Here is a 57671-nt window from a genome sequence, read left to right on the forward strand (position 1 = left end):
CCTGTAGAACTCATCACCCAGCTCAACACCTTAGCTGGCACCCATGGCATCGGTCGCCTCGACATGATCGAAAACCGCCTAGTAGGCATCAAATCCCGCGAGATTTACGAAACCCCGGCTTTACTAGTCCTGATCGCAGCTCATCGCGACCTAGAAAGCCTCACACTCAACGCCAATGTCACCCAGTACAAACGTGGCATTGAACAAACTTACAGCGAGCTAGTCTACAACGGTCTTTGGTTTAGTCCGCTCAAAGCAGCCCTAGATGCCTTTATCCAACAAACCCAAGCAAGAGTTGCAGGCACTATCCGCCTCAAACTCTTTAAAGGCAATGCCACCATCGTTGGCAGGACATCGCCCAACGCACTGTACACCGAAGAACTCGCCACCTATGGTGCAGACGATAAATTTGACCACAAAGCCGCCGAAGGGTTCATCTATGTCTGGGGTCTACCCACACGTATTTGGTCCGAGAAACTACGCTAATAGTGTGAGCATAATACTTTCAGAGTAGCCGCAACACACTTCTATATAATCAAACAACTTTGATAGGACGACTGATAGGACGTATCCCAACCCCATTCAGTCGTCCTTACTGATTTTGTAGAAGATAATGCCCCACAGACTAGCAACCAACAAAAGCATCACCCCACGTAACTCATCGCAGCAAAAAGCAGCAAGCATCCACCTTGCTTTACAGGCAAAGCATCCGTTGCAAAATTAAATACTTCTCGGCATGAATAAAAAAAAAGCTTAGAATTTCAATAGCCAGCATCTAAGAATTCAATCAACTTTTCTTTAAATAATGGGAATACTTTAAAACAAGGCTCCAATATAAAGCTAACTGAAATCGAATTATCAACTTTGAAGACCTCAATTTCCCTTGATACTTTAAAGTTATTTCACATCATTAGTTTTTCGATGTTTAGCAATTATCTCAATGACAATAAAATCCATAAACTGAGTTAATCTATTTGTATTTCTTCGACTTGAAATAAGTGGTGTGACCAATAATATTAGTAATTTAGAAAAAAGTAATGTCGAGTTAAAACAGCACTTGGGCCGCTGGCAGCGAGCAACCCAAGCACTGTTAGCCACGAAAGATCGCCTCAAGCGGTTATTAGCATCAAGTCCTGCCGTTATTTACAGTTGTCAGGCTGCAGGTAGCTACGGCATCATTTTCGTTAGTGAAAGTATCCGCCAGTTTGGCTATCAACCCCAAGACTTTTTAGAAAATTTTGATCTCTGGAAAGAGTGTATTCATCCCGACGATGTAGACTATGCCCTTTCCGAATCTTCAGATTTAATCCATCAAACACAGCAAATTTTTGAGTACCGCTTCCGCCATAAAGATGGAGATTTTCGTTGGATTCAAGATCAACGAAATCTAATTTTAGACGAAGCCGGTAATAGCATTGAAATCATTGGTTCTTGGCAAGACATTACGGAACATAAGTATATTGAGCAAGCGCTGTTTCAAGAAAAAGAACTCGCTCAAAATATTTTGCAATCCATCGGAGATGGAGTCATTACAACCGATGCCCAAGGTCAAATTCAATATATTAATGCCGCTGCTGAACAAATCACTGGATACACCTTAGAAGCAGCCATTGGTAAACCTCTATCATGGCTCATTAAAAGCCATGAAAAGAACCATAGTGGCAGTATCAACCATGCCCTGCAAACTGCCAAAAGTTTGAGCAAGGTGGTGAACATCACAGCGGACCAAGCATTTGTATTACAAGGTAGTCAGCCACGTACCATTGATGGCTCAGTAGCGCCCATCCGTAACCGCAAAGAAGGCGTCATTGGCACAGTGGTCGTTTTCCGAGATATCACTCAAAACCGAGTGCTTGCCCGGCAACTTTCCTGGCAAGCAAGCCATGATTTTTTAACTGGACTCTTAAATCGTCGAGATTTTGAGCAACAGCTTGCCCAAGCTATCGACAATACCCGCACTCACAACAAGAAACATAGCTTGTGCTATTTAGATCTTGATCAGTTTAAGGTCGTTAACGATACCTGTGGGCACGCGGCTGGAGACGAACTTCTCAGACAGCTAGCTAGATTGATGGGCAAACAGCTGCGCTCCAACGATGTACTTGCCCGCATTGGCGGCGATGAATTTGGCATTATTTTACAAAACTGCTCCTTGGACAATGCCGTAGGATTAACGGACAAGTTACTCCATGCACTTCAAGGGTTTCGCTTTGTTTGGCACGATAATACATTTTCCATTGGTGCTAGCGCCGGTCTAGTGGAAATTAATCAAGAATGCGGAGACATCAACTCCGTTTTAGGCGCCGCAGATGCAGCCTGTTTTGCCGCTAAAAACCAAGGTCGCAATCGCTTCCATGTATACCGATCAAATGATGAAGTATTGACAACACAGAGGGGTGAACGTCAATGGGTTGCTCGCATTTTAAAGGCCCTCGAAGAAGACCGGTTTTGCCTATACCAACAAGCTATTGTGCCAATCCACACCACTGAAGGTGGTGTCACGCACCACGAATTGTTGCTCCGCATGATCAGTGAAACAGGTGAAGTCATACCCCCCATGGCATTTGTTCCTGCGGCTGAGCGCTATGGCCTAATGCCCAAGCTCGACCGTTGGGTTATTAGTAGTTTCTTTAACCAGTATCAAATACGCCAGCAAGCAAATACAATGCAGGCTGAGCATGCCCAAGGACCAGACTACATGCCACTGTATTGCATTAATCTTTCAGGCATGAGCATCAATGATGACTACTTAGCAGCTTTTTTAAAGGAACAATTTACACTCCATGAAATATTGCCCCAGACGATTTGTTTTGAAATTACCGAAACAGCTGCGATTACCAACTTATCCCGTGCTGCTGATCTAATTCAAGAAATCAAAAATTTAGGCTGTGCCTTTGCCTTAGATGACTTTGGCAGCGGCATGAGTTCTCTGGCTTATCTCAAAACCCTACCAGTGGACTACGTTAAAATCGATGGCAATTTTATTCGCAACATTATCCAAGATCCAGTGGATAGCGTCATGGTTGAGTCCATTACTCGCATTGGTCATGAGCTCGGCATCCAAACGATTGCCGAATTCGTAGAAAATGAAGAAATTTTAGCAAAACTGCGCCTATTAGGTGTGGACTATGCCCAGGGTTACGGTATAGGTCATCCCGTACCATTCCGCCGTTCCCAGGGTGGCACACCCTATTCTTTGGGCTGATGGGAGGCAAAATACATGGCTGAAACAATTTTGGTAATCGAGGATGAGCGCCTTACCCGTAAAAACTTAATTAGTTTTTTAACCTCAGAAGGATTTGACACCTTAGAAGCGTCCAATGGACGCATTGGGATTGAACTGGCTCAAGCCCATCTACCGGACTTGATCATTTGCGATATTCTCATGCCAGAGTTGGATGGTTACGATGTTTTGATTACATTGCAACAGCAAATGGAAACGGCCACGATTCCATTTATTTTTCTGACTGTTTCTGCTACAGAAGACGGATTTCGCCAAGGATTAGCCCTGGGAGCTGACGATTATTTAAGCAAACCAGTGACCAGCGAGCAGCTACGAGCGGCCATCGCGGCCCAGTTGCAACAAACAAACTCTTCCCTTGGCAGTTTAACTGAGCCGTTTACCGAATCAGCAGAAAGTAACGCGATCCTTCAGAACTATGGTGATAGCGATACGGCTCTCCCAACTAAAACAATATCACCGCCCAAGCAGCCACTTACCCCGGTGATGTCGGTGAAAGCGACTCTTTTGGAAACACTGTGCCCAACCATTAAACAACGTTTAATGCATTTACGCCGAGATGTAGAAGAGGTTCAAGCATTGATGCCTGACAATCAATCTGCGCAAAGATTACGCGATGAGTTTGCGCAATTATTGTCCCTAATCAATGAAACATCGGTGATCCAAAAGGCTCTTACCCCAGACAACGCCACGGATTTACTGACAACGTTTACAAACATGGTCAAAGACGTGGAAAGGAGTCCGAGAAATGGATAGGTCACCGTTGAGCCGACCTGAGGTGTCTACGATAGTTACGTCTCTTTCCCTATCCCAGGTGGTCCATCGCCTGCAACAGGGCTCGGTCGTTATCCAGGCCCCCCAAGCCATCGCTCAACAGATTATGGCCTGGACCAATGGACAACCTGAGCTAACTCAGTGTTTGATAGATAAAGTACTCCGCAGATTAGAAGCTCCTTTTTCTGGCACTGCCCTAGAGCTAGTCAATCAGGAAGTTAAGGATTACTTTTCTCCAGACTTACTTGCAGTGGCCAACAGGGATGAGACGCCAACCATTTCTTTGCTAACTCGCCTGAAAGAAGTCTTGCTCCAAGATAAGCGGCAAGACTATCGGCGGCTCAAATATTATCAAGCCGTATTACTTAAGCCCCATAACATACCTCCAGGGTACCAAGTCGAAAATAATGCTTTGGTAGAAGGAGGATTGCTATCTAAGAATGCTCGTGGACAGACTAAAGTAGCAAATCCAATTTATCGGCGCGTTTTCAATGCGCCTTGGATTGAGCAACAATTGGACCGTCCCTTGATACAGAGCAAAGGAAATTGGTTGTTACTCACGTCCCTACTCTCTATTCTGGCATTTATAGTGTTACAGAGTATCTTCCGGTATATTCCTCTTTCAGCTAATCATCACTGCCATCAAGAGACTGACCTACGGGATGCTGTTCTCGCCAAACTTTCTCTGGAACCGATGCAAATGCAAACGTCCATCAATCAGCTCCTGACGCTACGGGCACAAAATCAACTGAGTGATCAGTGTCAAAGCGTATTGCATGATTTGCAATATAGCTATGGCATTTATGTATCGGCTGGCACCCATAATAATCCAATCGATGCCGCTCAGTATTTATGTCAAATTCCTGAATCTTATTATTTAAAAAGAAATTCCGTGCCGTGGTTTAGTCGATGGTCCAATATTTATAAGCGCATTGATTTTGCTGATTCACTGGCTAACTATGTTGAGCAAAATCCCTGTCCTGGCTATAGCTTTTTAAATCGAGTCAGTCCTTGATTCTATGGGCGTACATACCTCTTTTAAGGAGGGCATCTATTTTTATGCGATCGCAACCATCTGAAACTCAATCGATGCTGAGTTTTCGCTTAACCTCCCAGCTACAAGCCGTCATCTCAGTCAACGAATTAATCGGTCTCACAACAATTCAAACCAACTGCATTGCGCCTATTCCAGATACCCCCCCAGCGACCATGGGCATCTACAACTATCGTAGCCACCCCGTTTGGATTATTGACTTACCGTGCTTACTAGACCTAACCCCCCTCTACCTAGCCAATACCCGCCAAGTCTGTAGCATTATTTTTTTACGCGCCCAGCAGCAAACCATCGGATTTGCCGTCCACCAATTAGGGCAAATGGTCACATTCAAGGAGGGGCAACTCCAAAAGGACTACCAGAACCCAGGAGTCCAACGCTTAAATTGGTGCATCAATGGTATCTATACCGACAATAATGTCACCATGCTGTCCCTACAAAGCAGCAAAATGTTTGACCTCTTGAAAAACAACGAAATGACAGTATAGGCCATGAATTCTAACCACTACCCACAACCCAATAACGGCGGGGATCAAGCAGAGAAAGACTATTCGCCGCTCTCCACCAATGCAGCCGAAGCAAACATGGACGTAGCTGCCCCCCAAAAACAACTAGCAACTATCACCCAAGTTGGGGCCAAAAGCCCCGAAGCAACTGAACAGGAGCCAGTAACGCCCCAAAATATGCCCCCTCATCTTCAAAGAGGACCACGTTGGCAAGTCCTGTTGTTGACCATTTTATTCAGCTTACCCCTAGTGATTGGTATTGCGGCCCTGATGCTGTGGCTCAAGCAGCCTTTAGTGGGCGCTTTATTAGGAAGCATTGTCACAGCGCTTGTGGGTAGCTTAATTATTTCCCGACGTCGCTCCTCAACTGAGCTTTATCAGACATTAAAATATGACGAGATGGACCTATTGGAAGTGGACAATAATCGATTGTCTGCCCAATTAGCCGACATAACACAACAAAAAGACCAGATAGCTCAACAGTATCAGCTGTTAAGCATGCTAGCCTTTCGAGTCAGACAAATCCCGGAACAATCCGTCCTGTTTGAAACGCTTGTAAAAGGGCTGCGCGACTTATTAGATACCGATCGAGTCATTGTCTATCGCTTTAATCCCGACTGGTCTGGGACCATTATTGCTGAATCTGTGAATCCTCAGTACCCAGCGTCCCTGGATGAAACAATTGGAGATCCCTGCTTTCATCAACGTCACGCGGTTCAATATGCCAATGGTCGCACCAGAGCTATTGCCGACATTTACGAAGAACCAGGCTTAACCGATTGCCACATCCGCATGCTGGAACAATATCGGGTGCGGGCTAATCTCGTGGTGCCTATTCGCCAAAATGACGCCTTATATGGCCTACTAATTGCCCATCATTGTCGTGCCCCTAGATCCTGGGCAGACACTGAGCTAAACATGATGACTCAAATAGTGACCGAAGTTGAGTACCACATTGGCTTCCTCACTCAAACCCAGCAATATGCTCAACAAAACCGTCAGGCTCAATTGTTGAGCATGCTGGCCTTCAGAGTACGGCAAATACCTGAGCGCCATATTTTATTCGAAACCGCAGTCGAAGGGTTACGGGACTTGCTCGATACCGACCGAGTCGTCATTTATTGGTTTAACCCAGATTGGTCTGGAACCATCGTGGCAGAATCGGTGGATCCACGCTATCCAGCCTCCTTAGACGAAACTATTGGCGATCCCTGCTTTCACCAACGCCACGCAGCTCAATATAAAGATGGTCGCACGCGAGCCATTGCAGACATATACAAAGAACCAGGCTTAACCGATTGCCACATTCGGATGCTGGAACAATATCGAGTACGAGCCAATTTAGTCGTGCCCGTTCGTTGGAATGATCAACTCGTGGGATTAATGATTGCCCACCATTGCAGAGATGCTCGATATTGGTCAGAGGATGAACTGAGTCTCACCTCCCAAGTAGCAACAGAAATTGAGTATCAATTAGACTTCATCATCCAAAATCAACAGAAAACTGCTAGCGCAAGCCACGCATGGTTTCTAGGAGATATCGCCTTCCGAGCTCGACAAACAAATGACCTCGACGACCTCTTTAAGTCGACCGTCAAAGGGTTACGCCAGTTACTCTCGACAGATCGAGTCATGGTTTATAAATTCAACCCCGACTGGACTGGCACTATGGTGGCAGAATCCGTGGGCAGTGACTTTATGTCAGTCCTCAACGAAAAAATTGATGATCCCTGTTTTCGAGGGCGCTATGTCGATCTATATCGCAATGGCAGAGTGCGCGGCATCAACAATATTCGCAAAGAGCCAGGGCTGACAGAATGCCATGTGCGCCTACTGGAAAAATATGAGGTCAAAGCGAACTTAATTGCGCCATTGCGACTGAAGGATGAACTGTTTGGATTACTGATTGCCCATCAGTGCTCGGCACCGCGAACCTGGACATCAGAAGACCTGGATATTGTGGCACAAACGTCTACACAGCTAGGCTATGCCCTTGAACATCTCCATTCACTCAGAGACCTCGAAAGTTCGGTGGAACGCTCCCGCCTCTTTGGCGACATTGCCTTTAGAACCAGACAGTCTCTAGACGTGGATGCCGTCATGCGGATAGTCCTGGAAGGTGGCATTAAAATGCTACGCACCAACCGGTTGCTCATATACCGGTTTAATGATGACTGGAGTGGGACCATGACCCACGAAGCCGTTTCTTCAGAGCGCTGGCCGAGGGTCTTAAATACAAAAATCTTTGATCCATGCTTCAAAGGCCGGTATGTCGACCTGTATCGCAACGGTCGAGTACGGCCAATCAACGATATTTATCAGGAACCTGGCCTGTCCGATTGTCACATCCGCACACTAGAGCAGTATGACGTCAAAGCAAATCTCGTGGCACCTATTCGCATGCAGGGGGAACTGTATGGACTTTTAATTGCGCACCATTGTGACGGCGCCAGGGTCTGGACCCAAGCTGACATCGAGTTTCTATCAGAACTCGCGACACAAACTGAATATGCCTTGGGGCACTTAGATTTTATATCTGAGCTGGAAAATGCTCGCCACACAGCAGAACAGGTATCGTCACAGCAGCGTCACCAGCGTGAAACAATTCAGCATCAGCTCACAGACTTAAGACAGTCTTTGGAAGTTGCTTTCAAGGGCGATTTAAGGGCCCGCGCCATCGTTCCAGAAGGCGATATTGGCATTTTTGCCTCTTTCTTGAATGAGTCGATTGAACACTTACAACAGCTTGTTCAAGAAGTCCGACTGGCATCGGAAACCATGACCCAAACAGCGGATGGTAATCAAATTAATGTGGCAAAGCTTTCTAAAGCAACATTACGCCAATCGGACGAACTCGCCGAAGCGATGCAAACAGTAGAGGCGATTGCCAATGAGATTCAACAGGTCGATAGCAATGCCCAAAGTGCACAGTTAAAGGTGCAACAAGCGGATCAGGTCTTCCAAGCAGGCGATCAGGCCATGAATCGGGCGGTAGATTCAATTTCTTTACTACAGACTAAAGTAGAAGAAACGGCGCAACAGGTTAAGCGGCTAGGAGAAGCCTCACAAAATATTTCCCGCGTGGTCAATCTGATTCGAGATTTAGCAGGCCAAACTAATGTGCTGGCGCTCAATGCCTCAATTGAAGCGAATAGTTCTGGAGATCAGAGTCAAGGGTTTGGCATTGTGGCAGAAGAAGTGAGATCCCTGGCTGAACAATCCACCGTTGCCACTCGAGAGATTGAAACCTTGGTGGAGGAAATCCAAACGGAAACCAATCAGGTGGTGAGCACCATGGAATCCTGGAGTGAAGACGTGACTGAAAGCATGGGCCTTGTGGAAACATCGAGACAGCGATTGAATTCCATTTCTACCCTAGGTGGCGAAATCCGCATCCTAGTGGAAGCTATTGCCCAAGCAACCCTCGTACAAAATCAGGCGGCGACCTCGGTGTCCCACACTGTGCAAGATGTCAGACAGATCTCTCAAGAGAATTCCCACCTTGCTGTCAGCGTGGCAGACTCTTTCCAACAGCTACTCGATGTGGCTAATCGACTCCAGGCAAGGATTGACCAATTTAAGGTTCATTAACTGTTTTTTCACTGCCATATTTGTTGACCTATGGTGTCAGACTTTCGTCCTGAGGAGTCATATCAGTTCTTTTTGCAAGAAGTACCTGAGTTATTACAGGCACTAGAATCAGGGTTTCTTAACTTACACCAAAGTACTGAGATAGACCATATCTGGAATCTGATGTGCACCACCCACTCCATTAAGGGTGGTGCAGCTTGTGCCAGCATGGATGCAATCCAAGACTATGCGCACCATTTGGAAAGCTGCCTCAAGGTCTTAGCCGAGCAACCTCTACCGATCGCCCTCGCGACAGAAGAGCTATTGCTCCAAGCCCTAGATTATTTAAAGGCTGCGGTTGTAGAGGAAGTGAAGGGCGGCAGTAGCCACAGCGTTTTACTACAGGGGCAACCGGTCCTTGATGCCCTAAATCAACAGATTCCTACACCGGAAACAGATGATGCTCCAGAGATGGATGTAGTTCATGTTTTATTCAAGGAGGATGTCACTAAAGGCCTACAACGATTAAAACAACTGCTAACGGATCAGACCATACCCGCGCGTCTAGAAACCTTTAAAATTCAGGTGGAGATTCTTCAGGGCATTGGTGAGATTGCCAATTTGCCAGGGTTTATTGCGATCGCAACCACCACCCTAACCGCCCTCGAACAAGAACCCCAACAATTTGACACCATTGGTACAGTTGCGCTCAATGACTTCACCGCTGCCAAAAGCCTAGTAATAGAAGGAGACCGCAATGAGGGGGGCACCCCATCCCAGGCATTAGCATCCCTAGCCAACGTTGTGGCCCCTCCAGACACTGAACCAACACCCGAAAGTTTCGCCGCCGAAGAAACGCTAGAAACCCAGATCAGCAGTGAGGCACGCCTCCCATCACCACCCATCAGTCCCACAGGACCGATTTTATTATCATCACAAAATGATGAACAACAATGGACTAGCATCAACGACTTAGTCGGAGAAATGGTCACCCTTGACAGTCGCCTAATGGCACATCAAACTCAATCTAAGGAGACCTTAGTTGTGGGTGAGCGGTCACTGTTTCGACTAAAACAACTGCTCATAAACCTACAGCATCGCTACATATCGGCTCAAAACACCCTCTCCGAGGAAGATACAGAAAGCAGCTTACGATATCGTATACAACAACAAAAATATAAGCGACTACAAGCAGACCTCCAAGACATGTCTGCCGAAATGTCACAACTAGGGGAATTCTTTAAAGACTTTAACCTGGTTTATCAACAACACCAGCATTTACTCAAGCAACATCACAAGCAACTTAAACAAGCACAAAACCAACTATTACAGGCACAAATGGTGCCCATCAGCGTTGTCCTCAATCAATTTCCCCGCATAGTACGACAGCTATCCCAACAACAAAACAAATCCATCAGACTGCTAATTACAGGCGACACCACCCTAGTCAATAAAACAATCCTCGAGAAACTCTATGAGCCCCTCCTGCATTTGATTCGCAATGCCATTGACCATGGCATTGAACCCAATGAGATCCGTCAGGCTGCTCAAAAGTCTTTGCCAGCAACCATTGCCATCCGAGTCAAACGCCAAGGATATACCATCTACATAGAAGTAGAAGATGACGGTCGAGGCATTGATGTCGAAACCATTCGTAGCAAAATTGTAGCAAAAGGATGGTTAGCACCGGAAGAAGCCGACTCCGTACCCAACCAACATTTGCACGATTATCTCTTTCAACCTAACTTCTCAACAGCCGCCACCGTTAGCCAAATATCTGGCCGTGGAGTGGGTCTATATGCCGTCCGCTCCCAAATCAATGATTGTCAAGGCTCCGTCCGGGTCAGCTCAAAAACCGGAAGCAGTACACGTTTTACCTTACGCTTACCCGCGAATACGTCAGTTACAAAACTACTTCTCTTTCGCAGCCAACAACAGCTATATGCCCTTGCTGTAGACACCATTGTGGCCTTAACCTATGCCACACCCAAACGGCTCAAATCCGAAAAAAATCAAATCTACTATCTTTGGAAACAACAAAAAGTTCCCCTCTACACCCTATTCCATCTTTTAACCTATCGCTATCCTTTACCCTCAGTCAGTCGCGAAGCATTAGGATGGCTGGGACCTAGCGCCGTCGAGCAAGTGGCCATAGACAATACGGCCAGTAGCTTTCATATTCTGATTATTGGAGATGGAGAAGCCTATGTCGCCCTACGCGTTGACGAGATTTTAAGCCAGCAAGAACTGGTAACAAAAGCGCTAGATGATAGTTTCATCACGCCCCCTGACTACTTACAGGGAGCCGTTATTTTGGGCGACGGACAACTTCTACCCGTATTGAATGGCAATGTTTTAGTAGAACGCTGCCTCCAGTTGCGCTATCCACAAATTCCCAAGCTATCGATTACCCAGCCATCTATAGAAAATACATTTATCCCCACCATCATGATTGTCGATGATTCGTTGACAATCCGTAGTGTTCTAGCACTAACGCTACACAAAAACGGCTATCGAGTTATTCAAGCCAAAGATGGCCAAGAAGCCCTCCCCCTGTTAGAACAAAATTCTGATACATCTGCCATCATCTGTGACATCGAAATGCCCCACATGAGCGGAATCGAGCTCCTCAGTCGATGTCGACGCAGTGGCCTCACCATTCCCATCATCATGCTCACCTATCGCAATAGCGACCAATATCGCTTGCTTGCTAAACAGTTAGGGGCCTCTGCCTATATGACTAAACCTTATCTCGATAAAGAACTACTACAAGTTCTACAGAATTGTCTAAACGAGCATCAGCAAAGCCCAGCAGTCTAGCTTTTGGCCATCTTAGGCACATAGCAAAGAAGCCAGCAGCTCACAGAAGATTCATCCAACCAGTTACAGCGACCGCAAGAGCGTCCGCAGCATCATCAGGACGAGGTATCACTTGCAGCTTTAATTCTCGCTGCACCGCTTCTTGCACATCCTGCTTATCCGCATTGCCATAGCCCGTTAAAGCCTGTTTTATTTGCGCAGGGGTAAATTCTATAAACGGCAAACTATGCTGGGCTAACACCAACATCATCACACCACGTGCCTGGGCCACCAAAATCGTATTGCCCATGCGATAAAAAAACAACTTTTCAATTGAGACCGAATCAGGCTTATACGTCTCAATCAGACTATTAAGATCATCATAAATCGTACATAGCCGTGAACCAACCTCCGTCCCAGCCGGAGTTTCAATCACCCCAAAATCAACCACCTGCAAGTCTGGGTTCAAATTTCTAGTGGTCGCTGGATCATATTCAAGAATACCGAATCCCAGGATGGCTAAGCCTGGATCCAATCCCAGGATTCGTTTACGCATTTATCGTGCGCCCACAGGGGTACGGCCATTGGTCGATGGATCTGGAATAGTCACACCAAAAATATTGCCAAAGGTTTTTTCAACCTTATAACCAGAGTCAATCGACTCTAGAGGGTCTTTCCGCAGCCGATGACGCAGACACAAAGCAATAACGGTTTGAATATCGTCCAGCGTTACTTCTGTACGGCCTTCATAGGCAGCCAGGGCTTTCGCAGCCCGGTTGGATACAATATCGCCCCGCAAACCATCAACATCGAGCTCAGAACATACCTGGGAAATCTGGACACGATACTCATGATCGATGGTGACTTCCTTCAACCGCTGCTGCGCGCTAACGATTTTTTCCTGCAGTGCGGTTTGTTCAGCCTGATATTTATCCAGAAACGCATCCGGATCTTGATCAAATTCAGAACGCTGCTCAACGATTTGCACTCGCTGCGCAGGCTCCTTCACTGTCCGAATTTCAGCATGCATGCCAAAACGGTCTAGCAACTGCGGGCGGAGTTCACCTTCCTCAGGGTTACCTGAACCGATTAAAACAAATTGAGCAGGGTGGCGAATAGAAATGCCCTCACGCTCTACGGTGTTACGCCCAGACGCCGCAGAATCCAGCAGCACATCCACCAAGTGGTCATCCAAAAGATTGACTTCATCTACATACAGCAAACCGCGATTGGCCTTAGCAAGTAGACCGGGCTCAAACGCTTTCACCCCTTCAGAAAGGGCTTTTTCAATGTCAATTGTGCCGCATACGCGATCTTCAGTCGCTCCCAGCGGCAAATCTACCATCGGCACCTTCATCCTACCTTCAGGTATCCCTTGGCCTTCAAACTCGCGCTTCACCTCAGGGTCCTCAGGCGCTCGATTAAACGGATCGTTTTCCACCACACTGATTTCGGGTAAAAGATCCGCTAAGGCACGAATAGTCGTGGATTTACCAGTACCGCGATCGCCCATAATCATCACACCGCCGATCTTAGGATCAATCACATTCAAGATCAGGGCCAGCTTCATATCTTCTTGGCCAATTACCGCAGTAAAGGGGAAAACGGCACGCCGGTTAGAGGTAGCAGTACTCACAGGGCTTTTTAAAACGCTAGGTATTTTAACGACTAGGTTTAATTGTGCCACAGTGCGGCTAATGACGTTATTCAGCCTCTGCTAATTTGAGACTCAGAAGAATAGGTTAAGCTGACGGCGAATGAATTTACTTGCTTATCTTCCCGCTGTGTCCGCTACACCATGAGCTTTATCCACATTCGTCCCAACTGGCAACTCCCCGAAAAATTAGCAACACCTGAGAAGGCCTACCTCAACCGCCGCCGCTTTATCAAAAATTTGGCTGGCGTTGGCCTAGGGATAGCGGCCACGAGCTGCCGTGGTCGGCAATTGAGCGCCCAAGGGGCAGAAGCCTTAGAAAAGACGTTCGGTGAACCGATAGACAATTTCACAGTCAACAGCACCTTCAGTAATGCCAATCGACCGCTCACCAATCAGCAGTTCGCCAGTCGCTACAACAATTTTTATGAGTTTGGCCTAACTAAAAATATTTGGGCTAATGCCCAAAAACTACCGACCGACCCTTGGAAGTTAGAGGTCTCTGGACTCGTCAAAAACCCAAAAACTTACGATTTAGACGATCTATACAATAAATTTGCATTAGAAGAGCGCATTTATCGTTTTCGCTGCGTTGAAGCATGGGCCATGGTCGTCCCATGGATCGGGTTTCCCATGAAAAAAATTCTGGAGGACGTAGAACCCCAGTCAGACGCCAAATTTGTGCGGTTTGAATCCTTTTATGACGAACAAATTACAGAAGGCCCAGCCATTTCATTTTCGAACTTACCCTGGCCTTACCATGAGGGGCTTCGCATTGAGGAAATGGCTAACGATTTAGCATTTTTTGCTGTCGGCATTTATGGTCGCACGATGCCAAAACAACACGGTGCACCGATCCGCATGGTGCTGCCGTGGAAATATGGCTTCAAAGGGGCAAAATCCATTGTCAAAATTGATTTTGTAGCCGAGCAACCTACCACCTATTGGAATACTATTTCCCCCAATGAGTATAAATTTGAAGCCAATGTGGAACCGGATGTGGCTCATCCCCGCTGGTCACAGAAGCGTGAACGCCTAGTAGGGGAAGGCGAATCATGGGACTGGGTAAAACAGGACACAGTTATTTATAACGGCTATGGCGAATATGTAGCAGATTTATATACGTAAGCTACGCCCATTGCATTGCTTTAGACAGATAGCAAGATCAGACGCATCGATCTATGCACATTGCCGATCCAGACTACATTAAGACCGCAGTTGCCTTTCCCTACCGTGGGGTAACTATTCAAATTACCACTGGCACGCATTTGGGGGTCAAAATCTATACCGCTTGGATTGATTACGAAACCGGGAGTGCTGTGGCCGTGCCCAAAGCCTACAGTCGCCGCGAAGCTATTACACGGGCAAAGCAATGGGTACAGCAAAAGTTTAGCTTTACCCCTTAATTAGCTTTACCCCTTAAGAGTATGGGCGGTTCTAGCAAATGCCATCGCTAACTCTCGCCTAAAGCACATCTTTACCAGCAATAGTAAGCGCTCCGCCCTTGCACCCGCTTGCATATGGAGGGTTGATACGCCCCCATATGCAAGCGGGTGGGTGGCTGATATCAGCCACCCACCCGACTCAAGCCATTACACCTGAAGCCAAAACCGGATTTTAATCCGTGGAATCTTCAGTGCCCAGCTCCTGGGTCGAATTGCTTTCATCCTTCCCGTCTTCTGGAATGAATAGTTTTTCTAGACGGTCCTTAGACCAGCTATCACTAACAAAGGAAACAGCACTGATTTCCTCCAGGCGCACGAGCCATACAGTTCGACGGGAAACCTCATCATCGGGCTCGTCATCCTCATCGGGCTCGTACACATGTACGTAGACAATTTCAACGCAGGTTTCATCTAGATACACGGGAACACCGCTCAAACCACCCCAAGGAAGGCGTACCTGAACTTCGGTACCCTCCTGCATCGCCTCATCTAGCCGCTGATGTAAGCGACCAGCATAGGATTGCTTTTTGTTATCCCCAATCAGGTAAGGCACTTGCCGATTAATAGTCATGGCGATCCCTGTCAGCTAATGGACAAATTCGAGCAATAACATGACAAATTCTGTGAACATGCCATGGAACCGGAGCAATACATCATTCTGCATTGGCTACGGACACTAGCTCATTACAATGCGACTCAAGTCAAAAGACCCCTGTATCAGAAGTTTGGTTTCTTAAGTAGCCTATATCACCAAATACGGACTCTACAGGAACATCAGCAATCAGCTTAACGTAAGCATCTCTTAATTGTGGGTACATCAATGGACTAAAGCGTGACAGTAAGCCTTCCTGCACATCAGTGATATTAGCTACAGCGCCCTTTTATTGGCTGCTGTGCAAAAGGCTTTCAGCTCTATTGGGCCAATGCTAACACTGGCGTTTCTAGACAAACTACGCCGTTAGATGCTGGGCACCAACCGAGGACGATTGCCCACGATGCCCCAAGCACATCTGACGGCGTAGAAAGGCAATCATGATTTGATGAGCCTATACAGCCAGGAAAAACCATGGCAGCCTCCTCAAACGAGCACCACCTATAGCTACAGCAGCACTGCAACATATTTCGTATATTTGACTAATTTTTTTCAGCCAAAAGTACTTAAGTCAAATAAGTTTGATGGGTTTGGGAACAATCTTCCCAAAGAGATGAACAACGCGTAACAAAGATTACGCGCAAACCGTATTACAACAACTTTTTTTGATACCTACATCGATTTGACATCTAAATTAAAAGGATGTTTAAAGAACTACGCACATTGGCTGACATCCCCCCTGCTTCCCCTAAAATCCTTTAAACGTAAGCCCATACACCGTAAGCCCATGCACCAGACCAAAAAAACGGGTTAAACGCCTGACCAAAAATGGACAAATGTGTTCCCAATATATCTTCTAAAAGACGTACCACAGCTGAGTGACACTACATACAAGGAATACGTGATTATTATGAATAAGCTACATACCTAATTCCTTATAGGAATATAAAGATCACGGATCCTATCTAAATCGTATGATTACTCAAGATTGCAACAGATATGCAACTCATCTACGGCTAAAATCAGCATATTAGCTACTGGCAACTTCCCAAAGGAGCGGTACACTCTAGAGTATAAGGTCAGCCTTTCTCTACGCTACTGCTTGTAGTATAGAAGTCCATATTACAGTTCTCTAATACGATTAATGAGCCTAAATACAAAACTGCCCACCACTGATATGCAAGTCACTAGTATTCGCTTTGAGCGAGAGCTCATTGACAAATTGAAGACGCTTGCCGGCAGCCGTGGCTATCAGTCCTTAGTACGTGAGATTTTGTGGGACTACGTGCGCCAGCACTCCGATGATCCAGGGTTCCAAATTCAGCGTCAGCAAATTCGAGCGATTATGGCTGCTGAAGCACAGCGCCCCGAACGATGCGCCCTTACGGGTGAAACGATTGAGCCCGAGGAAGAGATGTGGATAGCGTTCACAACAGACCACGAGCTTGTGCCGTTATGTATTGATAGCCTAGAAGTTGATTAGGTAACCGCTATCGTAGATTTATCGGATATAAGAACAAATTAGAGTGGTCTTATGTCTAATAGTTCAACGACTGTGGGGGCAATGCAACCTTATGTCCTCTAATCTGTGTCCTTGTGGTAGTCAACAGTCCTATGGCAGTTGCTGCGAACCATTTTTGGTGAATGCATCTGTAGCACCAACTGCCGAGGCTTTGATGCGATCGCGATATGTTGCCTATTGCAAAGGCAATGTGAACTACTTAGTTGACACGCGGCATCCATCCAAACGTCAGTTTGATGATCGTATTAATTTAATTAGAAGTGTGCGTTCTACCGTGTGGGAATACCTTACGGTGGTCAGGACCCAGCAGGGCGGCAAAAACCACACCAATGGCTATGTGGAATTTATGGCGGTCCATAGTCAGCCGGAATGGGGACAACTGCACGAACGTTCACGCTTTATAAAGGAAAATAATCGCTGGTTTTATGTCGATGGCGAAATGTTACCGCCCATATTACCCAAGCGAAATCAGCCCTGCTGGTGTGGCAGTGGCAAAAAGTTCAAGCACTGTCATGGCTAAGACCCTGCGGGGGTAGAACACTGCACCCATGCGTGGCCATAGTTGGGAAAAACTTAAAAAGACGAGTCTAACCACGTAGACAATTTACGCACTGGTCCTCACTCAGAATTGGAGGAAGCGCGCTAGGTTAGCGTTAGTAAACAGGTATTGAGTTAGTTTTGCGCAAGGAATAAAACCATGGGTTGGATCACGTCTCTTCAAAGCTGCGGCCAGATATTAACCTCATTGAAGGGATGCACCGTGGCTAAAGCTAGTGTTTTGGTCATGATGGGTTCTGTGTCGGGCCCGATGGTAGAAGTCGCCCTTGCCAATAATGGAGAGGCCGATGCGGCTCCCCTTAGCTCTCGCTTCACCTGTGAACTGCAAAATGGCTCATACACAGTCATGTATCGTCCTAAAAGTGAACCGGGACAAGCTTATCCCTGGGCCGTGCCAACTGCCATGGGAGGTGGTTGGACTCCACAACGACGGTGTGAAACGATCAGCGCTCGTTTAGAAGAATATCGACCGGATGGCTTAGTGGAACTGCGGACCGATGTCGAGAATGGCTATAACACCGTATGTGCAACCACTGAAGACAATTTAGAGTCTTGTAGAATTGTCTTCACGGTTCCCCCTGGGCAAGATCCCACGGCCACTCGTGATGCTGTTTTTTCGAATATTACCTTGGCAGACAGTGGGACTTCAACGAGTGGAGTCAATACATTTGTGGGCGGCACCCAATTGCCAGAAACGGAGCTGTTCGACTCAGAGGTCTGGAATAGTTCAATCGCAGAGACGCTGGGCAATGTGTTGTCTGGACAAACACCTCAGCGCCAAAGAGCATCTGGTATTTATTTAAAGCCCTATTTAGACCCTGCTGACGGTGGTACGGGGGAATACTTAACACCCTCGAAGCAATTATTAAGCCCTGACAATTTTCGCTAAAGCAATACAGTTTCAGAGAAGATTGACGCAGCAGATTAAGGCTGAGTATTAAGAGATCTGCCGGAGATGGCTCCCCTGGAACCTGGGCATACTGGAACCAGTTGTCTTGAGCCAGTATAGTTTCCACTGTGCTAAAACGTCTTTCAATTCGTCAACGGATTACCTCCGGCTATGCTCTGGTTTTGGGCATAGCCGTTGCAGGTATAGCGGTAGGACTCTACTTGGGCAATGCTTATCAGCAAAAGGCGCTGACAACTTTGCAGCAGATCACAACGGAAAGATCGCTGTTGAATGAGTTGCAGATTCGTATGCTGCAAAACCACTTGACCAAACAATTATCTCCGCATCTTGATGATTCGGTGCAATTTAAGATTGCCACTGACGCACTCTTAGCTAGGGTTCAGCAGGTCCAAGTTTTATTAGGGAAATACCGGCTAGCTAGGGCTAGTTCACCCCACACAAATGATAAAACCCATGGGGAGTTAGATAATTTACTGATTGAATTAGACGCAGCAACTGAGCAATTTCGACAGCGGGTGGAGACGTTTGCTTTAGTAATGCAGGATCTGGATACCATGCCAGAAGCTGTTGCCAGGCAACATCTGTTGCAGTTTGTCCAAAGTGAAGAGTTTGCGCAGTATATTGAATTTCCGGGAAAACTGGTGCAATTCTCGGAGTATTTGGAACAACGAGAAGAATTAGGTAAAACGTCTCTACAGCAAGCGGAACGCTTAAGAACTCGGATTATCGCCACTAGTTTGATGCTATCGGTTGCGATCGCAACCTTAGTTGCCCTCTACACCAGCAATCACATTGCCCAACCGATCAAAGCCGTCATCGATGTGGCCCAACAAGTCAGACACAACAACGACTTTACCCTCCAGGTGCCTGTGGCAAATACAAGCGATACGGGCCAGTTGGGTATATCACTGAACCAATTAATTACACAAGTCCAGTGTTTACTACAAGAATTAGAATGCAAAAATGCAGACCTGAATAACGCGCTCCAGCAACTCAACGAACAACAATCACAGCTCATTCAATCAGAAAAAATGTCGGGGCTGGGCCAACTTGTAGCAGGCGTTGCCCACGAGATTAACAATCCGGTGAACTTTATCCATGGCAACCTCACCTATATCAAAGAATATACCGAAAACTTGCTCGACTTAGTCGCCCACTACCAGGAGCATTATCCCCAGCCCATAGCCGACATTCAACAAAAGGCTGACAACATTGATTTGCCATTCATCCAGAATGATTTACCCAAAACGCTACAATCCATGGCGTTAGGCACCAATCGTATTCGGCAGATTGTCATCTCCTTGCGTAATTTTTCGCGCAAAGACGAGGCAGACATGAAAAGCGTCGACATTCATGAGGGCATTGAAAGTACTCTGGTGATTTTAAAGCAAAATCTATACGACATTAAAATCATCAAACACTATGGAGATTTACCCCTAGTCGATTGTTATCCTGGGCAGCTAAATCAGGTGTTCATGAACATATTGGCGAATGCTATCGACGCTTTAAAAGATCCCAAAACACGTTCCAATCCCAGTCGTCACATTACGATTAAAACAGGACTGGCAACAACCGGGAAAGGCGTAGACATCGAAATTTCAGACAACGGTGCTGGCATTCCTGAAGATATCCAGAATCGTATCTTTGATCCGTTTTTCACAACGAAAGCCGTGGGCGAAGGCACAGGTCTCGGCATGTCCATTAGCTATCAAATTATTACCCAAACCCACGGTGGGCAGCTAGGATTCACATCTGAACCGAATAAGGGGACAACGTTTACCATCCAAATTCCCATTCACCAAGCGTGCCAAGAACCCAGCTCAGTTCTCACGGCTGCCTAGAGATTTTATGGGCATCACTATGAGGCTCCAAAGCACCCCATAGTATTGTCTGGGGGATGGGTCTTCTTAAGCCGGTGGCAAGAGTTCGTCGGACCAAAGGCCTTTAGACTCTAACCACTCTCGATTAAAGAGCTTGGATTGATAACGAGAGCCACTGTCACACAGTACCGTCACAATAGTGTGGCCAGGCCCCATCTGTTTTGCCAGGGCAACAGCCGCACCCACGTTAATACCAACAGAGCCTCCCATAAACAGACCATCCCTGTAGAGCAGTTGGTAGACCACGCGCAGCGCAAACGGGTCATCAATCTGAACCGCATCGTCAGCTGGGGCACCGGCCATATTGCCAGTCACCCGGCCATTGCCAATACCTTCCGTAACAGAATTACCTTCCGACTTGATTTCCCCCGTTTTGACATAGCTGTAGAGACCACTGCCCATCGGGTCGGCAACCACACACTTGATATTTGGATTTTTATCCTTTAAAAACATGGCTGTGCCCGCATAGGTGCCACCAGTTCCCGTGGCTGCAACCCAGGCATCTACCTTGCCATCAGTCTGTTGCCAAATCTCTGGACCCGTTGTTTCATAGTGGGCCTGACGATTGGCTAAGTTCTCAAATTGATTTGCCCAAATGGCATTATCCATGTCTTCTGCCAATCGTCCCGAAACCTTGACGTAGTTGTTGGGGTCTCGATAAGGAACAGCGGGCACGGTCCGAACATCAGCACCTAGGGTACGCAGTAACTCTATTTTTTCTTGGGACTGAGTTTCTGGAATGATGATGACGCACTTATACCCCTTAGCATTACAAATATGGGTTAAACCAATGCCCGTATTGCCAGCGGTGCCTTCAACAACCGTACCGCCAGGTTTCAGTAAACCTTTTTTTTCTGCTTCCTCGATAATAAATAGCGCCGCACGATCTTTGACAGAACCACCAGGGTTAAGAAATTCAGCTTTACCTAGGATTTCACAGCCGGTTTCCTCGGAGAAACTATTCAACCGAATCAGCGGGGTGTTGCCAACGGTGCCAACAAAACCTTGCTTGATATCCATGGGAGCCTTCATGCAATAAACGTTGGGGAATGATCTGTGCTGGTGCTACTTTAAAGCATGAATGCTTCTGAAAACACGGCCTTGTAGCAGCGCTTTACGGATGCAATCATACCGAGGGTGAGCAACGACGCAGCTTTATTATCCTAATGGGGAATGGCCCAGGGAAAACAGTGGAATGAAAGAATTTACTTTGCCCTAGGGCCATAGATTGTCGTTAACTGACATGGCCATCGGTGGCAAAGCTGCGATCAATCCAGCTTGCTGAAGCTGTTTCGCAGATTCATGCCATCGTCGAGCATCAATGATCCCCAATCGCGGGGCGTCCTTGGGGAGGACATAGTCAGCCAAAATCTCAAGGGACGCTTGCTGATAGGCAATATTTTGATAATCGGGTTCCACATACTGCTCCACGAGTAGATTGGCGGTTGTGGAGGGGTGCTCTATGGCCCAACGCCAGCCGGCAAAGGTAGCAGATAAAAAGTGCTGAATGTTTTGCGGTTGGTCCATAACTAAGGAAGTCGGCGCAAAAATAACCTGGCTGTAGGCATCAAACCCATAGTCTTTTAAGGGTAGAACCGTCGGCACTTGCCCCGAGCGTTGGGCAAATTCGATCGGTTCATCGAGGGCGTAACATTGAACGGCGTCGAACTCTCCTTGGCTAAGACGTTGGTACTTTTTGTCATAGGGGATATCGACTAAATCTAGTTGCTGGGGATCGATGTTATGGCTGTAGAGAACAAGTTCTACGGCTTTACGCCCGTCGCTGTGCACACCGATACGTTTACCGATGAGCTGCCGGGGATGGGTTAAGGATTGCTGGGGCAAACTCATGAGGGCTAAGGGTGAGGCCTGCAGCATGGCAGCGATCGCAACGATATCTATCCCCTCCGACTGAGCCGTCAAAATCAACGACTCTTCGGCACAGCCTAGGGTCTGAGGCTGTGCCACAACCGTCTGCACCACATCCATGGCCGGCTCAGCCGCCTTTAAATTGACCACAAGCCCTGCGCGTCGATAATACCCCAGAGATTCAGCCACGCATAGCCCAGCAAACTGAGCATTGAGATGCCAATCTAGCTGCATCGTGAGGCGAGGCATGGCCCGCCAAGGTAGCCAACCAATGCCCGCTTGCAACAAACCACGCCGCGATATCACCACAGTTTTTTCTATCTATACACAAAATTAGAGCAAAGGGGCTGGGGTATTTTGGGTCATGCCCCCATCGCCACACCCTTCATCCTAGGAAAAATCTGAACCATAAGTGCACGGCGATAACCAGCCAGCCTTTAACCAAGCTAAAGGTTCACGTCACAGCGTCAGTCCGTAGTTTAGAATTTATCAGTTATCGAGGTTTCAAGGTAGAACCGGGCAAGCTAAACCAAGGACATATAGACAAAACAATGGTATGCAGTGACACTACATTTGAAATGCTGGCCAATAGCAGACAGCTATGGCCTCAACTGTTTAACCATTTAAATACGGCCATCCATCTCAAAACACTGAATGGCAAATGGATTTACGCCAATCATGCCAGCCAGAAATTATGGAACCATGGCCCCATTGACCTGGGCGAAACCAAGACCGACACCGACTGCTTGCCCCCCGAAAAAATTGCCAGCTTTACCCAAGCTGATGCTCAAATCATTGAGCAAAAATCTCCCGTAGAATTTACCAGCCATAGCGACAACCAGACCATCATTGTCCGCAAGTCTCTAATTGCCTTAGCCACAAATAAGTCTTGCATCTTGACAGAATGTCAGACTATAAACCACCCAATAAATCCTGAAACCCCAGAGACTCCAGCGGCACTCGAAGCCACCTTACAAGAGCTACAACAAACCCAGCTACAGCTCGTACAACATGAAAAAATGTCGAGCTTGGGTCAATTAATGGCAGGGGTCGCCCACGAAATCAATAACCCCGTCAACTTTATTTACGGCAACATTCGCCATGCCCAGTCCTATGTCCAAGAACTCATCGAACTGATCAGCGCCTATCGAGGGGCAGATGGCCAACCCAACGATGTCGTCCAAACCCTTTTAGACGATATGGATCTAGACTTCATGATGGTGGACTTACCCAAAGTGCTGTCGTCCATGAGCGTCGGTGCCGAAAGAATTCGGGCGATTGTATCGTCCCTGCGAACATTTTCTCGCATGGACGAAGCCAAGATGAAAACCGTTAATCTCCACGATGGCTTGAATAGCACCTTGATGATTTTGGAGCATCGGTTTAAGGCAACCACTGAACGCGCCGCGATTACCATCCAAAAACAATATGGGGAGCTGCCCCCAGTAGAATGCTACCCAGGACAGCTCAACCAGGTCTTTATGAATCTCTTGGTGAATGCCATCGATGCCATCGAAGACGCCATGGCAACAGAAGCGATGCCCCTCCCATTGCAAATTACAATTTCTACCCAGGCAGACCAAGCAATGGCCATCATCGCAATTCATAACGATGGGCCACCCATTCCCCAATCTATTCAACCCCGGCTCTTTGATCCGTTTTTCACCACTAAACCTGTGGGTAAAGGCACGGGCATGGGGCTATCCATTAGCTATCAAATTATCAATGAACGCCATGGCGGCCAGCTTAGCTGTGAATCCGATGAGCACATAGGCACCACGTTTACCATTCGGATTCCCCTGATGACTCAAACGAAAAAACAGGATGCTCCGATGGAACATCCTGCCAAAGACTAGCTAGCCAAAAGCCAGTAACCCATTGTCGCCCTACTTGTTGGGCTGAGGAGTCATGCGCAGGTAAGGCTTCACTTCGGTAACACCTTTGGGGAACTGCTTCTTAGCATCTTCAGTGGAAATAGAAGGCACCACAACACAGTCTCCGCCGTCCTGCCAGTTAGCAGGCGTTGCCACCTTGTGGTAGTCGGTTAGCTGTAGCGAATCAATGACCCGCAAGATCTCGTCAAAGTTACGACCTGTGCTCGCAGGGTAGGTAATAGAAAGACGCAGCTTCTTATTGGGATCGATTACAAATACGGATCGCACAGTCAATGTATTACCTGTGCTGGAGTTGGGATGGAGCATCCCGTATAGGTTAGACACTTTCTTGTCTTCGTCCGCCAAGATGGGGTAATCGACGTTAGTGCTTTGGGTCTCGTTGATATCACCAATCCAGCCGTTGTGGGAGTCAACACCGTCAACGCTGAGGGCAATGGTTTTCACATTGCGCTTTTCAAACTCGGCACGGTACTTAGCAACGGTACCAAGTTCGGTAGTGCAGACAGGAGTATAGTCTGCGGGGTGGGAGAAAAGCACGACCCAGCTATCGCCAGCCCACTCATGAAAGTTGATATCCCCAGCGGAGGATTTTTGGGTAAAGTCTGGGACCTGATCCCCTAGTTGAAGTGCCATAACGGAATTTCCTGTTTATTTCCTTTAATCGCAGCAATATATGCTTGCACTAACGACCTGTATCCAGGCTATGTGGACTAAGCATCTCATAAACCCCGGTATTCCGACCGGAGTTTAGATGATTCTTAATTATCCTATCGTGAAAGGACTCAAATGGTATCAACTGTGCCAGACGTCTAAGAAAAAATCTGCACATTTTTTAACTTGGGTTTGACCAGTGCTGCAGGCCTAAATACAGAGCTGCCAAGGTCCCAGCCACTTGAATGTAACCAGCGGCGATGTACTGGTGAATGTCATCAATCGATAGGAGAACGACTTCGATGTCTTCGGTTTCATCGAGGCGCTGCTCTCCGACGAGATAGGCATTTTCCGCAAGAAATAGGTGAATGCGGTTAGTTTCTTTGACCGGGTTGTCATATAAGACGCTGAGAAATTTTAAGGTGGGGGCGGTGTAGCCCGTTTCTTCTTCAAGTTCACGCTTGGCGGCAATTTGCGGATCTTCTTGGGAGGGATCAAATGTACCGGCTGGCAGCTCTAGCAAAATGGCTTGGGCACCATGGCGGTACTGCCGAATCATGACGATATCGCCATGGGCAGTCAGGGGTAAAACTAGGGCGACATCGGGACGGACACTGACAAAATAGTCGTCAATCACCTTGCCATTGGGAAGACACACGGTATCTTGGCGGACTTTGTACCAGCGATGATCAAACGCTAAACGGGAGGATAGGATTTTCCAGAGTTGAGGTGTAGGCATAGGTGTACGCAGGAGATTCGTCCGCTAGATTTACGATATAAGGCCATTCCCAGGCTGACCGTTGCTCTATGTTTCCAAATACCGATTAAGCTTAGGAACTGTAGCGTCAAAGGAAAAGCGATGGCAGAGGCAGCAAAACGAGTCCTGTTAGTGGATGATGAGCCGGGTCTACGGGAAGCCGTCCAGGCTTACTTAGAGGACAGCAACTTTGAGGTCCGTACCGCCAGTAATGCTGGGGATGGCATGGAGCTGCTACAACAGGAAACACCGGATGTGCTGATCTCAGACATTATGATGCCTGAGGTAGATGGGTATAAATTTCTTAAGCAGGTGCGTGAAGATCCTCGCTACAAGTCACTGCCGGTTATTTTTCTAACGGCTCGGGGCATGACGAGCGATCGCATCCAAGGATATAACGCTGGTTGCGACGCTTACCTCTCTAAACCCTTTGATCCTGAAGAGCTGGTGGCCATGGTCACTAACTTAATCGAGCGTCAGGCTGCCCGCACACCTGAAGCAGGCGCTACTCCTGATATTGCTGCCATGGCGCGGCAAATTGAAGAAATTAAAGCACTCTTGACCCAACGGGGCACCATCCCTCAAAAAACCTCTCCTATTCGCATTGACCTCACCCCTCGGGAACAGGATGTCTTAAATCTGGTAGCCGAAGGGTTAATGAATAAGGAAATCGCCAGCCGCCTAGGCACAACGGTCCGCAACGTGGAGAAATACGTTAGCCGACTGTTTGGCAAAACCGGCACCAACAGCCGCACAGAGCTAGTACGCTTTGCCCTAGAACATGGCCTAGTGACGACTTAAAGGCTTATTTGACTAGATCTATTCGACTAGATCTAGTCGAATAGATCTAAGGGAAAGGGACCATAGGTGCCATTGACCAGATCGTACTCCGGTTCACTGGCATGGAAAGAGACTAAAACTCCCCGGTTGGGACCGCTGTAGTCATCTAAATACCAGGCCCCTTTGAGGGTATTAAATTTTAGGTACACAGACCCATCTCGGGGAGGCAAGTCTAAATTGACGGGCTGGGCTAGTTTATGGACATAGGCTTCTGTGGCAGCTTTAGCGGCAGCCAATGTCTCTGTGCAAATCCCTAGGGTTTCGTAGTCTGCCAGGTGACTAAACCAAAGCAGGGCATCCACCAGCGATCGTTTTTGATCGTGGGTGAGGTTGGGGGGAACCGCAAGACAGCTAAACTGCGCCAGTTGCTGGCGTACCTTTTTAAGGTTGTCCGGGGTAGGTTTGAGTTTGAGCATAGTGCTAACGATCTCAGGTTCGCGATTTTACGCGGTTGAGGGTTGCAAGTCGTGGGCGGGATGGGCTCACTAGAGTGAGACGGTGCGCCATTGCACCAGCGCTATTATGCCATTGACCCTACGCCTATGACACTTACCTGCGATCGCACTCAAGAGCAGGCCCCCCGCTATAATTTGCGGGTCCACGACATGCCAGCAGACCAGCGCCCCCGCGAACGCTTAATGACCTACGGGGCCAAAAATCTCACATCGGCTGAGCTGCTGGCAATTTTACTGGGCACTGGGGTATGTCGTGGCAATAAGCTATCTGCGGTTAATTTAGGCCAACATATTCTCAATGAACTGGCCCAGGAGGGCAGCTCTGCCCTGGATGCCCTCAGGCAGGTGACCTACCAAGAGCTAATGCTAGTCCCCGGCATCGGACCGGCCAAAGCCAGTACCATTTTGGCAGCGCTGGAACTAGGCAAGCGCGTTTTACACAATCGCCCCACCGACCGCACCGTCGTAGACGATCCCGCCATTGCGGCAGCGGCCCTAAGCCAAGATTTAATGTGGCAATCCCAGGAGAGATTTGCGATCGCTCTTTTAGATGTCAAACATCGCCTCTTAGGCACCAAAGTGATCTCCCTGGGCACAGCAACAGAAACCCTAGCCCACCCCCGTGAGATTTTTCGTGAAGTGATTAAACAGGGGGCGACCCGAGTCATTGTTGCCCACAATCATCCCAGCGGTAGCCTCCAACCCAGCACCGCAGACTTAGATCTGACCCACCAACTGCTCAAAAGCGCCAATATTTTAGGCATTCCGCTATTAGATCACCTGATCCTTGGCAATGGCGACTTTACCAGCCTGCGACAAACTACAGATCTCTGGAATGAAGACACAGACTGAGGAGAAACCTTACGAGATATTAAAACATCACCTCTAGCGAAACATACTTCAACAAATGTTCAAAAAAGGACGTATGAAGAAGAGATTTGGTACGTCTTTTTACATGTAGTAATACGTTGGCCATAGCCAATCTATCACCATGCCGTTAGAGACTGCCTGCCATACATCGTTCCATGACATAGGAACTGCGACGGCTGCATCACATAATCGGCCCCAATCCCTTGCTGCATGCAAGTCTGGGCTAGCCCCCATTACCCGGCACCAGCATCAGATCGCCCTGAAGTTAGGATAAAGAATAGGTTGAGACCTATTGTTGTGGCGATATTATTTGAAACTGTCTGGAAAACCTGTCTGGAAAACTGCTTGGCAACAGACATCTCACATCAATGCCATTTTCCTTGATTTTGTTAATTCTTTTTTTACACTCTGGACGCAAGTTAACATTTATCCCGTTGTTGCCATCTTCATAGCCACTTACGCCCCAGCAGTCGTAACATTTGTAACTGTTCGCTAGTTATCAAATACGTTAAATGGTGAGCTTGGCAAGCTTCAAATCGCTATAACCCTTGTTCAAGTTTTATGGGCAACGGGCATTTGTTCACCCATGTCCAGCCAGGTTTAGAGATATCCCATCGGATCTCCATCGTAGATAAGTAATTCATTGGCCTTGGGAGGATCTATTTCTACCTGGCTTATTCCATGGCGGTTCAGACCTAGTGAGGCTATCTGCCGTTATCCCCTGGCCTGGAGAATAATTATTTTGGAAAAATTGCATTGGTTTAGATCCCCAATATCAACAACTTTTATCTTGCCTAATTAAATCAGTGCTTTTGGAGTCAGACATCAGCCATGACCATTTCTCTATCCGTCCTTAAGCCCGGTCTCAAGTTCCATAATTTACGGGGAGATATTTTTGGCGGTCTCACCGCCGCCATCGTAGCTTTACCCCTAGCCCTAGCCTTTGGTGTCGCATCTGGTGCGGGTCCCAGCGCGGGCCTCTACGGAGCAATTTTTGTTGGCTTCTTAGCCGCTTTTTTTGGCGGCACGCCATCCCAGGTCTCCGGTCCCACGGGGCCCATGACCGTGGTGATGGCCTCCACATTTGCAGCCCTCACCGCCAAACATCCAGAAACAGGCCTAGCCATGGCCTTTACGGTGGTCATCTTGGGGGGCTTATTTCAAATCCTGATGGGGGTTTTGCACCTAGGCAAGTACATTACCTTGATGCCTTACACCGTGATCTCAGGATTTATGTCCGGGATCGGCGTGATTATTATCTTGATCCAAATTGGGCCACTGCTGGGCCATATCGGCACTGGCGGCGTCGTCGCATCCATTCGGCAATATCCAGAGGTCTTTAGCCACATTGATCCGGTGGCTGCAGGCTTAGGACTGCTCACTTTGGCCATTGTGTTTGCGGCCCCCCCCAAACTCAACCGCATCTTGCCCGCCCCATTAATTGCCCTGGTACTTTGCACCCTACTCTCGGTCTACTATTTTCCCGAGAGTGGCATTCCCCGCATTGGTGATATTCCAGAGGGATTGCCTCGCCTGCAAATGCCCTACCTGACCTGGGACACCATCCGAGAAATGCTGGGCTACAGCCTGATGCTGGGAGTGTTAGGTGCCCTGGATTCACTGCTAACCTCCCTGGTCGCCGATAGCATTACCCGCACTCAACATAATTCTGACCGTGAGCTCATCGGCCAAGGCATTGGCAACTGCGTAGCCGGATTATTTGGCGGCCTGCCGGGAGCTGGGGCCACCATGCGAACAGTGATTAATGTGCAGTCCGGCGGTCGCACCAATCTTTCTGGGATGATCCATGCCCTAGTGCTGGCGGTGATTGTCTTAAAAGCTGGCAACTTAACCGAGCCCATTCCCCACGCAGTCCTGGCCGGTATTTTGATCAAGGTTGGCATTGACATCATTGACTGGGGCTTTTTAAAGCGCGCCCACCGACTTTCGACCAAGGGCGCAGGCTTAATGTATTTGGTGATGGGCCTAACGGTCTTTGTCGATTTGATCACCGCCGTCGCCGTTGGCGTATTCTTAGCAAATTTATTAACCATTAAAGCCATTACCGATATCCAAGTGAAGGATATGCGGGCCGTGACCCATGGTGATAATGAAAACTGGCTCACCCCGGAAGAGCGATCGCTATTAAAAGCTGCCAAGGGACGCATTTTAATGTTCCACCTGAGCGGGCCCATGAGTTTTGGGGCAGCTAAGTCGATCTCACGCAGGTTAGCCATTGTCGAAAACTATGAAATTCTGATTTTAGACCTGACCACGGTGCCCAGATTAGGCGTGACTGCCTTACTGGCCATTGAAACCATGATGAAAGACGCCATCGCCAAACGCCGTGACATATTTTTGGTCGGTGCCAAGGGGCAGGTGCAACACAGGCTGCAGCGGTTAGAAATCGTAGAGAAATTGCCAATGTCCCATAAGGTGAAAGAGCGCAGTATCGCCCTGACACGTTCGATGGAACTGCTCAATATGTATGTCCCGGCAGACGTGCAGCAGGAGGTAGCGCAATAGACTTTGCCCCCAAGGCTGGGGAGGAGCTGCCCGCCGCATCACGATGCCAAGGCAACCATTTAAGGTTGCAAATTGCGTGAATCCACCCTTCGGTTATGGCTAATTCATCAACTACGCTTGCGATGTAAGGCTAGTTCCAATATTAGAAACGCTTCGTTTTTAGCTATTTTCGATGGGTTAGAGACTGTGGGATGCCCATGGTGTCTAGCTTTGCAAGTTTTCTTAAAAGATATGCAACGAAGTTGACCTAACTCACGTCTGAGGATAAAAGGCATTGCGAAATGCTGCTACTAGAGCATCGCATAGCTTAAGTCCTACTCAGAGTGCAATGTTGGGTCATCTTTATTTATGGTGCAGTTAGCTATTCTTGACCTGCATAAATATCATGCATGTTTTTCATGTTGAACTCCTGAGGCCGATCCAAGCGACAGGATTTTAGATCAAGATAGTTACGGGTATTTACATTTCTATAGCAGTCTGCCGGAGTTATTCGTCAGGCTGTATTGCACATCGCTATTGCTATCTATCTTCTAGCGATCATTCATCAGATGGACTTGTGCAAAAACATTTATCGATTTTCAGGGTGACCTTGCTTGTGATTGTTAGTTAGAACATCTGTGCTGATGTACAGCCCTAAGAAAACACTAATTGAAACTTTTACTACCTATCTACAAAGAACCTACGACACTGTCTTTTGTGGCAGTGATCCTTGCTACGGTGAGTTTTTGCGGTCTACCGCTCGTATGGTTTTGGGTACGATAGCCCAGAGTGATGCTCTATATCACGACTTAGAACACACCCTGCTAGTGACGGCTGTTGGGCAAGAGATTCTGCAAGCCAAGCGGATTTGCGAAGGTTCGACCAGTGTCACCCAACAGGATTGGCTGCATGTCATCACTGCTTTGCTTTGCCATGATATTGGCTATTGCAAGGGCATATGCCAACAGGATGATGCTGAATTGGGTCGTCATATCACTGGCATCGGTGAAGAGTATGTCTTTTTACCGTTTGGCTCCACTGACGCGGCCCTGAGCCCCTACCATGTGGACCGGGGTAAGCAGTTTGTTTGTGAGCGATTTGGGACGACGACGTTGCTGGATATTGCCACGGTGCAAAACATTATTGACCGCACCCGGTTTCCGGCCATCGATCGCCCCATGCCGGCCAATGTGAAAGCCCTCGCAGATCTGGGACGGGCGGCGGATTTGATTGGTCAGTTTAGCGATCGCAACTATTTACAAAAGCTGCCCGCACTCTTTTACGAGTTTGAACAAAACGGCACCAACCAAAGCCTAGGCTATAACCATCTCACCGATGTGAAACTAGGCCTTTCAGAATTCTATTGGAGCCGTGTACACGAACACGTAGAAGGGGCCATTGACTATCTCAAATACACCCCCACAGGTCAACAAATCGTGACGGAGCTGTATGCCAATGTAGCCGTGCCAAAAGCCAGTATGTGCGCGTAGCAACAGGCTTCTAAGATTTCGAAAAGTCTTGGCAGTCCTGGTGTTATACGCCATGTACCTGTTTTTTGTGCTCGTATCTGACAACACCCGTATGCAGATCGGCAGAAAGCACCTAAACTAGGGCTGTTCTTATCTGAAAGACCCATGGCTCCACGTGACGCGAGTAAACCTGAAGCAGCTCCTGCCACCGCTCCTACCAAGGAAGCAGAGGCAGCCCCTGCTCAAGCAAAAGCGCCTGAACCTCCAGTAGATACCGACAATTTGGATGTCGTCTTTAGTGCCCTCAAAACACTAATGACCACGGTGGATAAGCTACAAAAGTCACGTCAAGAAGTGGGCGACATTAAACCCTTAATTGTGCGCATGCTGGATGGAGAACTCCTATCGGGGGATGAACTAGACCAGCTAAAAACAGGCGTGAGCGGCCTCTCGAAACTGGTACGCATCTATGGTGACTACCAAACCGCCCTGGAAAAAGCACAGCCAGCCCGAGAAATTTTGGACACCGTTCTCAAGTAAATAAGCCCTTAGCTCTATCCATTTGAGCACCAGCCAAGGCGGCATATTAAGCGTGCCGGGGCTGCTTAATATGCCTGAATATATGGGCCACCTATGGGCCAAACTCCAACGCTATTGGTTTGGGGCGGCATTGTTTTACCCTTCGTCGGTGGGGCAGGTATTAGCTGGGGGAGTCACCAAAACCTTATCTACTCGGTTGCCGTCCATGTCCATCACCTCCACGGTAAAGCCACGCCATTCAAACCGATCCGTCGCTTTAGGAATCCGCCCCAACTGGTGAATCACTAACCCGCCTAGGGTGTAGTAGCTGACGGTGCGATCGGGCAAATCAATCAACCCCAAACAGCCATAGACATCTTCGATGTGCATCATGCCCCCCAACAGCCAAGAGCCATCGTCACGCTGATAGGGTTTGTCAGTGGGCTCATCTAGGGCCGGCGCATCGCCCACTAGGGCTTCTAAAATATCCCACAGGGTAACTAAGCCTTGGATCACACCGTATTCATCCACCACCAATGCCGTATGGACGCGGGAGCGTTTGAACTGCTCTAGCAACGGTAGCGATCGCGATAGTTCCGGAATCACCAGGGGCTGTTCCAGGCCAATGGTTAAATCGAGGGGATCTTGATCGAGGGCACGGGTGAGCAACGAATTCACGCTGATTAGGCCCAAATTATTGTCTAAACTACCCTGACAGACTGGCAATCGCCGATAGCGGCTAGCCACAATTTTTTGCTGGTTTTCTGCCGGAGCATCTTCTAAATCTAGCCACGTAATCTCCGGACGGGGGGTCATAATCGACGTGACCGCGCGGTCGCCCAGGCGAAAAACCCGCTCCATAATTTCCCGTTCTGCCACCTCCAGGGTGCCTTCTTCCGTACCCTGTTGAATAAAAGCACGGATTTCTGCCTCCGTCACACTGGGGCCATCCTCCGCCTGAATGTTCAGCAACCGCACCACCAAATTTGTCGAAAAACTGAGCAAGGTCACCAGGGGTGCCGCCAATTTGGATAACAGCGACATCGGCCCCGCAATCACCTTGGCAATGGTCTCGGGCATGGTCAACGCCAACTGCTTGGGCACCAGCTCCCCCAAAATTAAGGATAGGTAGGTAATGATGGCAACCACTAGGGGAAAGGCAAGGGTGTCGGCATAGTTGGCCAGCCCTGGAATTTGGCGCAATAACTGGGTGACGGGGGCCGACAGGGCCTGACCACCAAAGGCACCACTGACGATGCTAATCAGGGTGATGCCGACCTGCACTGTGGAGAAAAAATTGTCCGGTCGTTTCGCTAGTTTGAGGGCGGCCTGGGCTTTGCGATCGCCCCGGCGCGCTGCCTGCTCTAAACGCACCTTACGGGACGACACAACAGCCAGCTCAGACATGGCAAAAATGCCATTGGCGATAATCAGCGCGAGAACAATCAGAATATTCGTGACCATATGGACCAGCCAGCAGCAGAATCTTTATCCTACTATTAGTCCGCTTTTCAGCTATGCGCCACGTCATGAATACTAGGTTTGCCCTGGCGTTTGCCCTAGATTGGCCCTGGAACTGCGGCTGTTTTTTTGACACCCTCAACTCCGCTCAACATTATTCACATCACGCTTTAATTCTTCAACTTTTGTTGTACTACTCCTCGATATATTTTTAATCTGAGACAAATGCTCCATAAAATATTTCTTCAGATCGGTATACCCTGCAATCAACACAAGCCGACAAAGCTCCCCAATCAAGGCTTATGTCAATTTTGCATAAGTTCTAAGCATTTTCTCATAGGCACAAGATACTATCCAACATAATTCTGAAATTAGAACTAGGTACGCTTAGTTTTTCTCAGCCATCAACATATCTGGAGGGATTTTCCTCACCATGGATCCTTTCGCCATTACTTTCGTCGAGTTTCTCATCAAAGCCATTCGGGTTTACTTTATCGCAGGCTTAATTTTTGCTGTCTTGTTTTCATTGTTGGGCGTGCAGCGCACAGACCCCGGCGCTAAAAGCTTTGCCCCCTTCTTTCGTTTACTCATCATTCCAGGGGTGAGCATTTTTTGGCCCCTGTTTGCCCTCCGGCTAGTGCGTGGGAAACAACATCCAGTGGAACAAACAGCCCATCGCCAAGCGGCGAAATTCACGCAACCATAGTCGCTGTTCTAGTCGCGTCTAATCGCTCAACACAACACTGTTAGCACGGAGATTCAGGTGATTATTTCACGTCGAAAAATCCATCTATACGCATCCATTGCCCTCGCCGTTATTCTGCCGATTATTTTTATTGCCGGCATCGTCTTTAGGCCCACCTATGCCACCGTTACTGACGACACGGGGAAACTGCTGAGCCAAGACCTCGGCAAAAGTGTTATCGCTCAGCCACAGCAAACCAACAACCATCAGGAGAATCCCATCGCTACCTTTTTAGCAGAATAGTCACCGGACTATTGCTAGCAATCTCCTCGTAACGTGATGTCTTTTTTGCCATGAGTGTTTCCTATAAATCCATCCAATGGAATCGACAAAAGCTGATTTACGATGCCCTGTTATTAGGCACGGTCGGCCTGTATCTGTATATCTTTTTAACGGTCGCCAGCAAAACGGGTACCAGCCTTGATTTACGAGGCATTCGCATCCGGGCCTATGGGTCTGCGGCCTTTATTTTGCTCAACGTGATTCTATCCATTGGTCCCCTGACCCGATTGGATAAACGCTTTTACCCACTGCTGTTTAATCGACGTCACATGGGCGTCACGTTTTTCTTTCTCGCCTTGATCCATGCCATTGGCCTGAATCTGCCATTTTTGCCGTTTAAGGTGGATGGGGGGGTGCTCACTTGGTATCACGACTTTGGCAACCTCAAGCCCTTGGTCAGTTTGTTTGTGAGCAACACCGAATATGGGGATTTGATCCGTTTTCCCTTTGAAAGTCTGGGGGCTGCGGCCCTAGTCATCTTCTTTGTGATGGCGGCTACCAGCCACGATTTTTGGCTGGTCAACCTGACTGCCCCCATTTGGAAGGCACTGCACATGGGGGTATACGTAGCCTATGGTCTGGTGGTATCCCATGTGATTTTAGGCCCCTTACAAACCAACCAGCATCCTTGCCTGACCATCGGTGTAGCCATCAGTGTTATATGGATTGTGGGCTTGCATTTGTTCACGGCCCTCAGGGAATCGAAACTGGATGCGAAAGCTGCGGGTAGCACGGATGACGCTGGGTTTATCGACGTGGGCACCATCGCCGAGATTCCAGAAAATCGGGCCAAGATTGTCACCCTGGCAGGAGAACGTGTAGCCATTTTTAAATACGAGGGCAAACTCTCAGCAGTTTCTAATGTTTGCCAACATCAAAATGGCCCCCTAGGGGAAGGAAAGGTGGTGGATGGCTGTATTACCTGTCCCTGGCATGGTTATCAGTATCTACCGGCGGAAGGGGCTTCACCACCGCCCTTTACCGAAAAGATTCCCACCTTTGAAGTACGCGTTGCGGGCGATCGCATCTGGGTCAACCCGATTCCGAAACCACCGGGGACCAGAGTCGAACCGGCCTTACTTGCTTAGGGCTGGTTAAAAATTAAAATCATGGCCTAATTCCTTGAAACCATTGCTAAAAGAGCTTTTGAGGCCTAAACCATGACGTAGTTTTTAACAGCTCCTAAGTGCACCTTGAATTTTTCCATTTGGATACCTCCGATGACTGAACGCGACGATTTTTATATTGGCTATGGGCCAGTGCCCCCCAGCGTGCGGCGATTGTTGCTGTGGTTTGTGCCGGTGTTGGTGCTGGGCGTCTTGGGTTTGGCCATGATCGGCCCACCGCTCCATTTTGACCAGGCCAACCCAGGGCAAATTAAGGGCAGCCAAGCATTTGAGGGTTTGCTATTGGCTGAGCCTTCCCCCCATTTATTAGTGCCAAATCCAGATACACCGGATGAGCCCTTTAAGGTATACCCCCTGTCGGGATTGAATAAGATGTCGCCGAGGCGCGCCATCATGGACAATGCGGGCAGCTGGGTCAAGCTCCAGGGTGTGTTGGTGAGCCGCAAGCCCTATGAGATGTTGGCGGCGCAAAAAGCCGAAGCCATTGAGACGCCGGCTGGGGCAGACCGCATAACAGACCAAACCCTATCCCTCGGGGAATTTGCGATCGCAGGCGAAATCGTCGATGGCAAATGCTATCCCGGCATTATGAAACCGGGCCGCACTAAAACCCACCGGGCCTGTGCTGTTCGCTGCATCAGCGGCGGGGTACCCCCTGTTTTTCGGGCGGGCAATAAGAATGGTCAATCGCTTTATTTCTTGCTATCTGACCTGGAGGGGCAAGCGGTGAATGATCGGGTGCTAAATATGGTGGCCGACCCAGTGGAGATCACGGGAGAAGTGCTGCAATATGGGGATTCTTTTATTTTGAAAGCAGACCCCAGCACCTATAAGCGTTTACCCGCCTAGACGTTATTTCATCGCCATTCCTAAACAACCTAGTCCATGGTGCGAGAATTTCTGTTGCCACTGCTGTCAGCCAGAAATTCTCGCGGCAATCAGGTGTTGAAATCGTCGAGTCAAAACAATGGCAGCAACCACTTGCCCCAGGGCCAAACACCACCACAGCCCCATCCCTTGCAGACCCAAAACCTGCCCCACCACATATCCCAGCCCCACACCCAGCCCCCAATGCACCACAACATCCACAGTCGCCAAAAGGTGGGTATCCTTTAGCCCCTGCAAAGTACCGGCACTGATTAACCGAATCCCCTGGGAAATTTGGAAGACAACCCCCACTTTGAATAGATTCGCGGCAATCTCCACGGTCTCCCTGTTGTCTGGCAAACTCACATCCAAATAAAAGCCCGCAATCGTTTGGGGCAACACCCACAGCGGTATCGACAAAATCACCACCAGCAGAAGATTCATCAGCAGATTTGCCTGGGCCACTCGACGAGCAGCCCGAGGATCGTTGGCCCCGATTTTATGGCCCGTGCGCATGGCGGCCGCATAGGCAAACCCCCAGGAAAACATCAGCAACAGCTCTGTGGTCGTCATCACAATCCGATGGGCCGCCAACAGTTCCGTACTCCACAGCCCCATTAGCAACGCCGCCGCCGTAAACGCCCCGGTCTCGGTGCCATAATCCACACAAAGGGGCCAGCCAAGGTGAATAATTTCCTGCAAAATGGCGCGATCGCACCGCCACCAGCGCCGCAATAACCCCAGCCGCCGCAACGATGGCTGCCGCTTGAGGCATACCACAGCGGCACTAAAGCTAAACCAAAAAACGAGGGTACTGGCCCAGCCAATGCCCGCTAAACCTAACTGGGGCAGTCCCCATTGGCCATTGGCCAGTCCATAATTTAGGATCACATTCAGCGGCAGACTCAATACCATCAGCGCCACCACCAACCCCGGTCGCGATAGGGCCGTCAAAATTTCCTTAAAAACAAAGCCCCCCAGCGCCGCCGGTAAGCCCCACAGGATGGCGCGTAAATAGGCCATGGCACCGTCAATGATGGCGGGGTTTTGGCCAAACAGGCGAAACACAATATCCAAATGCCACATCAACACCATCAAAGGCATAGACACGGCAAAACTAAGCCACAGCCCCTGTACGTTAATGCGGCTAACGCGATACGGGTCTTGGGCTCCATGGGCTTCTGCTGCGATCGCGCCCGTCATTTCCAATAGCCCCGCACATAGAAAAAACAGCATCCAAAATGCCGTTGCTCCCAGGCCACCAGCCGCCAATGTGGATGAGCCCAAGCCCCCCATCATCACCGTATCGACAAAGTTAACCGCCCCCTCCGACAGCTGAATTAGCATCAGCGGCAGTGCCAGCCTAAGTGAGGCCTTCGCTTCAGTCCAGAGCGGCGACTTTAACAAAAACAAGGAAACCATATAGACCCAACCAAGTCGCCATCAAGTAGCTTCCTTGCTACATGTGTGAATTACAGACACCACGCGATGCCAGCTGATAATTTGCCATGGCCAAATCTTCCAAAAGCCTAGTAGCTCGGATTTTTTACCCCCTTACCAGGGGCCTTGTAACCGCAAACTCATCATCAAGTGCCATTGATTTGCTAGGTTAAAAATGCCCCTACGCTTTTTCTGGTCATGGCAAATCTACCTACGGCTGAACGCTATTTATATGAGCTGTTTAGCTTTATCGAAGATGGCTACCTCAAGGTCACAAACCCCAGCGGCCAGGTGTTCACCTTTGGGTCTGCCGATACCCAACCCCAGCTGCACTTACAGGTCTATGACCAGCGCACCTATGCCAATATCATTACCTTCGCCTCCCTAGGCTTTGGCGAAGCCTACATGGACGGCTGGTGGGATGAAGCCGACGACCGCCTAATGGAGCTGATCAGCATGCTCTATCGCAACAAGGTCTATTCCAAGGCCAGCCAAAAGCTCACCGTCCCCCTGGCCCTACAAATCATTTCCCAACGGTTAAAAACATTGCCACTGCTGATTCAAAACAGCCGTAGCAATGTGCAATACCACTACGACCTGGGCAATGACTTCTACCAGCTTTTCCTAGACCCCACCCTGACCTACTCCTGCGGCTACCAGCTCACCCCCACCGATAGCCTAGAAACCATGCAGCTGCAAAAATATGAAACCATCTGCCGGAAGCTGGACCTCAAACCAGGAGAATCGCTCATCGATATTGGCTGTGGTTGGGGGGGCATGTTGATCTATGCCGCTGAACACTACGGGGTAATCGGCACTGGCATTACCCTCAGTGATGAACAAGCGGCCCTCGCTAAAAAACGTATCGCCGAAAAAGGACTCACCGATAAAGTCACGATCAAAATCCAAGACTACCGAGAGACCGAAGGCACCTACGACAAATTTGTCAGCATCGGTATGTTTGAGCATGTGGGCAAGAACAACTTTTCCACCTTTATGGAAAAAGCACGCGCCTTGCTAAAACCCCATGGTGTGGGCATGCTCCACACCATTACAACAGAAAGCTCTGAACGCAACGGCCCCTGGATTGACAAATACATTTTCCCAGGGGGCTATGCACCCCAACTATCAGAAATTTGCCGAGATCTGCGGTCTGCCAAACTCACCGTTGCCCACTGTGAGAACTGGAAACCCCACTATGCCGAAACATTTAAGCATTGGAGCGATAACTTCGTGGCCAATCGAGAGCAACTGGCCTCGCTTTCGCCAGACTATAATGAGCGGTTCCAGCGCATGTGGTATCTCTATCTGCAATCGTTCCAAGCGTCTTTTCGCGATGGCAGCATGCATATTTATCAGGTCTTATTCTATGGTGATAAACAATGGCGGCTAAATGTCCCTCTCCCAGGCTTTCTTAGCACGAACACCCCAGGCTAAACCTCAGGGCTAAAACGATAGCTTTGGTTGCTGCGCTCTTGGGCTAGTAGCAGCTCCACATCCCTAGATGTTAGAGGCTTGGCAAAGAGATAGCCTTGCCCAAACTCACAATCTAACTGCTGTAGCTGTTGCAAATGCTGGGGGGTTTCAATCCCCTCTGCCACAACAGCCAACCCCAGCTGCTTACTCATTGCCAAAATAGTGCTCACCACCTGATAGTTACGATTGTGGGAATGCATCTGCCCGACAAATGAACGATCGATTTTGAGATTATGAACGGGTAACCGATGGAGATAGCTTAGGGAGGAATAGCCCGTGCCAAAGTCATCAATGCTGACCTGAATTCGCTTGATCGCTAAATCCATTAATAAATCAATCGTCCGATCAATATCCTCAATCAACATCCTTTCGGTAATTTCCAAGACGATCAACTCCCCCGGCAGCTCACTATTGTTGAGAATACTATCCACATCTTCCAACAGATTCGTATTCCTTAAATCCAGAGCGGAAAGGTTAATGCTAATTTTGAGGGGAAAACAATGGGGAAACTGACGCTGCCAACGGGCCATTTGGCCACAGGCCTCATGCATCACCCAACTGTCCAGAGACGACACTAACCCCATCTCTTCAAGCACGGGCATAAAGTCGTCTGGAGACACGAGCCCACGTATGGGATGGTGCCAACGGACCAATGCTTCAAACCCAACCAAGGTACGATTCCACAAACTAAAAATAGGCTGGTAATGCACCACAAATTCTTGCTGAATGAGCGCACGACGTAAATCTGTTTCTAACGTTAGGCGACTCACCGCCTCGGTGTGCATCGCCCCATCAAAAAACTTATAAGAATTCCTCTCGTGGGCCTTGGCACGGTACATGGCAATATCCGCATCTCGAATCAGATTAGAGGCTTCACCATAGGCTTCACTACCGATGACAATCCCAATACTGGTGCTGGTAAAAATTTTATGGCCGTCGATCAAAACAGGCGTCTGGAAATCATTCAATATCCGCTCTGCAATTTGGACAATATCGTCAACCGTGGCGACTTCCTCTAACAAAATCACAAATTCATCCCCCCCGAGGCGAGCCACCATATCTGTATTGCGTAGATGTTGCTTCAAGCGATTAGCCACCGCCACTAAGAGTTTGTCGCCGACTAAATGACCTAAACTATCGTTGATCACCTTAAACCTATCGAGATCTAAAAATAAGACAGCATATTGGTAGGCATCCAGACGTTGGGCACGCTCTAACGCCAGATCCATCTTCTCTACTAGCAAGGATCTATTGGGCAGTCCAGTCAGTGGATCGTGTAATGCATTGTGAATAATTTGTTGCTGAGCTTGCTTTAGATCGCTAATATCACGACAGACACAAATCGTTAACCCATCGTCCATCAGCGTTAAAGAAACGCCCTGGGGAAAGGTGGAGCCATCTTTCCGAGTGGCCACACTTTCTCCTTGCCACGCATGGTCTCGCCCTAATATGGGTAAAATCTCTTGCTCAAACTTGGCAATTTGATATGGCGAATATAAGGTGCGCCAAGACTTACCCAATAGGTCATCAGGGTGTTCATATCCAAAGAGATCCAACTGTGCTTGGTTTACGTAGATGTAAATATCATTTTTTAAAATCCCAATCCCATCAATCGCCGCTTCGATCGCCGCTACCTGCTGTTTAATCGTCGCCTGGGCCTCTTGATGCTCGGTAATATCTTGAAAGGAGCCCAATACTCCGATGACTTGCCCATTTAAATTATGGAGGGGGAGTTTATTGATTTCTGTCCAAATTTGTTGGCCATCTGCCTTGCGACGACTGGCAATGATCCCTAACTTGGGCGCATTAGACTGAATGACTTGACTATCGTCGGCCCGATAGCGTTCAACCTCTAGTGCAGTCCAGGGTAGATCGTAGTCTGTTTTACCTTGAATCTCCGATAGTGAGGTCAATCCTGCATGGGCAAGAAAATTACGATTCCCACCTAAATACACGGAATTGAGATCTTTCCAAAAGATATTGAGGGGAAAGGTATCTAATACAGTTTGTAAAAACTGTTCGCGCTCACGCAGCTCAGCGGTCCGTTCTATAACTTTGACCTCCAGGGCCTGATTCAATTGCTCTAGGGCCATGTTGGCTCTTTGACGCTCTAATTCTGCTGCGGCTCGAGCCGCGAAAATTTGTAGAATTTGGATTGCTCGCTGCACATGCGGCAACGGCTTTTGGTGAATAATGCACAGGATACCAATCACATTATCTTTCGTATCCCGTAAGACAATTCCTAGATAGCTCTCTGCTTCCATAGCACGCAATTTCGCATTGTTAGGAAACTGTTGCTGGACCGATTTTTCACAATAGAATAGCCCGTGTTGAATAGTTTGCGAACAGGGGGTTGGGGTTAATGGCTTCACCGTATTGGGCTGGAGTTCGCCGTTAGACCAAACTGCTAAGGACTGCAGCTGGTTATTGGCATATTCATTCACCACCACATGGGAAACTGATAAGGCATCGGCAATATGTCTCACTAAGGCAGGGAAAAAGTCTTGCCCCACAGTCACGGTGCCAGCCATAAGATTCTGTAGCTGCGCCTCGGCGTTTTTGCGATCGCTAATATCTGTTTCAACACAGGTCACGTCCCAATAGCCGCCAGATTCATTCCACTGCGCACTGCAATTGGCAATCACCCAAAATATCGAGCCATCCCTACGATGTAGCCGATACTCCATTTGATGGGTGGATGGCCCCCGATGCGTCAGCAAGATATCGATGACAGGCGTGATGACGGTTTCCCAATCATCGGGGTCAAAACACGTTTGGCAGCATTCTGGATCCGATAGCAGTTCGTCCACCGTATAGCCTAAGGCACTGGCACAATGGGGCGAAATATATTCATAGTGGATGGACCGATCGGGGTAAAGCCGCAGGCGCGTAATGCTTGCGATCGCACTATCCAATACTTCACTCAGCTGTTTTTGCGAATGTTGCAGCTCTAGCTCCAATTGTTTCCGCACCGTAATGTCCTGATAGATGCCTAAGACGCCCTCCACGTCGCCAGCCAGATTCCGCAGGGGCATTTTATTGGTTTCCAGCCAAATTTGCTGTCCGTCCGCCTTGACTAAAGTCTCCTCAATGCCCAATTTTGCAGCATTAGACTCCATTACCGCCCGATCGTCCTCTTGGGCATGAACAGCGTGGCCCGCACCCCAGGGCATATCATAATCATTTTTACCAACCATTTCAGACACATCTGTTAAGCCGGCATCGCGCAAAAAGTTACGATTACAGCCTAAATAAACAGAATTTAGATCCTTCCAAAAGACCGAAATTGGGAACGTATCTAACACCGCCTGGAGAAATTGTTCTCGCCTCTGTAAGGCTGCGGTACGCTCAGCAACTTTGATCTCCAGCGCTTGGTTGAGCTGTTCTAAAGAGTCCAGCGCTCGATGGCGTTCTAGCTCCGCCGTGGCCCGAGCGGCAAATACTCGCAAAATTTGTTCCGCCCGCCGAGGGGCCCGAATCGTTTTTTGATCCAGAATGCACAAGTTGCCGATGGCCTCGTTGTGGGAACCGCAGAGCGCTATGCCCAAATAGCTTTTCACCCCCATGGCGGCCAAATCGATGTCACCGGCAAAGTCCTGGGCTTTTAAGGCGGCGCTAAAAAACTGACCTGCCTCTAAAGAGCGCTCGCAAGGCGTTTGTACAGGATTGTAGGACATCGGTGGATGTAACGCCCCATTCGCCCAAAATGCCAGGGTATGCAATTCGCCATCCACCAATTCGGTCACCACCGCATAGGCCACACCTAGGGCGGTGGCCACATAGCGCACTAACGCAGGGAAAAAGTCTTGGCCGGTGGTGGCAGCCGTGCCTTCAATCAGACTTTGTAGCTGCCGTTCCGTCTGTTTGCGATCGCTAATATCACGAACAATAAACAAAGCCTCATCTTCACCGCTTTTGACCACCCTCACTTCTTCATCACAAATGCGATTCCCTCGCCTTACCTGCTGTTCATAGGCTTGGAGCGTTCCTGTGGAAAAGATTTTGTCCAGATAATATTGTTGTCGTTGCGCCACATCCTTTGGCAAAACATCAGCCATCGTTAAGCCCACCGGATTAATATGGGCAGGAAACAAGGCAATGTCTTTTTGATAGGTGACCACGTCTCGATAGACACCGTTTGAGTCTAAGCAAAACAAATAATCTGGAATAGCCGCCAAAATCGCTCGATTTTTGGCTTCGCTTTGGGCCAGGGCTAGCTCCATTTTTTTGCGATCGCTAATGTCCGCAATGGTGCCAACATAGCCAACCACATGGCCCTCATCATCGCAGTCTGCGACCCATTGCTCATATATCCAGATAACATCCCCACCAGGGCGTCGAAACCGATATTCTAGCTGGAAGGGATTCTCCGCCACTGACATATCCCAGCCCCGCAGCACATGGTCTCGATCTTCAGGCCACACCCCCCGTTGCCACGCATCCCCCAGGGTAGTATCCCGAGGCAACCCTAAAATTTGACAGTGGCGCTCATTCACATAAATATTTTCCCGCTCCCTATTCCTACGAAAAATCCCCACCGGAAGAGATTGCAGCACATCCATATGACACTGCTCTTTCGTCCGTAAACAGCTCCCATTTTGTTGTTTCTGCACCACCTGGCATAAGGTAGCATGAGTCACTAAACCTGTGAGCTGTTGGCGATCGTTGACTAAAAGAAGATGCTCAGCACCATGGCGCATTAACAAATCCAGCGCCAGGGCCACACTGGTAAAGTCGGATTCTGGCAATATCACCGGCGGACACAAGATCGCCTCCCCCACCAACCGCCCCTGCCAGTCAGCAGACTGCACCTTGAGACGCACAATATCCCGCTCAGTTATCAAACCGGCCACAGCCCCAGCATCGACAACAACCAAACAGCTAGATCGCCCCCGGTGGGCCCAAAATCCTTGGGTAGCATCAAGGTTACCAGGGCCACAGCGAGCAGCCTCCAGGTCGTCGGTTTGTAAATCGGCCAGTTGTGAAACAGCATCTGTTAATGCAGTCTCTGGAGAAACAACCCCAGGGTTACGGATAATAGCCGCATTTAGCGGCAGAGAAACTACATTGCAGGTGACCATAGGATTTCGCAAGGAAAGGGGCACAACTTCAGAAATAATGCTGTCAGCTACAGGCTCATAGGTCGATCTTGATATTCAGCAGCAATATCATCCGACATGGTTACAAGTTTAAACCGTTACTCAAAAGTCGGACTTCCATCCCTAAGAGAATAAATGCCCCATGTATTCATCTGTATGCATCCATTGCCACTTCCTGAAATGACTGCCCGTTGCAAATGACTGGCCATTGCAAATGACTGGCCGTTGCAAATGAAGACCATGGGAAACCTTGATGGCTTACCCGTCTCCTACAACAACAGGAATATAGGCTCTCACCCAGCCTGACAGATACAACACACATCACAGAGACAACGTCTATCCTAGTAGCTGTTAAGAAACTACTGCACGGTTTAATCCGACAAGGCTTGTCAAGCCATGATTTCAAGGAACAAGACCATGATTTTATTTTTTAACCAGCCTTTAATTATTAGGACTGGTGCAAAATGCAGCATAAACAGCCCAAACATCTAGACTTACACAACACAATCACACCATCAAGAAAACGACCTTAAACCAAAAAACTCCTGCTTTCTACTACATCCCTACCAATGGAGAGTAAATCGCAATGCATGATCAGCCATCGCCCCTCACACCACTGGGCCAAGTGTTGCAAACAATTCGCCATACCACAGGAAAACAAAGACTTTTAGGGCAACTCGACTAAACTAAAAAGCCCAAGGGACTCAACGCCACAGCTAGACCTTTGGCTAATGTTTTGCCCCAAAAAATAAATCAACAAGAGACAACATTCGTCAACAAAAACGCTTGGGAAAGACAAGTCTTTCCCAAGCGTTTTTCTGATTATTTCAGCCCCTTTACCAGGTCTTCACAACAACCATAATTTTGCGTAAAGAGCCAGGGACAACAACGGGTTATCCCTTGGACTACCCCTGTAAATCCGCCAGCGCACCACGGGCCATGTTGGCAATGGCTTTATCAGTCGCCTTCGGCAGCTGATAGTATTTCCCCCCTGCGGTGTTGGCCAGCTCCTTGCCAAACCCTGTGGAAACAAATTTACGTTCGGTGTCAATGATCAACAGCTGGAAACCCGTCATCCGAATGCGAGCTGCAATATCTAAAAGCTCCGCTTTAATATCAGGCTTTGCCCCCTCTTCCATGGGCTCCCCCAGGGAGCGGGCCAGGGGCACATTGCCGCGACCATCGGTGATGGCAATAATCACCACATTCCCCGTATCCCCAGACTGCTGGGCATTTACGCCCACACGCACCGCCTGGCTCAGTCCGTGGGCCAGGGGAGAGCCACCACCACAGGGCATGGTTTCTAATCGACGGCGAGCGGAGGTAATGGACCGTGTGGGCGGCAACAAAACGTCCGCCTGTTCTCCACGAAATGGGATCAAGGCCACCTGGTCACGGTTTTGGTAGGCGTCGGTCAACAAGCTGAGCACCGCACCTTTAGCAGACTGCATCCGGTTTAAGGCCATAGAGCCAGACGCATCCACAACAAAAATAATTAAAGAACCGGCCTTACGCGCCAGGCGTTTAGCTCGAATATCCCCCTGCTCCACAATGACCTTGCGATCGGGCTGCCGGGCACGGCGCGCTTTTTGGTACGGCGCGGCGGCGCGCAAGGTGGCATCTACGGCAATGCGGCGGACGGGGCCCTGGGGCAAAATCGGCTTAATGTAACGGCCTCGGTCTTCCGAAATCACCAGACTCTGGTTACCAGAATTGCCCTGTTTGCTCATGGTTTCGGCAAACAACATCAACGAGGGATCTAAGACGACGCCTTCTGGATCAAACAAAAACTCTTCGGGCACGCTAGGGGGCGCTTCTTCTTGCTCCTCTTCGGGCTCGTCGTCGTCATCGTCGCTATCGTCGTCGTTCTCTTGGGACTCGTCTTGCTCGTCCTCTTGCTGGTTTTCTGGCGGTGGGGGCGGTGGGGGCTGCTGATCATCCTCCGGTGGGGGTTGGTCCATATTGATGGCTCGGGGAATAATCACCAGTTCCACGGCCCGCCGCAGATCGTCGGCATTAATGTCGGTTCGACCGTCTAGGGCCGCACTCGCTTTGGCCACCCGGACGGCAAAGAGCTCCGCACGGTGACCTTCCACCCCACCGCGGATGGCCTCCGTGACTAGATACTGCACCTGGTCAGGGGAAATTACGACATCCTTTAACCATTCACGGGCCAGGATAATTTGGGTTTTAAGATTATCAATGTCTTCTACATAGCCAGCTAAGAAGCCCATCGGATCATCCGCGTAGTTCGTAGCTTGGCCCGTGGCCTCCACCCGCTCGTCCATGGTGAGGGCACGATCGGCGGAAAGGGCGATCGCAATGCGATCTAACAAATGCTGCCGTAGCATCCCTTCTTCTGGGTTGTAAGTCGCCACTAGCAATGGCTTACAAGGGTGTTGAAAACTAATGCCTTCCCGTTCAATTTGGTTGCGGCCTTCGGTCAGGGTCCCTAACAAAAGATTGGAAATCTGATCGTCCAGCAGATTGACTTCATCCACATAAAGCACGCCCCGATTGGCTTCTGCCAACAGCCCCGGTTGAAATACCGATTCCCCCGTTTGAATGGACTTAGCCACATCCACCGACCCGAGCAAGCGATCTTCCGTTACCCCCAAAGGAATCTGAATAAACGGCGAGGGAACGACCTTGGTCGGTAAATCGTCAAGGTTAGTCACATCATCCGGGCACTCACCAAAACGCTCCAGCGTGGCATCATCCCACTCGCGCATATTAGTAGGATCCACGTTGGCACAGGAGCCATCGATCACTTCAATGGGAGGCAGCAGCTGGTGAAGTCCTCGGGCCAACACTGACTTAGCCGTTCCCCGACGTCCGGCAATAACCACACCGCCCAACGCAGGATCCACCGCCGCTAATAACAGAGCAAGTTTGATGGAATCTTGGCCAACAACAGCCATTAATGGAAATGTGGTGGGCGTATCCGCGAGGGCCTGCATCTTTTATTTGTAGTCAACGTAATAGTTACTTTATCACTGTGCTTCAGCAATCGACCCCATGAAAATCGGCCACCTTCGGGGTGAAAGGCGGATGTTCAACCTTTAGAATTTAAAATTATCCTGTGAGTTCCTGATGACCGTTGTCGCTTGTAAGCTGCTGACCTATAAAGGCCAGTACAATACCTGCCAGATCAAAGTGCCAGATGTGGAGGTAAAACTATCCGCCATTGAAATAGACAGCCAGTACTACAGTCTGTTTCGGCGGTTTAAAGATGCAGACACTGTGGTGCAAGCCCTGGAAAAACTCTCGAAACACCAGGGGGAAGTGTTGGCCCTGACCCGGCAAAAGAGCAACTATACAATGTGGGCTTTAGAGCTAGAGGCCCTCGCATTTAAAGGCCCCCGCAAGCAGTCCCACCATGCTTGGCCGACCCATGGCCCAGCCAAATGCCTCATGCTGGGAGACGCCACCCAATATCAGCAGTGCTATGTGCAGGTACCCGAGCTGGCCGAGCCCATCATTGCGGTACACCATGACAATCGCTTTTATAGCGTTTATCAACCAGGGTTAGGGGCAATTGCAGCCCTTAAACTGGCGGCTAAATTCACCCGACGGGGCAACGAAAGCGCGATCGCAGCCACAGCCAAGGGCTATGCCGTGTGTCTATGGGAACCGGAAGCCACGAAAAACGGGTGAAGACACTGCGTTCCCCACCCGTCCGCTTATTTTTTTTAAGTATTGGCCCCTTAACGACGACCAGGCAAAATCGGCTGCTCCACAGCATTGCGAAAACGCTGCACATCTTCACTAAAGTCGATGGGTAGGACGGCCACTACGTTTTCATGGGGACGGGGGATAATCACCCACGTCTCCAAAACACCACCGTAGGCATTTTCAGCAGCTTCTACGCCGGCAGCCATGGCCGCTTTAACCTCGGATACATCGCCACGAATATTGATACAAAACCGGGCGCTACCTGCACGAATGTAATTAACCAGTGTGACTCGTCCTGCTTTGACCATCGCGTCTGCGGCGGCTAGTACGGGCGGAAACCCTTTTGTCTCTAGCGATCCTACTGCCTCAGGCATTGCCGTTCTCCTTAACTACGAGCCAAGATTGGCTATTTTGATTTATAACTCCAACGTCTATTCTACGGGAGACGCGGGGGGTTGAATAGAAAAGGTGGGTTGCGTTTGCTGAACAAACGTTTCAACCTTTGTAAAGTATTCAGCTCCAGCCGTATCTGCCACGTTGTTGTGCCCTGCCCCTGGCACCAGCCAAAGCTGCTTTGGTGCGGGCGATGCGCCGTAGAGCATTTGGGTCATGCTAGCCGCCGTGGTGTCGTCGTCTACGCCATGGATGTAGAGCACCGGCATGGTCAAACTAGGGACTTTCGCCATTGAGTCAAAGCGCTGGGTCAAAATCCAATTCACAGGTGCCCAGTCATATTGACCGGTGAGATCAATGACATCGAGCATGGAACTAAAGCTGCTTTGGACAATCAGCCCAGCCGCCAATTGCTGACTCGCCAGCTCAATGGCAATGGCGCCCCCCAGGGAATGGCCAAAGAACCAAAGCTGTTGGGGCAAAATTTGCTGGGTTTCGAGCAGATAACGATAGGCTGCGATCGCATCCTCATACACCCGCCTTTCGTTAGGAAAGGGCCCCGCACTGAGGCCATACCCGCGATAATCCACCAGCAGCACATCAAACCCCATGCGCTGATAGCGATGAGCGTGGGTGAGATTCGCCCCAATATTTTCGCTATTGCCATGGAGATATAGCAACGTTAGGGACAGCTCCGCCAGGGGGCCAGCTAATCTAGGCAACCACCAACCATGCATCCCTTGATGTGGAGACGCCTTTTTACCCGCAGCATCAATCCACACCTCTTCATAGTCCACCCCCAAAGCCCCAGGGGTTTGGGTCAAAGTCGCCACAGGTTTAAAAATAGAACGGGTCTGGGTTAGATATAGCCCCACACAAAGCGTGCCGTAGACGCCAGCCGCCGCAAGGGCAATAGTCAACAATCCCTGATGAAAATTTATTGGCATGCAAACGATCACTACCTGGATAGATAATTTCCCTAGATATATCTTCTAGCGTTTCTGACCCTCGGAATGATTTTATGGGTCCCATCCAGGTTATTAGCCCACTTGGCAGCTCATTGTATCCGCCAAAGCGCCAACGGCACTTTGCCCTAAGCCATGCTGACCCATCAGCCGATCATCAGCATGATTGCCCCCAATGGCTGCACCTAACGACAATAGTCTCGGTCAAGGTCCGACCGCGCTAAAAAGACCAACTATTCCTAATAGCTTGCAGCTGCCATACGCGCGTCTCGGTCAGCGAAGCCAAACAGTTCTCAATATTTAACCCGGATGGCAAACTAGACTCATACTCACAATGGGCATCACGATAGTCTAGCCAGTTCAGCTGCACATCAATCAAAGCCTGAGTTTGATCCTCTTGGGTCAAAGACTTCACCGCCCCATAAACCTGATTTAGCTGGGTATCTGCCGTCACAAAATTGATTCCCGGCCCCGGCGTTTGTTTCAGTTCAGCCGTACGATTGTCCGTAATCTGTTCCAGACAGCTCGACTGAATCAAGGGAGCCATGGACCCTCCCTCAAGGTAGGAACTTTCAAAGGCACACTGGGCATCCCGAAAAGTAATCCAGCGCCCCTCGGCATCCGTCAGCTGCTTTTTCGCGAACTCATCTTCCAACCCCTGACGGACCTGCTGGTAGACCTCATTTAGCTCTTTGTCAGCCACCTTATAATTATCCGCAGCACACTGGTTCATAGCCTGTTGCGTTTCTAACTGCCCACAGTCTTGCTTAACCAGAGACACAGGGGACGGGGTAGCGGTTTCAGGTGCCGCCGAAGCTGGAGCTGCCTGAACGACAGGTTCACTAGAGACATCTTCCACTGAAGAGTCTTCTGCCTCCGTGGCAGCACTATCCCCAGGCTGTTCAGAGGCCGCCAAAACATCAACCACCTCAGACTCAGTAGCCAAAGATTCCGCCGGTTCCACTGAAGGATTGGAGGTTACACAGCCGACAAGCACCGGCAACACACTCAAACAAAGTACTTGAGATATTAATTTTTGCATTTTGTTGTAGGCCCCCAGCATGCACTCTTGGAGTTTAGCGTACGGCTGCTGAGCCGTGGAAATTCTAAAGATAAATCAGCCTTTCTGCCGATAAGCCACCTACAAGCTGTAGATTGGCAAATAAGCCAGCTAAAGTATGCCATCTCTGTGCACATCGCCGCATACCTGTACACCGACCCCCAGCTAGAGACCCCAACCGACGACAATCTCTGGGGTTGGGAGATTGATCATATTTATCACGATTGGGCCATAGGACCACAGCGACCACAGCTAGATGCCCTGCTAAAGAAGGTTCCAGCCCCTGACTACCTATTGGTACGTCGCTTGGATGAACTGGGCGATTGTTTAAAAAGTGTCACAGAACATCTGGGCCAAATAGAGGCAGCAGGCACCGTAGTCATTGCCATAGAACAGAGCTACCAAACAGCCACAGGAGAACAATCTAAGCAGCTATTGCCAACGGTGCTGGCAGACGTGGCCACCGCACATCAGCGGCGACGCATGCGGCGAGGGCATGCCGCCAATCGGCTCAAAGCGTTACCGCCCCCAGGGAAAGCGCCCTATGGCTATCGCCGTGGGAAGCAGGGATATATCATCGACCGCACAACAGCCCCCATCCTTAAAACATTTTTTGAGCAGTTCATCCTGTATGGCTCACTTAGGGGGGCCGTACGCCACATTGCTAAGCAGTATGGCAAAAAAATTTCTGTCTCCACCGGTAGGCGATGGCTAGAGCATCCGATTTATCGAGGCCACACCCGCTATGGGGATGGTGGCATCGTGCTGGGCACCCATCGCGCTTTATTGGCCGAAGAAGAAGCGGCCCAAATCGATCGCCTGTTGCGCCGCAATCGCTCGCTTCCCCCTAAAACTGCGAGCGCCAAGCGGTCTTTAGCGGGCTTGGTCACGTGTCAGGCCTGCCAAACCAAACTCACCGTCAGCAAGGTGAGTGCCCCCCGCCGTACCCAAGACTACACATACATGCGGGTGACGCAATGCCCCCACCAATGCAAAGCCCTCGCCTATGAAACCCTGCTAAAGGAAACCATTGAAACCATCTGTGCGGAGCTGCCCAAAGCCGTAGCCCAATGGGACCAACCCACCGAGAGCCCAAAAGCTGGGTTGGAAACCAAGATCGCCGCAAAACAAACCATCTTGGACCAGCTACCCGAGTTGATTACCCAAGGCATCCTGGACCAGACCACCGCAGACCTAAGGGCCTATGGCCTGCAAACAGAGCTGGCGACGCTTAAGCAACAACTTGCCCAACTGCCTCCAGTAAACCTCAAGGAACTCTCCCAAGCTGTGAGCATCCCTCAATTTTGGGAAGGATTGTCCGAAACAGAACGGCGCTTCTTCTTTAGAGAATTTATCCGCGACATTCAAATTGTCCGCAACAACAATGAATGGAGTCTCAAACTAGTGTTTACATTTTAAGGTAGCCTGCTCGCCGTGATTCTCCCTTAGGACAGGGTGGAGTCATCTAACTTGAGCGGATACATCGGTTCCGCACCGTTTAATTGCCAAATGGCAATCACCAACGCACTGGCCACCCCCAGCCAAATAACCATGGGCAACAATAGTTGACCGGCTAACGCCACCGTTTGCCAATAGGCAAAGACAACAACTACAGCCGACAACAAAGGACCCACTAGAACCATGGGCACGGCTGCCCCTAAACGCCCTTCCACAGTAAAAATAGTGTTCCAGGTATCGCCTAAGGCTAAGTGGACCATGAAGAGCACCAACGGCAAGGAGAGATAAGACTGGCCCAGGGCTTGCCACACCAGGTAGGACGCAATGACGCGCAATACCCCAATGCTCATCCAAATAATGGGAAAAGCTAGGGGTGGTGGGGCCCAACCAGGCCGACTGACGTTGCTGTAGGTCGTACGGGTGCGGGCATTGTTCAGGGGCGAAAATACACGGGACCGAATAGAGACGAGAATGAAAAATACAATGGCGATGCCCACCTGTACCCGGCTGGGCAGTCCCTGGGTCGTTAGCTGCAGCAACCCTAGGGCCGCAATCATTGCCCCCATCTGCACCGCAGTGCCCCCCACATAGGTCCCTAGGGCCGACCAATCTATAGCTTTAGAGGCGGCAGCTTCAGACGCCCGCCGCTGCTTTACGTCCTCGGTCTGCACACCCATGATGGAATTCACCAGGGGTTCTACCTTATTCAATGGATTTGATTTTTCTGCCATAGGTCTGGGGTTGGGACACTGCCATTCATTATTCTCCCATGACTATCTATCATGATTGCCGCTACCATTTTGGAAATAGGGCATAGCGGGAAATAAAATCAACATGGCCAGTGTGCGGTTCGAACGCGTTACTAAGCAATATGAAAATGGTTACGTCGCGGTTAAGGATCTTAATTTAGATATTTGCGATCGCGAATTTCTCGTCCTGGTTGGCCCCTCTGGCTGCGGCAAAACCACATCTTTACGCATGCTGGCTGGCCTAGAGAGCATTACCAGTGGCCACATATACATTGACGATCGGCGCGTTAGCGACCTGCCGCCCAAGGACCGAGACATCGCCATGGTGTTTCAATCCTACGCCCTATATCCCCACATGAGCGTTTTTGAAAACATGGCCTTTAGCCTGGAACTCCAGGGCGTGCCCAAGGCCGATATCCAACAGCGGGTGAAGCAAGCCGCGACACAACTGGGTATCGACACCCTGCTGGACCGCAAACCCAAACAGCTGTCCGGCGGACAACGCCAGCGGGTCGCCGTGGGCCGCGCCATTGTCCGCAATCCATCGGCCTTCCTGATGGATGAACCCCTCTCCAATTTGGATGCAAAGCTCAGGGTCCAAGCCCGGGCAGAGCTCAATAAACTGCACAAACGGCTGGGTACCACCTTTATCTATGTCACCCACGACCAGGTGGAAGCCATGACCATGGGCAGTCGCATCGCCATCATGAATCAGGGAATTTTGCAGCAGATCGACACCCCCCAAACCATCTACGAGCAACCGAACAATATTTTTGTAGCAGGGTTCCTCGGCAGCCCATCCATGAACTTTTTAGAGGCCACCCTCCACAGCCACGACCATCAGCCCATCGTAAAAACCAGCCGCTTTAGCCTGCCACTCAAGCGCCATAACCTGGAAGCCTACATCGATCGGCCCGTCATCCTGGGGATTCGGCCTGAAAGTATCTACCATCCCAACTATTTACCACCGGGCATTGCGGGCCACGACATTCAAGCGGAGGTTTCTGTGGTCGAAACCATGGGGCACGAACGCATTGTGTACGCCGCCCTCAGCCGCGAAGAGGAAATCGTCGCCAGACTCGATCCTCGGGCCAACTTAACCCCTGGAGAAACGATAAATCTACAGATTGACAGCGATCGCATCCATCTATTTGACCCGGACACCCAGCAAGCAATCTAGCAATTTCACGGACAAAACGTGGGCACTGACTTAAGTACACTTTTTTTGCAACCGTATTTCATCGCTTGAATCCTTAGCACACCGCGCCTAACGTATCTAAAGAACTTTATATTTTTGTGCGTGAATGCGCCCAATTGTAAAGTTATTAATATCTAAATAGATTAAATTCCGGACTCCAGTAAAGAGTCAGTGAACTGAAGTGACCAATTTAGTTCTAAGATGTGAATATTAGTCAAGGTTAACAGAAGCGAATATTCCGCTAAGCACCATGTCCTCCGACGGTCTTCCGACTGACTATCCTCAACCGATGTTTGCCAAAAAGCAAGATGCTATAGAACAGGCGGTGGATAGTCTAATGCAGCACTCCCAGCATCTACGTATCAAAAAGCTCTTGTTTAGTGTTTGCTATGGGACCTGGGAAAATGAAAGTTCTGTGCTTAACACAGTCTCAGTGCATTCCTTAGTCAGTGTTTTATTAGGGCGCTATTCCACACTGCAGCAGTGCCGCATTACTTTACACAAAAAGGCGAACAGTCTCAATCGTAAGAAGCTCTACATTGCGATCGCAGACACCATTTTATATTACATACGCGCCGTTTTTGTAGCACAGGAAGCCCATAAGGCCTCCATGGATCAGCAGGCTGCAAACTTGTCAGCCTCCGTCCAAAAGCGCGCTAAATCTGATTTTTATCAGCCGGTCATCGACACCCTATCCAAGGCCAGTAATCTCGAAGTTATCAGAACCTTTCTGGGGTATCTGGGGCAAAAGCCTGGCCAAATTGCAGATACCGCCAGCAGCGACCTGCTGAGCCTGGTGCAGCTAGCCCATCGCCAATCGCCCACCCCCCTACAGCTCAAGCAAAATTTACTCGAAATTACTCGACATCAGTCATCCCCAGCCAAGGCTCAGCTGATTGCGCGCCAAATTTTGCGCGCCTTTCGCCCCCTCTATGCCCTAGGGGCTACCTCGGTGGTCACCACCCCCGACAGCCTCACCATGCTCGAGCAAGAACTGGCAGACAAGTGCGACACCCATCAAGTAAGAATTCTGCTGTATTCCATTTTGTATGGCCCCTATGCCAACAGCCCCCTACAGCGACAGATTTTACAAACCAAAACGCTGAGGGATCTCTTAGAAGAAACCTTCGACTATTGCAACTCCTACAGCGATTTTGAAAGCAAGCTCACCATTTTGGCCCACTGCTTAGAAACATCCGATGGCATCAATCGAGCGTTGAAGGTGATGCTGGTGTCTATCTATCGCTATTACACACGCGATCAGCATCCCATCAAGGCCTAGGGGTATAAGGACCTTGGGACCTGGGGGCCTAGGGGCTAATCCGCCGGTGTGCGCTTGCCCAAAAGTTTTTCTCGCAAATGTTTGATGCGATCGCGGAATTTGGCCGCTTCTTCAAAATCCAGTTCTTTCGCTGCCGCCTTCATTTGTTTTTCTAACTGACCAATCAGTTCAGGAATATCCTCCAGTGGCAGATCGTCGCTGTGTTCATAGACTTCTTCTAATTCTTGGGCATTGAGTCGACGGGACACTTCCAAGAACGACAAAATGGCATTGCTCTTGCGGCGAATAATGGGCTTCGGCTCAATCCCATGCTTCTCATTGTAGGCATGCTGAATCACACGGCGACGTTCCGTCTCATCAATGGCTTTCGCCATACTGTCGGTCAGATTATCCGCATAGAGAATGGCCTTGCCCTGCACATGGCGCGCCGCCCGGCCCATGGTCTGAATCAGCGACCGCTCTGCCCGCAAAAACCCTTCCTTATCCGCATCCAGAATTGCCACCAAAGAGACTTCCGGTAGGTCCAGACCTTCTCGCAAAAGGTTCACACCCACCAGCACATCAAAGTTGCCATTGCGCAGATCTTGAATAATCTCAATCCGCTCAATGGAGTGAATTTCGGAATGGAGATAGCGCACCCTGACCCCGTGCTCATCAAAGTATTCGGTGAGGTCTTCGGCCATACGTTTAGTCAACGTGGTGACCAACGTCCGCTCGTCGCGCTCCACCCGATCTCTAATTTCACCCAACAGATCGTCCACTTGGCCGGTGGTGGGCCGCACAAAAATCTCAGGGTCTAATACCCCGGTGGGACGAATAATCTGTTCTACCACCCGGTCTTCAGAAATTTCTAATTCCCATTCCCCCGGTGTGGCGGAAACAAAAATGCAGTTCTTGACCTTATGCCAAAACTCATCTGCCTTGAGGGGACGATTATCCGCCGCACTGGGCAAGCGAAAACCATGGTCAATCAACACCTTTTTGCGGGCCTGGTCGCCGTTATACATACCCCGCAGCTGGGGAATGGTGACATGGGACTCGTCAATCACCAAGAGCCAATCTTCAGGAAAATAATCCAAGAGACACTCCGGTGGTGCCCCGGCTAAACGACCCGCCAGATGGCGTGAATAGTTTTCCACGCCGTTGCAGTAGCCCACCTCTCGCAACATCTCCAGGTCATACTTAGTGCGCTGTTCCAGCCGCTGCGCTTCCAAAAGCTTGCCTTCTTTTTCCAGCAATTCTAGCTGGGTTCTGAGTTCTTCTTGAATGCCATTGCAGGCAGATTCTAACTTGTCGTCGGGGGTGACAAAGTGGCGGGCAGGGTAAATATTGAGGGCGTCCATACTTTGCAGGGTGGCCCCCGTCACCGGATCCACATAGCGAATGGCATCGATCTCATCCCCAAAGAATTCCACCCGGATGATGCGGTCTTCGTAGGCAGGGCCAATCTCTAACACATCGCCCTTGACCCGAAAGCGGCCCCGCCCCAGGTCAATATCGTTGCGGGTATACTGCACCGAGGCCAGATCTCGTAGCACCTGCCGTTGATTTAGCTCCATGCCCACCCGCAGGGGAATAGACGCCTTGAGATATTCCGTCGGAATGCCTAAACCGTAGATGCAGCTAATGGAGGCAACAACAATCACATCCCGCCGTTCGAACAGGGAACGGGTGGCCGAATGTCGCAGCATATCGATTTCTTCATTAATCGATGCGGTCTTTGCAATGTAGGTGTCGGTAACGGGAATATAGGCCTCTGGCTGATAGTAGTCGTAATAGCTAATAAAATATTCCACCGCATTGTCGGGGAAAAACTCCCGCAGCTCATTGCATAGCTGGGCCGCCAGGGTTTTATTGTGGGCCAACACCAAGGTGGGCCGCCCTATTTGGTCAATGACCCTTGCCACCGTATGGGTTTTGCCCGTACCGGTGGCTCCGAGCAATGTCTGGTACTGCGCCCCAGCCTGCAAATAGTCCAGTAGGCCGGCAATGGCCTTAGGCTGGTCACCCTTGGGGTCAAAAGGAGCTTGAATATCAAAATCTTTCATGGAGCAACCGG

45 protein-coding genes (1 of these 45 only partly in view) are annotated in these 57671 nt (G+C 49.3%); 28 read left to right on the forward strand and 17 right to left on the reverse strand.

What is annotated here, in order from left to right; genetic code table 11:
• The 7 genes from IXB28_RS01885 to IXB28_RS01915 all read left to right on the forward strand — a co-directional run.
• On the forward strand, positions 1–486 hold the 3' portion of the coding sequence (locus tag IXB28_RS01885; RefSeq protein ID WP_215616856.1) for an argininosuccinate synthase. It extends 714 nt beyond the left edge of the window; 486 of the gene's 1200 nt are visible here — the last part of the coding sequence; its start codon lies beyond the left edge, outside the window; its stop codon occupies positions 484–486.
• Positions 487–1003: 517 nt separating this feature from the next.
• The gene (locus tag IXB28_RS01890) at positions 1004–3205 is read left to right on the forward strand and encodes an EAL domain-containing protein (RefSeq protein WP_215616857.1); all 2202 of its coding nucleotides are present in this window, start codon (positions 1004–1006) and stop codon (positions 3203–3205) included.
• A gap of 15 nt (positions 3206–3220) precedes the next feature.
• Positions 3221–3997, forward strand: a complete 777-nt coding sequence (locus IXB28_RS01895) for a response regulator (protein ID WP_215616858.1) — start codon at positions 3221–3223, stop codon at positions 3995–3997.
• Complete coding sequence (locus IXB28_RS01900) at positions 3990–5030, forward strand: hypothetical protein (RefSeq protein ID WP_215616859.1); 1041 nt, start codon at positions 3990–3992, stop codon at positions 5028–5030. Before IXB28_RS01895 ends, IXB28_RS01900 begins: the two co-directional genes overlap by 8 nt.
• A 44-nt stretch (positions 5031–5074) precedes the next feature.
• On the forward strand, positions 5075–5557 hold the full coding sequence (locus IXB28_RS01905; protein WP_215616860.1) for a chemotaxis protein CheW: 483 nt from the start codon (positions 5075–5077) through the stop codon (positions 5555–5557).
• 3 nt (positions 5558–5560) lie between these two features.
• Positions 5561–9166 carry a GAF domain-containing protein gene (locus IXB28_RS01910; protein WP_215616861.1) on the forward strand — a complete coding sequence of 1202 codons (3606 nt, stop codon included), beginning with the start codon at positions 5561–5563 and terminating at the stop codon, positions 9164–9166.
• Positions 9167–9196: 30 nt separating this feature from the next.
• Complete coding sequence (locus IXB28_RS01915; RefSeq protein ID WP_215616862.1) at positions 9197–11965, forward strand: hybrid sensor histidine kinase/response regulator; 2769 nt, start codon at positions 9197–9199, stop codon at positions 11963–11965.
• A gap of 40 nt (positions 11966–12005) precedes the next feature.
• Here the strand turns inward: IXB28_RS01915 and ruvC are convergent, their stop codons facing one another.
• Together ruvC and bchI are read right to left on the reverse strand one after the other, a co-directional pair.
• Entirely contained in the window at positions 12006–12500 is a 495-nt protein-coding gene (ruvC, locus tag IXB28_RS01920) for a crossover junction endodeoxyribonuclease RuvC (protein ID WP_215616863.1), read from the reverse strand.
• Positions 12501–13580, reverse strand: a complete 1080-nt coding sequence (gene bchI, locus IXB28_RS01925; RefSeq protein ID WP_215616864.1) for a magnesium chelatase ATPase subunit I — start codon at positions 13578–13580, stop codon at positions 12501–12503.
• Between the two features lie 162 nt (positions 13581–13742).
• On the opposite strand from bchI, the gene msrP reads away from it, so the two are divergent.
• Both msrP and IXB28_RS01935 read left to right on the forward strand, forming a co-directional pair.
• Positions 13743–14726, forward strand: a complete 984-nt coding sequence (gene msrP / locus IXB28_RS01930) for a protein-methionine-sulfoxide reductase catalytic subunit MsrP (protein ID WP_215616865.1) — start codon at positions 13743–13745, stop codon at positions 14724–14726.
• Between the two features lie 53 nt (positions 14727–14779).
• Positions 14780–15004, forward strand: coding sequence for a hypothetical protein (locus tag IXB28_RS01935; RefSeq protein WP_215616866.1), 225 nt, complete (start codon positions 14780–14782; stop codon positions 15002–15004).
• 211 nt (positions 15005–15215) lie between these two features.
• Here the strand turns inward: IXB28_RS01935 and IXB28_RS01940 are convergent, their stop codons facing one another.
• The gene (locus tag IXB28_RS01940) at positions 15216–15614 is read right to left on the reverse strand and encodes a hypothetical protein (RefSeq protein WP_215616867.1); all 399 of its coding nucleotides are present in this window, start codon (positions 15612–15614) and stop codon (positions 15216–15218) included.
• A gap of 1165 nt (positions 15615–16779) precedes the next feature.
• Here IXB28_RS01940 and IXB28_RS01945 point away from each other — a divergent pair.
• The 4 genes from IXB28_RS01945 to IXB28_RS01960 all read left to right on the forward strand — a co-directional run bounded on the left by IXB28_RS01945 (position 16780) and on the right by IXB28_RS01960 (position 20466).
• A complete protein-coding gene (locus IXB28_RS01945; protein ID WP_215616868.1) occupies positions 16780–17118 on the forward strand; it encodes a ribbon-helix-helix domain-containing protein in 339 nt (112 codons plus the stop codon).
• Positions 17119–17209: 91 nt separating this feature from the next.
• Positions 17210–17677 (forward strand): YchJ family protein, encoded by a 468-nt coding sequence (locus tag IXB28_RS01950; RefSeq protein ID WP_215616869.1) that lies wholly within the window; start codon positions 17210–17212, stop codon positions 17675–17677.
• 264 nt (positions 17678–17941) lie between these two features.
• Positions 17942–18604, forward strand: coding sequence for a COP23 domain-containing protein (locus IXB28_RS01955; protein ID WP_407659125.1), 663 nt, complete (start codon positions 17942–17944; stop codon positions 18602–18604).
• Positions 18605–18732: 128 nt separating this feature from the next.
• Positions 18733–20466, forward strand: coding sequence for a sensor histidine kinase (locus tag IXB28_RS01960; protein WP_326520920.1), 1734 nt, complete (start codon positions 18733–18735; stop codon positions 20464–20466).
• 66 nt (positions 20467–20532) lie between these two features.
• On the opposite strand, the gene IXB28_RS01965 is transcribed toward IXB28_RS01960, so the two are convergent.
• On the reverse strand, positions 20533–21525 hold the full coding sequence (locus IXB28_RS01965) for a cysteine synthase A (RefSeq protein WP_215616871.1): 993 nt from the start codon (positions 21523–21525) through the stop codon (positions 20533–20535).
• 195 nt (positions 21526–21720) lie between these two features.
• Positions 21721–22683, reverse strand: coding sequence for an ABC transporter substrate-binding protein (locus IXB28_RS01970; protein ID WP_215616872.1), 963 nt, complete (start codon positions 22681–22683; stop codon positions 21721–21723).
• 242 nt (positions 22684–22925) lie between these two features.
• On the opposite strand from IXB28_RS01970, the gene IXB28_RS01975 reads away from it, so the two are divergent.
• Positions 22926–24230, forward strand: coding sequence for an ATP-binding protein (locus IXB28_RS01975; RefSeq protein ID WP_215616873.1), 1305 nt, complete (start codon positions 22926–22928; stop codon positions 24228–24230).
• A 30-nt stretch (positions 24231–24260) separates the two neighbouring features.
• On the opposite strand, the gene IXB28_RS01980 is transcribed toward IXB28_RS01975, so the two are convergent.
• Entirely contained in the window at positions 24261–24902 is a 642-nt protein-coding gene (locus IXB28_RS01980; RefSeq protein ID WP_215616874.1) for a peroxiredoxin, read from the reverse strand.
• Positions 24903–25101: 199 nt separating this feature from the next.
• Complete coding sequence (locus IXB28_RS01985; protein ID WP_215616875.1) at positions 25102–25659, reverse strand: NUDIX hydrolase; 558 nt, start codon at positions 25657–25659, stop codon at positions 25102–25104.
• Positions 25660–25779: 120 nt separating this feature from the next.
• Between IXB28_RS01985 and IXB28_RS01990 the strand changes: the two genes are divergently transcribed.
• The gene (locus tag IXB28_RS01990; protein WP_215616876.1) at positions 25780–26478 is read left to right on the forward strand and encodes a response regulator transcription factor; all 699 of its coding nucleotides are present in this window, start codon (positions 25780–25782) and stop codon (positions 26476–26478) included.
• A 32-nt stretch (positions 26479–26510) separates the two neighbouring features.
• Here the strand turns inward: IXB28_RS01990 and IXB28_RS01995 are convergent, their stop codons facing one another.
• The gene (locus tag IXB28_RS01995; RefSeq protein WP_215616877.1) at positions 26511–26933 is read right to left on the reverse strand and encodes a DUF1824 family protein; all 423 of its coding nucleotides are present in this window, start codon (positions 26931–26933) and stop codon (positions 26511–26513) included.
• Between the two features lie 126 nt (positions 26934–27059).
• Between IXB28_RS01995 and radC the strand changes: the two genes are divergently transcribed.
• The 4 genes from radC to IXB28_RS02015 all read left to right on the forward strand — a co-directional run bounded on the left by radC (position 27060) and on the right by IXB28_RS02015 (position 32356).
• Positions 27060–27824, forward strand: coding sequence for a RadC family protein (gene radC, locus IXB28_RS02000; protein ID WP_215616878.1), 765 nt, complete (start codon positions 27060–27062; stop codon positions 27822–27824).
• 849 nt (positions 27825–28673) lie between these two features.
• Positions 28674–30368 carry a SulP family inorganic anion transporter gene (locus tag IXB28_RS02005; RefSeq protein WP_215616879.1) on the forward strand — a complete coding sequence of 565 codons (1695 nt, stop codon included), beginning with the start codon at positions 28674–28676 and terminating at the stop codon, positions 30366–30368.
• Positions 30369–30991: 623 nt separating this feature from the next.
• On the forward strand, positions 30992–31837 hold the full coding sequence (locus tag IXB28_RS02010; RefSeq protein WP_215616880.1) for a metal-dependent phosphohydrolase: 846 nt from the start codon (positions 30992–30994) through the stop codon (positions 31835–31837).
• A gap of 144 nt (positions 31838–31981) precedes the next feature.
• A complete protein-coding gene (locus IXB28_RS02015) occupies positions 31982–32356 on the forward strand; it encodes a hypothetical protein (protein ID WP_215616881.1) in 375 nt (124 codons plus the stop codon).
• 135 nt (positions 32357–32491) lie between these two features.
• Here IXB28_RS02015 and IXB28_RS02020 read toward each other — a convergent pair whose 3' ends face one another.
• On the reverse strand, positions 32492–33799 hold the full coding sequence (locus IXB28_RS02020; RefSeq protein ID WP_215616882.1) for a hemolysin family protein: 1308 nt from the start codon (positions 33797–33799) through the stop codon (positions 32492–32494).
• A 430-nt stretch (positions 33800–34229) separates the two neighbouring features.
• On the opposite strand from IXB28_RS02020, the gene IXB28_RS02025 reads away from it, so the two are divergent.
• The 4 genes from IXB28_RS02025 to IXB28_RS02040 all read left to right on the forward strand — a co-directional run bounded on the left by IXB28_RS02025 (position 34230) and on the right by IXB28_RS02040 (position 36799).
• On the forward strand, positions 34230–34502 hold the full coding sequence (locus IXB28_RS02025) for a hypothetical protein (protein WP_215616883.1): 273 nt from the start codon (positions 34230–34232) through the stop codon (positions 34500–34502).
• Between the two features lie 57 nt (positions 34503–34559).
• Positions 34560–34784: a hypothetical protein gene (locus IXB28_RS02030; protein WP_215616884.1), complete on the forward strand. Its 225-nt coding sequence runs from the start codon at positions 34560–34562 to the stop codon at positions 34782–34784.
• Positions 34785–34834: 50 nt separating this feature from the next.
• Positions 34835–35911, forward strand: coding sequence for a Rieske 2Fe-2S domain-containing protein (locus IXB28_RS02035; RefSeq protein ID WP_215616885.1), 1077 nt, complete (start codon positions 34835–34837; stop codon positions 35909–35911).
• Between the two features lie 132 nt (positions 35912–36043).
• Positions 36044–36799: a hypothetical protein gene (locus IXB28_RS02040; RefSeq protein ID WP_215616886.1), complete on the forward strand. Its 756-nt coding sequence runs from the start codon at positions 36044–36046 to the stop codon at positions 36797–36799.
• A gap of 66 nt (positions 36800–36865) precedes the next feature.
• Here the strand turns inward: IXB28_RS02040 and IXB28_RS02045 are convergent, their stop codons facing one another.
• Positions 36866–38239 (reverse strand): MATE family efflux transporter, encoded by a 1374-nt coding sequence (locus IXB28_RS02045; protein ID WP_215616887.1) that lies wholly within the window; start codon positions 38237–38239, stop codon positions 36866–36868.
• Between the two features lie 216 nt (positions 38240–38455).
• Between IXB28_RS02045 and IXB28_RS02050 the strand changes: the two genes are divergently transcribed.
• The gene (locus IXB28_RS02050; RefSeq protein WP_215616888.1) at positions 38456–39694 is read left to right on the forward strand and encodes a class I SAM-dependent methyltransferase; all 1239 of its coding nucleotides are present in this window, start codon (positions 38456–38458) and stop codon (positions 39692–39694) included.
• On the opposite strand, the gene IXB28_RS02055 is transcribed toward IXB28_RS02050, so the two are convergent.
• The gene (locus tag IXB28_RS02055; RefSeq protein ID WP_215616889.1) at positions 39691–44814 is read right to left on the reverse strand and encodes an EAL domain-containing protein; all 5124 of its coding nucleotides are present in this window, start codon (positions 44812–44814) and stop codon (positions 39691–39693) included. The two genes, IXB28_RS02050 and IXB28_RS02055, sit on opposite strands and share 4 nt — an antisense overlap.
• 923 nt (positions 44815–45737) lie before the next feature.
• On the reverse strand, positions 45738–47792 hold the full coding sequence (bchD, locus tag IXB28_RS02060) for a magnesium chelatase ATPase subunit D (protein ID WP_215616890.1): 2055 nt from the start codon (positions 47790–47792) through the stop codon (positions 45738–45740).
• A gap of 133 nt (positions 47793–47925) precedes the next feature.
• On the opposite strand from bchD, the gene IXB28_RS02065 reads away from it, so the two are divergent.
• Positions 47926–48489: a hypothetical protein gene (locus tag IXB28_RS02065; protein WP_215616891.1), complete on the forward strand. Its 564-nt coding sequence runs from the start codon at positions 47926–47928 to the stop codon at positions 48487–48489.
• Positions 48490–48539: 50 nt separating this feature from the next.
• Here IXB28_RS02065 and IXB28_RS02070 read toward each other — a convergent pair whose 3' ends face one another.
• From IXB28_RS02070 to IXB28_RS02080, 3 genes are all read right to left on the reverse strand, one after another.
• Entirely contained in the window at positions 48540–48881 is a 342-nt protein-coding gene (locus IXB28_RS02070) for a carbon dioxide-concentrating mechanism protein CcmK (RefSeq protein ID WP_215616892.1), read from the reverse strand.
• A gap of 57 nt (positions 48882–48938) precedes the next feature.
• Positions 48939–49847 carry an alpha/beta hydrolase gene (locus tag IXB28_RS02075; RefSeq protein WP_216862939.1) on the reverse strand — a complete coding sequence of 303 codons (909 nt, stop codon included), beginning with the start codon at positions 49845–49847 and terminating at the stop codon, positions 48939–48941.
• A 238-nt stretch (positions 49848–50085) separates the two neighbouring features.
• Entirely contained in the window at positions 50086–50907 is an 822-nt protein-coding gene (locus IXB28_RS02080) for a lysozyme inhibitor LprI family protein (protein WP_215616893.1), read from the reverse strand.
• A 147-nt stretch (positions 50908–51054) separates the two neighbouring features.
• Between IXB28_RS02080 and IXB28_RS02085 the strand changes: the two genes are divergently transcribed.
• A complete protein-coding gene (locus tag IXB28_RS02085; RefSeq protein ID WP_215616894.1) occupies positions 51055–52344 on the forward strand; it encodes a recombinase family protein in 1290 nt (429 codons plus the stop codon).
• A gap of 26 nt (positions 52345–52370) precedes the next feature.
• Here the strand turns inward: IXB28_RS02085 and IXB28_RS02090 are convergent, their stop codons facing one another.
• Complete coding sequence (locus tag IXB28_RS02090; protein ID WP_215616895.1) at positions 52371–53114, reverse strand: TspO/MBR family protein; 744 nt, start codon at positions 53112–53114, stop codon at positions 52371–52373.
• 103 nt (positions 53115–53217) lie between these two features.
• Between IXB28_RS02090 and IXB28_RS02095 the strand changes: the two genes are divergently transcribed.
• Together IXB28_RS02095 and IXB28_RS02100 are read left to right on the forward strand one after the other, a co-directional pair.
• Positions 53218–54312, forward strand: a complete 1095-nt coding sequence (locus IXB28_RS02095; RefSeq protein WP_215616896.1) for an ABC transporter ATP-binding protein — start codon at positions 53218–53220, stop codon at positions 54310–54312.
• A 268-nt stretch (positions 54313–54580) separates the two neighbouring features.
• The gene (locus IXB28_RS02100) at positions 54581–55612 is read left to right on the forward strand and encodes a hypothetical protein (protein WP_215616897.1); all 1032 of its coding nucleotides are present in this window, start codon (positions 54581–54583) and stop codon (positions 55610–55612) included.
• A gap of 35 nt (positions 55613–55647) precedes the next feature.
• On the opposite strand, the gene uvrB is transcribed toward IXB28_RS02100, so the two are convergent.
• Entirely contained in the window at positions 55648–57660 is a 2013-nt protein-coding gene (gene uvrB, locus IXB28_RS02105; protein ID WP_215616898.1) for an excinuclease ABC subunit UvrB, read from the reverse strand.
• Positions 57661–57671 lie beyond the last annotated feature (11 nt).

The organism is Leptothoe kymatousa TAU-MAC 1615 (assembly GCF_018739865.1).
GTDB lineage: Bacteria > Cyanobacteriota > Cyanobacteriia > Phormidesmidales > Phormidesmidaceae > Leptothoe > Leptothoe kymatousa.

Bases quoted from the DNA above. Each gene is read 5' to 3' on its own strand.
- IXB28_RS02075 (WP_216862939.1), bottom strand. From the start codon at position 49,847: ATGCCAATAAATTTTCATCAGGGATTGTTGACTATTGCCCTTGCGGCG.
- IXB28_RS02050 (WP_215616888.1), top strand. From the start codon at position 38,456: ATGGCAAATCTACCTACGGCTGAACGCTATTTATATGAGCTGTTTAGC.
- radC (WP_215616878.1), top strand. From the start codon at position 27,060: ATGACACTTACCTGCGATCGCACTCAAGAGCAGGCCCCCCGCTATAAT.
- ruvC (WP_215616863.1), bottom strand. From the start codon at position 12,500: ATGCGTAAACGAATCCTGGGATTGGATCCAGGCTTAGCCATCCTGGGA.
- uvrB (WP_215616898.1), bottom strand. From the start codon at position 57,660: ATGAAAGATTTTGATATTCAAGCTCCTTTTGACCCCAAGGGTGACCAG.
- IXB28_RS02080 (WP_215616893.1), bottom strand. From the start codon at position 50,907: ATGCAAAAATTAATATCTCAAGTACTTTGTTTGAGTGTGTTGCCGGTG.
- IXB28_RS02070 (WP_215616892.1), bottom strand. From the start codon at position 48,881: ATGCCTGAGGCAGTAGGATCGCTAGAGACAAAAGGGTTTCCGCCCGTA.
- IXB28_RS01935 (WP_215616866.1), top strand. From the start codon at position 14,780: ATGCACATTGCCGATCCAGACTACATTAAGACCGCAGTTGCCTTTCCC.
- IXB28_RS01900 (WP_215616859.1), top strand. From the start codon at position 3,990: ATGGATAGGTCACCGTTGAGCCGACCTGAGGTGTCTACGATAGTTACG.
- IXB28_RS01940 (WP_215616867.1), bottom strand. From the start codon at position 15,614: ATGACTATTAATCGGCAAGTGCCTTACCTGATTGGGGATAACAAAAAG.
- IXB28_RS02090 (WP_215616895.1), bottom strand. From the start codon at position 53,114: ATGGCAGAAAAATCAAATCCATTGAATAAGGTAGAACCCCTGGTGAAT.
- IXB28_RS01980 (WP_215616874.1), bottom strand. From the start codon at position 24,902: ATGGCACTTCAACTAGGGGATCAGGTCCCAGACTTTACCCAAAAATCC.
- IXB28_RS02005 (WP_215616879.1), top strand. From the start codon at position 28,674: ATGACCATTTCTCTATCCGTCCTTAAGCCCGGTCTCAAGTTCCATAAT.
- IXB28_RS01945 (WP_215616868.1), top strand. From the start codon at position 16,780: ATGAGCCTAAATACAAAACTGCCCACCACTGATATGCAAGTCACTAGT.
- IXB28_RS02100 (WP_215616897.1), top strand. From the start codon at position 54,581: ATGTCCTCCGACGGTCTTCCGACTGACTATCCTCAACCGATGTTTGCC.
- IXB28_RS02010 (WP_215616880.1), top strand. From the start codon at position 30,992: ATGTACAGCCCTAAGAAAACACTAATTGAAACTTTTACTACCTATCTA.
- IXB28_RS02095 (WP_215616896.1), top strand. From the start codon at position 53,218: ATGGCCAGTGTGCGGTTCGAACGCGTTACTAAGCAATATGAAAATGGT.
- IXB28_RS01910 (WP_215616861.1), top strand. From the start codon at position 5,561: ATGAATTCTAACCACTACCCACAACCCAATAACGGCGGGGATCAAGCA.
- IXB28_RS01950 (WP_215616869.1), top strand. From the start codon at position 17,210: ATGTCCTCTAATCTGTGTCCTTGTGGTAGTCAACAGTCCTATGGCAGT.
- IXB28_RS01955 (WP_407659125.1), top strand. From the start codon at position 17,942: ATGATGGGTTCTGTGTCGGGCCCGATGGTAGAAGTCGCCCTTGCCAAT.
- IXB28_RS02040 (WP_215616886.1), top strand. From the start codon at position 36,044: ATGACTGAACGCGACGATTTTTATATTGGCTATGGGCCAGTGCCCCCC.
- IXB28_RS02065 (WP_215616891.1), top strand. From the start codon at position 47,926: ATGACCGTTGTCGCTTGTAAGCTGCTGACCTATAAAGGCCAGTACAAT.
- IXB28_RS02025 (WP_215616883.1), top strand. From the start codon at position 34,230: ATGGATCCTTTCGCCATTACTTTCGTCGAGTTTCTCATCAAAGCCATT.
- IXB28_RS02055 (WP_215616889.1), bottom strand. From the start codon at position 44,814: ATGGTCACCTGCAATGTAGTTTCTCTGCCGCTAAATGCGGCTATTATC.
- IXB28_RS02035 (WP_215616885.1), top strand. From the start codon at position 34,835: ATGAGTGTTTCCTATAAATCCATCCAATGGAATCGACAAAAGCTGATT.
- IXB28_RS01965 (WP_215616871.1), bottom strand. From the start codon at position 21,525: ATGGATATCAAGCAAGGTTTTGTTGGCACCGTTGGCAACACCCCGCTG.
- bchD (WP_215616890.1), bottom strand. From the start codon at position 47,792: ATGCAGGCCCTCGCGGATACGCCCACCACATTTCCATTAATGGCTGTT.
- IXB28_RS02045 (WP_215616887.1), bottom strand. From the start codon at position 38,239: ATGGTTTCCTTGTTTTTGTTAAAGTCGCCGCTCTGGACTGAAGCGAAG.
- IXB28_RS01915 (WP_215616862.1), top strand. From the start codon at position 9,197: ATGGTGTCAGACTTTCGTCCTGAGGAGTCATATCAGTTCTTTTTGCAA.
- IXB28_RS01905 (WP_215616860.1), top strand. From the start codon at position 5,075: ATGCGATCGCAACCATCTGAAACTCAATCGATGCTGAGTTTTCGCTTA.
- IXB28_RS01990 (WP_215616876.1), top strand. From the start codon at position 25,780: ATGGCAGAGGCAGCAAAACGAGTCCTGTTAGTGGATGATGAGCCGGGT.
- IXB28_RS01895 (WP_215616858.1), top strand. From the start codon at position 3,221: ATGGCTGAAACAATTTTGGTAATCGAGGATGAGCGCCTTACCCGTAAA.
- IXB28_RS01995 (WP_215616877.1), bottom strand. From the start codon at position 26,933: ATGCTCAAACTCAAACCTACCCCGGACAACCTTAAAAAGGTACGCCAG.
- IXB28_RS01985 (WP_215616875.1), bottom strand. From the start codon at position 25,659: ATGCCTACACCTCAACTCTGGAAAATCCTATCCTCCCGTTTAGCGTTT.
- IXB28_RS02015 (WP_215616881.1), top strand. From the start codon at position 31,982: ATGGCTCCACGTGACGCGAGTAAACCTGAAGCAGCTCCTGCCACCGCT.
- IXB28_RS02020 (WP_215616882.1), bottom strand. From the start codon at position 33,799: ATGGTCACGAATATTCTGATTGTTCTCGCGCTGATTATCGCCAATGGC.
- msrP (WP_215616865.1), top strand. From the start codon at position 13,743: ATGAGCTTTATCCACATTCGTCCCAACTGGCAACTCCCCGAAAAATTA.
- IXB28_RS01975 (WP_215616873.1), top strand. From the start codon at position 22,926: ATGGTATGCAGTGACACTACATTTGAAATGCTGGCCAATAGCAGACAG.